Source organism: Bradyrhizobium sp. UFLA05-108, assembly GCF_059803455.1.
The window spans coordinates 1-52549 of record NZ_JBANAZ010000026.1 but is presented as its reverse complement, the minus strand read 5'-3'; the positions used below and the strand labels follow the sequence as shown (position 1 = coordinate 52549).

The window sequence follows — 52549 nt, the reverse complement described above, 5'->3', positions numbered from 1 at the left end:
CGCCGCCGTGCTCCAGATAGATCGCTACGGCGCCGAGGAAGGTGCCGCCCGCCTTGACGCCATGGACACTACTTTGCAGGATTTCCCATTCGCGTTTCGCGCGGATTTCTTCGGCAATGCTTTTTTCATGAGTGCCGCAACTCTCGCGGACTCGGACGCCTCGGAGCGTGCCGCGCAAGTACCAGTTTGGGGAGTCGGGGCGTTGGTAGATTTCGAGGGGCACGTCATGGCCTCATAAAGCTGTGCAAGGTCTTGATCGGTAAACAGTTTCGCCCGCCCGAGCGTCCGATAAAAGGGGTTGACTGCAACAAATTCGGCAAAAACCCGCTTTGAGACGCGAAAATGCGCCGCCGCCTCGTCCAATGTGTACAACTTGAGGGTCATCCCCGGCCCCGCTTGCCCCGATAGATGGCCGGCGGGCGCACCCGCCGGCGAAACGTTTTTCCGAAAGATCAGGCCCGTTTTGACCAGCGCTGGCGGGCTTCCTTCAGGTTTGCGCCAGTCACCCCCGGATTAACTTCGCAGGCGGCGAGGTTTCCGCTGCAACTGATCATGCGCTTATTCGACTTGCCGCCGTGCCAATATTCGACCTCGGCGATCGATCCGCAGAACGGGCAGGGCGGCACTGTTGTGTCGAGAATTGTTTGGCGTAACTGCTTGAGTGATGAGCGTGTCAACGTGATTGATCCCTTTGCTGGTTGATACAGTATCGTCGCGCAAAGAACGCCACGACGCCGACTTGCGTGACGAGATAGCCGGCGCCGATGAGTGCGAGGATGCTCACGCCCAGGCGGCCCCGAGTTCGCGCGCACGGTCGCGCAGCGCGCGTTCCTCGTCGGCGAGTTCGGAAAGGTGCGGATCGCTCTCGCCGAACGTGTTGAGCGCAACGTCGCGCTGAATGCGCAAGAGGCCGAGCGCGTTGAGGATCAGCGAGCATTCGCCGGCACGGTCGCCCGTGACATGCGCATAGATCGATTTGAGCAGCTTGAGCATTTACCCCTCCGGTTGATAGCGGCCAAGTCGCACGCGGGCCGCGGTGGCGCGTTCCGTCCCGTTGATGGAGATCCAGGCAGCCGCGTGCCAGACGCACTTGCCCTCGCGCTCGATCAGCACGCGGCACAGCTTGCCGCCGTTTGCCTTGATGGTGCCGACCAGATCGGTGCCGTCGGCCGGCGCGCAAGCCGGTAAGTTTTCAAAATCGGCGCGCGACATCGACGTGTCGCGCAAGAAAACGATATTGTTCCGTTCAATGAGTTCACTCATAGCCCACCACTGTTCTTGCGCCGTGCGAGGATCAGCGCCGCGAACACTGCGGCTTCTTCGGCGGCGATGTCATAGAAAAGTCGATCGACATTCGCGTCGGCCGGCGCGCAAGCGTTCCGAAATTTTTTCCAGCGCGCAATAAAGCTGGCGCGTGTCGCACATTTGGTAGCGCGCGCAAGATCGGGTGTGGTTAACAGAATCCACCGCGTCTCGATCTTGATGCGTGCAATCAGATGCGACGCGCGCGCAACTTGTAGCGGTGGCAGCGATGCCAGATCGTGGATCGCACCGCGGGCTTGTTCCATGATCATGACGGGCGCCGCTCCGTCGTCGTCACGCGCTCGATCACCTCGGCGCCCTTGTGGGTGCGCATGATGGTGCGGATGTCGCCGCGCGTGATCTGCCTGCCCGGCGCGATCTCGATCGTGTCGAGGATGTTGAAATCGGCGTCGCGCACGATCAGGGTTTGCGACATGAACATCAGGCCCTCCGCAAAAATAGGGGGATGTCGAGATCGGCATCGCTGAGCTGGCGCGGGGTTGTGGGTGCAACCGGTGAGGAATCAACTTGGTTCCGATGCGCCATTTGATGCGCCGCAAAGCTGGCCTCATAGGCGTCGGCCTTGGCCTTGAGCGGCGCGATCTCGATGGCAAGTCGCGCGGCCTTCTCGATCAGGCGCGGAACGATCTTCTGGTCGATGGCGCTTTTCGAATTGCGTCGGTTGAAGATCTCGCGCTCGACTTCGTATTGCTCGATCGCGGCCTTGCGGTAATTCTGCACGTCGGCGTGTTGGTGCGGCATCATCATGCGTTGACCTCGCATCCTGCGCGGGATTTGCACGGCGCGATCGGGCATGGTTCATCCACGATGGCGATCGTGCCAAGCGCCGCGTGCACGCTCGCGCTCGCCAGCGTGCGCGCGCACCATTCGCCCTGGCGCGGCGTCAGGCGCGCGGCATTGCCGCTGCAGCGGAACAGCAAGCCGCGCCGGATCAGGCCGCGGATCAGTGTGGCGGGAAACGGGCGGGTCTTGTCGGGACCGAACCATCCGGTGCCACAGCGGCGCAGCGTGCCGCCGGCGGCGGACAGGATCGCTGTGCAGGCGATGGTGGAGAGGCTGGCCGCCTCTGGGGAGGCGGGCTCGCCGGGCGCGAGCAAGGGTAGCGCTGTGGACACGTTGGTGATGAGCATCTGATTCCCCGAACAGAAACTAGCGGATTTGGCTAGTTTGATTCGCTCGGGTTAACAAGCCCTTTACGTTAGCTTCCACAGTTTGGACATAAAAAAGCTCGTCAAGATAGTATTCCTACGGAAAAGTTGTGGAGTGTTGCGCACAACAAAAAGCCCGCGCCGATTGGCGCGGGCGTTGATTCGTCACATGGCTGTCAGGTTCCGCTTACTCCTCGCGGAAGAACACCCCGCGCACCCGGCCGACGATCTCGATTCGCAAGCCGGCCTTGCCGGCAAGCGGCACCCATTCCTGATGCTGCGGATGCTCGCTCTCGGGCCGTAGCCACAATTGCCCTTCAGGGCCGCGCGTCAACGTCTTGATCGAATCCTCGATCAAGCCGTCGGCCTTGAAGGCGCGGACATGGTAGCGGCGGCCCTCCATCAGCTCGCCGGGCCTGTCGATCACGCCCGGCTCGAAATGCGACATCACGACGATGGCGCCTTTGGGGTAGCGGCGATTGATGTCGTCGCCGCGGATTTCCCCGGCGTAAAGCGCCACATCCGTCAGGGCCTCTTCGCTTGGGATCATGACGTCGTGCTGCTCGAGATCAGGCAATTGCGACTGCGCCCGCCAGTCTCCGGCGGCCAGGGCCACGACGACGCGCACCCGGCGCAAATTCTCGGCGACCGGCGGCGCAATGATCTCGGCCGCCGGCACGCCAAAGACTTCGCCCAAAATATTCATCCATGCCTGAGTCAAATTGGCCGCTCCTGTCGCTAATCGGTTGATGGTGACAGTGTGGGTCTCGGCGCGCTCCGCATCGCCGCGCTTATGCGCAAGCTCGCGCACGCGCTTGGCAACCTCGGGGTAGGTCCATTTGCGCGCCTTGGTCAGTTCAAAAATACGGTTGGGCCTCGGGCGACGTGCTCGCGGCTTACGCAAGTTACTCTCCTGCACAGAAATTATTTCCCTCGCCATATCAGCAGATTACCCGGAACCGAATGGGTTTGAAACTAGCAATCCCCGATAGGGGGTGCTTGACGACTAACTAGCGAATCACGCTAGTTTCGTCACGCTTGAAACGAGAGCTTCGGCTCGAACTTTTCGCTTGACGTTTCCGAAACCGGGGTCGCTGCCGCGACGGGTGTTCCGCGCCCGTTCGGCTGCATGGGGGAAATCATGTCTCAGACCAAGTCCGTCATTCATGACGGCCAGGGCGATGCGATGCCGTGCGACTGCGCGGCCTGCCGCTCGCCATTCGTCATCTCTAACCTTTCGCGCCGGCGCTCCGTTCCGTCCGCACCGGAGGATCGCGCCAAGGATCGCGCCGATCATCTGCGGGAGGCGCGCGCATGCTGATGTTCACGCGCTCTTTGATGGTCGCCGTGCTCGCCGTGCTGTCGGGGCGTGGCTTTGCGATGCCGCGCGTCATGCCGGCGTTTCTGCCGGCGCCGCCGTTGCTGACATTGCCGCCGCGCGGCCGCCGGCGCTGGTCGTCGAAACTTTACACGCCGAACGGCGAGCGCGAGTGCGCGCGGCGCCGCCGGCAGATTGCGGCCGGTCAGTTGCGGGTGTCGCAGTGACTTGCCTGGGCTGGGGACTTCTGGCCGCCGGCGCCGCGTTGATCGCGCTTGGGGGGTCTTGCGCGCTGATCCGTATGGTGCGCCGGCGGCCATGGGCGGATGTGCTCGACATGATCGAGCCGCCGCGCGTGGCGATGCCGCTGCGCTGCACGTGCACGGCAAAGCGATCGTTCTGCGACTGCGCGATCGACGGTCGGCGCAATCCGCGCGGCGCCGGTCGCGCGCGCACGTTCCACGATCACTCCGACATCGAGCGCCGCGCGCGATCTTTGTGCGTGTGTGTGACGCCTTATTGCCAGTGCGGGGCGCGTCGATGATCAAGCCGACACCGCGCGCGGTGATCTCGCGGCTCGTGTGGCTCGCCAACGTCGCCATCGTCGATCCCGCAAAAACAGTCTCGCGCGAGTTCATCGCTGATCTGGTCGAGGTCGAGGCCGATCTTGAGGCGCACGGCTTGGCTGCCGATCTCGCGGTGCGGGCGCTGGTCAAGCCGCTGGGGGATCTCGCGCACAAGACACTCGTGCGAGGCGCCAAAAGCGCGCGCCTCGTCGAGCAAGTGAAGCAGGCGCGCACCATCGTGCGCGATCAATTCCAACAGGCGGGGGCCGACCATGCGCGAAGCAAAGAAGATCAGACTTAGACACGCCTATTTCGGGCCGCTGACGTTGCGCGAGATCGCGCGGGCGCATGCGGTTGGCGAAAAATGGCTGGAACGGTTTTGGCGCGATGAAAAGGCCGCCGGCCGTCTCGCCAATCAGCCGCGACCGTTCTTCGAGAAATTCATCAAGGCGGCGCCGGCGCCTGTCGTTGTCGCCGAGCCCGACGCCGACGACGATGAGGCCGATGACGACGCCGCGCTCGGCGAATTCAACCGCTCTTGCGAAACGCAGTGCGGTGCCTTGCGCGCGGCGCTGCTCGCCAATCACGCCGATCGGCCCGAGCCTTATCTCGTGCCGGCCGATTGGCTGAGGTTCGATCGCAAGGGCATGCCGCTGCCGACGCCGGCGATGCTGATGCGGATGTGCCGCGAGCAAGACCAGCGGGTGCGCGCATGATGAATGGCAACAGCGCGATACGCTTCCGCGAATATGAGGCGGCTGTCGATCGTCTCAAGATGATCTTCAATCAGCTCGACACAGATGAGGGCCGCGATGCGGCTCTCAAAAACATCACCATCGGCATCTCTCGCTTTGATGGCGACACGCCAGGCGTGCGGCACGTCGCAAAGGCGGTTGCCGAGGCATTTCGGGCCGATGTGCCGAAGTATCTGGCGGGCCTGATCGAGGGGGCCCGGGCAGAGGTGCGATTTGCTGCCGATAGGTTGAGCGACGCGATCGCCTCCGATCTCGATTCCAGGTTCATGAAAGGGGCGAAGGGGCAATGAGCGGCATCAACAAAGCGATCGTGCTCGGTCACGTCGGCAACGATCCAGAAATCCGGCGCACACAGGATGGCCGCGCGATCGCGTCGTTCTCGATCGCCACCTCCGAGCAGTGGAAGGACAAGACCACCGGCGAGCGCAAGGAGCGCACGCAATGGCACCGCATCGTCGTGTTCAATGAGGGGCTGGCGAAGGTCGTCGAGCAGTACGTTAAGAAGGGCTCAAAGCTCTACGTCGAGGGCGCGATTGAGACGCGCAAATGGACCGACCAGGGCGGCGCTGAAAAATACGTCACCGAGATCGTGTTGCGCTCGTTCAATTCGACGCTGGAATTGTGCGGCGATCGTCGCCCAGGCGGCCCGCCGCCGAACGACAACGCCGATCGCACCGATGCGCGGTCGCTGCCGGCGCGCAACTCCGGCAGCATTTCGTCGGGCAAGCCCGACATGGATGACGACATTCCGTTCTAAAGATGGGGGCAACTGTGAAGAAACCGACAATGGCGGACAAGATCGCGAATGTTCGCGAGGAATACGCCCGAGCGCGCGTTGCGATCGTACAATTGCAATGCATGTTGAACCGGTCGGCGCGCGACATGGCGGATGCGCGCCGAGCCCTGCTGTGCGTCGCCGAGATGCATGTGGCCACGCCGGCGCACGCCGCGCTTGCTGGCGTGGCCGCCGATCGCCTCGCGCCGCATATCGACGAATTTGAGAAGATTGCCCGCCTCAGCGTTTGCGCGGCGATCGATGATCTCACTATCCCGTTCTGAGGGGCGCGTCGATGGTGCGGGGCATATTCGACGAGCGCGCGGGCGCGGCCGAGCGGCCGGCCGAGGCCAAGGGGCCGAGCAAGCGCGATTTGCGCGAGCAGCTTGCCGAGGCCGTGCGCAACACGGCCGCGATGCCGATCAAAGGCAAGCGCAAAGGCGAGCGCACATGAGCGGCGAATCCTTCTGTGACGGCCGCGTGGTTCTGCACCGCGGCGACATGCTTGCCATGCTCGCCGGCCAGGGCGAGGCCACGCTCGACGCCTGCGTGTGCGATCCGCCGTATTTCCTGCCCGAAATGGAAAAGCGCTTTGGCGCGTCGACGTCGGCGAAAGCGAAAGGTGAGATGTTCTCCAGGGGCGCCAAGGGTGCGGCGCACGGCAAGGGCGCGGTGTTCGGCGACATTGCCAATCGCGTCGAGACCTGGGCGGCGGTTTATCGCGTGCTCAAGCCCGGCGCATACTTGCTCGCCTTCAACTATCCGAAGGCGTTCGCGCATATGCAGATCGCCGCCGAGGCGGCGGGCTTTGAGACGCGCGACGTCTTTTCGTGGCTCTACGGCACCGGCTTTCCGCACGGCAAGCCGCTCGGCAAATTTCTCGATCGCGCCATCCTGGGCGATGTCTGCGACGCTGACGAGTTGGCGCGCGGCCCGGTGTCTCACGTGGCGGCGTTCTATGACGATCGCGACATCACCGCCAAGCCGGCGGCTGAGTTTATCCTGATCGCGCGCAAACCGCTCGACGGCACCATCACCGAGAACATTTTGAAGCACGGCACCGGGACGCTCGATGTCACCGGCTGCCGCGTGCAGCACGCCACCGGATCGAGCTTTCCCGCCAACGTGCTGCACGATGGCTCGCACGAGGTGGTAAGCGCGTTTCCGCGCGATGCCTCCGGCGAAAGCGTCTCGCGGTTCTTCTGGCATCCGAAAGCCGACGAGGCCGATCGCGCCGGCTCGGGACACCCGACTGTGAAGCCGCTCGCCTTGATGCGCTACCTCGTGCGGCTCGTGACCAAGCCCGGCGACACCGTGCTCGATCCCTTCGCGGGATCTGGAACGACAGGCGAGGCCGCGATCGCGGAAGGGCGGCACGCGGTGCTGATCGAGATCGACCGCGAGTTTCAAGACGACATCGCAAACCGCATGCGCACGGCCTTTGCCGGCCCCGACGAGCGCAAGCGGCAACTGATCAAGGCAAAGGGCACCGACACGCCGTTCGAGGCCGGCTCGCTCTTTGCGGGGCTTTAGGGAAGGGGAAGCAATGCAATCGTTTGATCTGGTCGCGCATCTCTACCGGCAGCGCGCATTCTCGCGCGCGACGTTCGGGCCTGGGGCGCGAGTCAAGGGCGTGATCGATCACATCCGCAAGGAACTGATCGAGATCGAGAACGCGCCAGATGATATCACCGAATGGGTTGATGTGATCTTGCTCGCGCTCGATGGTGCGTGGCGCGCCGGCTATGGGCCGGAAGTGATCGCCGATGCGATCTACACCAAGCAGGGCCAGAATGAACGGCGCGATTGGCCGGATTGGCGCATGGCCGATCCCGATAAGGCGATTGAGCACGTCGATCTCGCTAAGCGTGTCGGGCCGCCGCGGCCGACTGGGCGCCTCAGCCATACGCCGATTGGTTAGCGCCAAATGACCATCGATCGCTTTGACATCCTCGCGCTCGCCGCCTTTGGCCTCGGCACTTTCATCTTCTTGTTCTACGTAATCCCGCGCATCGAATTCGCGATCGCGGCCCTCGATCTTCTCATTGGGAGCTAAGCGCACATGCGCAAGGGTGACTGGATTCAAACCTATAGCGGGCGGCAATTTTGGGCGCTCGATCCGCGAGTCGACGAGATCGACTTGATCGACATCGCGGCGGCGTTGTCCAAACTGTGCCGTTTTGGCGGACATTGCCGGCGCTTCTACTCGGTCGCCGAGCATTGCGTGCTGATGGCGCGCAAGGTGTCGTCGGGCTTGCGCAAGCCGGCGTTACTGCACGATGCGAGCGAGGCCTATCTCGTCGATATCCCTCGGCCGATCAAGCCGGCGCTATCGAACTATGTCGAGATCGAGCACAATCTCATGCTCGCGATCGCCGACAAGTTTGAATTTTGCTGGCCGCTTCACCCCGAGGTGAAGGCCGCCGACAACGCTATTCTGCACGACGAGATGTTGCAGAACATGGTGGCGCCGCCGGTGCGTTGGCATCAGATCGAGGGCGATCCGCTCGGCGTCACGTTGCAGTATTGGTCGCCAGAACAGGCAATGCAGCAATTCTTGCGCGCCGCCGACGATTACGGAATTGCGCGCTGATGAGCAACCGGGGGCAATCGTTCATCGTCGAGGTGCGCAAGCGCAATCCCGACAATTTTGCATCAAAGCCGGGTGATGCCCGGCGCTCCGGCCGCGCCGTAAGCGCGGCCGGCATGGCGGCCGTGTCGATCGAGTTTTGTGAGCGTGCCAATCAGATCGAGGCGCGGCTCGGCGTCGTTACCGTCGGCGCGGTGACGCACGACACGACGAGCGAAGGCTATTTCTGGGCGGTGTATTTGCCCGGCCTGCCGCAGACGCCGCGGCCGGCGCGCGATCCCGAGGCCGCGCGCAATGCGATTCGCCACAAGGTGAAAGAGTGGTGCGAAGCGGCCAAGCTGATCACGGCGAGGCGGTGATGGGCGAAAACCCCGCACCCCGGCCTGAGGGGCGCCCCCAGGGCGAGTCTCGTGTGTCTTGGCTCGACATGGCCGCGATCGTCGAAAACGAGGCCGGTCGCCGGCGCATCCGCGTCGATGAGTTGAAATTGCACCTCGGCGAGAAGTTGACCGACGTGCAGCGCGACAACGTTGCCTCGATCATTCACCGGCTCGATTGCGAGGCCGCCGCGCTCGACGGCGTCTCGCGCCTGATTGAGCGGGCGCGCACCGATGGCACGATCCTCGGCCGGCTGACCGCACTCGCGCGGGCCGAGGCCGAGGGTGCCGACGATGGGGGGGGGGGGCGATGATGTCCGGTATGAATAAATGATCTCCGATGCTGCGCTTGACGCGCTGAAGGCGCGTAATCCCGTGCACGATGTTGCCGGGCAGTGGGTGACGCTGCGCCGCAACGGCCGCCGCGGCCATATCGGGCCGTGCCCGATCTGCTCCGATGATCCGAGATCGCGCTCGGCGATGCGCTTTGAGTGCAATGCCGACAAATGGGTGTGTGCCGTCTGTCACGACGGCGGCGACGTCATCAAGCTCGTGCGCAAGCGCGAGGGCGTTGGTTTTGAGGCGGCCGTAGAGCGCCTGGGTGGTGCGGCCGAAGAAAAGCCAACGCCAGAGCTCGCCCGCCGCGCCGGGCGTCGCGCCTTCGCGGCCGGCGGCGTCATGGGCGAGGTGCCGGTACCATTCAATGAGGATGATGCGTTGCGCGTCGCGTGGTGCGCCGGGTGGAGCACGGCGCGCAATGCCGATCTATTCGCCGCCAAGGCGCGCGAGCGCGAGCGTGCGCGTCTCTTTGAATTCTGGAAGGCTGGTACGCGTTGGCCGGGCACGCCGGTGGCGGACTATCTCGCCTGTCGCGGCATCCTCGCGCCGGAGAATGCAAAGCTGAGATTTCATCCGTGGTTGCCGCTGTTCGCCGATGGCCGCGAGCGCGAGCCGCTGCTCGTGCATCGCGGGCCGGCGATGCTGGCGCCGTTCCTCGATGCCGATGGCATCTTTCGCGGGCTGCACATGACATGGATCGACACGGATCAGCCGAAGTGCAAGGCCGTCGTGATCCATCCCGACACGGGGGAAGTGCTGCCGTCGAAAAAGATGCGCGGCACGAAAGCCGGCTGCTATCTTGATCTCGGCACGAGCGATGCGCTCAAGGGCCTGCGCGTGCCGCATACGCGGCTCGTCGCCGGCGAAGGCATTGAGACCGTTCTCGCGGTCTATAGCGCGCTCGTGCGTGCCGGGCGCGATGTGTCCCGCACCTCGTTTCGCGCCTCCGGTGATCTCGGCAACCTCGCCGGCAGGGCATTGGAGACGACGCCGCATCCGACTCTCAAGACCGCCAACGGCCGGCCGCAGCGCGTGCCAGGTCCCGATCCTGATCCGAATTCGCCGGCGATGCCGGTGCCAGATAGCGCCGACGAGCTTGTGTTGCTCGGCGACGGCGATTCCGAGCCGTTCCTGACGCGCAATGCACTGGAACGTGCGGCACGCCGGCATGCGCGCGAGGGCCGCACCATCCGTGTGCGGTTCGCGCCTAGCGGCCTCGATTTTAACGACGTGATTCAAGGCAAGAGCAATGATTGACGACAATGAAGAAATCCCGCCGCATCAGCAAATCGCGGACTGGATCGAATCCGACGACGCCGACTTATCCGGCTTTGCCTCCTACGCCCCGCACCCCGCCGAGGGGGGCGCCCCCTACGGGGGGCAGGGCGATGAGGATGTTGACCCCGCCGACAACGAGCGCCCGGCCGATGCCGACAAGATTCCGCGTGATGTGCTTGAGGCCTGCTCGCACGAGCCGCAGAACGACACCGGCAACGGCGCGCGGCTGTTGCATCATTTCGGCCCCTCACTCCTCCACGTGCGCAATGTCGGCTGGCACGCCTGGGCAGGAACGCATTGGGAGCGCGAAGGCGGCAATGAGATCGCAACACGTCACGCGCAAACCACGGCCGCGCGCATCGTGCTTGAGGCCGATGTGATGGCGGCAACGCCGAACGAGCAACGCGCGATCGATGCCGCCGCCCAGGCGCGCGAGCAAATCGCTAAGATCGATGCCGATGAGGATGCCCGCGCACGGGTCGCGCGCCGCACGGCGCGGGTGATGTTGGTGCGGGTCGTCGAGGCTGGCGAGGACGCGCAAGCTGCGCTCAAGGGGCGCCAGATCGCGCGGCGCAAATATGCGATCAGTAGCGGCAACGCCGGCAAAATCCGCGGCATGCTCGATCAGGCGTTGCCGCATCGCACCGTGACGATCGACGAGCTTGATGCCGATGCGCTGGCGTTCAATGTGCTCAATGGCACAGTGCGCTTTGTCTGCGACACCGAGCCCGATCCCGATGCCTCCGATCACGCCGGCAAGACGCTCAAGCGCTGGCGCGTCACGCTCACGCCGCACGATCGCGCCGACAACATCACCAAGGTTGCGCCGGTTGAGTACGTCGAGGGCGCGGGATGTCCGCATTTCGAGGACTCGGTCAAGCGCTTTCTGCCGGTCGAGGCGGTGCGCGACTTCGTGCAGCGGTATCACGGCTATGCCCTCACGGGCATGACCGGCGAGCAGTGCTTTGTGTTTTCCTACGGCACCGGCGCCAACTGGAAATCGACCTTCGTCGATATCGTCGCGCGGATCATGGGGCCGTACTGCGCGACGATCGCGTTTGAATCGCTTTCCGGCGATCAGCAGCGCTCAGGATCGCAGGCAACGCCTGATCTCGCGCGCCTGCCCGGTGCACGGCTCGTGCGCGCCTCTGAGCCCGAGCGCGGCGTGCAGTTCAAAGAGGCGCTGGTCAAGTCGCTCACCGGCGGCGAGCCGATGCTCGTGCGCTCGCTCAACAAAGAGTTTTTCGAGTTTCGTCCGACGTTCAAGATGGTGTTGTCAGGCAACCACAAACCCGAGATCGGCGGCGTCGATCACGGCATCTGGCGCCGCGTCAAGTTCGTGCCGTGGCCGGTGACGATTGCCGATCACGAGCGGCGCCCGATGGATGAGGTGATGGGCGAGATTTGGCCGGAGCGTTCGGGTATTCTGAACTGGCTTATTGCCGGTGCGCTTGATTATCTCAACCGTGGCTTGCGCACGCCGCCGGAGGTGATGGAAGCCACCGCCGAATATCGCGATGAGATGGATCCGATCGGCCTTTTCATCGGCTCGTGCGTCGAGAGTGTGCCTGCTAACCCTGATGGGTCGGCCGGCGCGTTCGTGACGGCGCGGCAGATGTACGATTCCTTTGCCGCCTGGGCGAACGCGAACGCGGTGCGGCCATGGAAGGAAAAGGCGTTCGGTCAGGCGATGGGGCAGAAGGGTTTGCCCAAAAAGCGCACCGAACAGGGCATGCGCTACCTGCACGTTAAGCTCAAGAATGTTCCCGATGTGCCTCGCCGGCATCGCGACGAGCCGCCGCCGCACCCCGGCGACGACGACATGGCGCCCGTCTAGCCTGTAGGGATGTAGGAAGCCTGTAGAGTCGTGGGCAACCCTACATCCCTCGAAAGATGAGTGATCTCAAGATGCTAAGCGGGGTGGATGTAGGGATGTAGGGTTTTCGTCAGTTTCCGCTCTCTCCACTCTTTGGGGTGCGGGGCGAACACAAAGCAAGCTTCTCATGTGTGCATTAGCTTTAACCCTACATCCCTACATCCACCATATCTAACTAATTGAAAGATAAAACAAAAACAGCATGTAGGGTTATCTCTCAACCCTACATGCACCCTACATCCCTACATCCTTTCAAATCCAAACGGGGGAATCGAAGTGAAAACCAAGATCGACGTCGAAAAGTTGTTGCAATGGGCGATGCGTGATGAGTTGCCGAAAGGGCGGGCGGTGTCGGCAACGCCGTGGCAGATCGTGACGCAATATTGCGCGCTCGGCGTGCGCGTCGATGTCTCCGGTTACGGCGATGGTCTCGGTTTTGTTTCCGGCGAGCCGCATCCCGACGCGCTTGTTGTGGCGGAAGCGATCCGAGCGCTCGATACCAGGGCGCGCTTTGAGGATCGTGACGAGGTGCTGCCGCTGTTCGGCGAATTCGTCGGCATTGCCGGCGATGCCGTCGGCGCGATCATGGGCGCATCGTTCGATCCGCGTGCGATCGTGATCAGCAATGCGACGACTGGCTCGCGGCCGGCCTGGAAATTCGATCTGCCGGCGCCGCGTCAACGCCACTATGAGGCGCGGAATGCGCGCGGCGAGTTGCGCGCCTATCCGCTCGTGCTCGGTGTCGATGACGCCGGCGACTTGGTGATGCTGCAAAAGAACGAGGGCCGTGCGCGCAAGCGTGATGGCGAGTACACGCTCTCGATGTCGCCGCGTTCGCCGCTGGAGTGGTGCGATCCGATGCCGCTGTCGGTCGCGCATTCGCGCGCCGAATATCTGGCGTGGCACGGCGCCTTGAGTGTTCTGGCGCGCGATCTCGCCGGTCGCTTGTCGCATTATGAGCCGCTGCCCTCGGCGCTGCCGGCGCTGCCGTGGCTGTCCCCGAGCGTCGCAACGCGCGTGTTGTTTCGCGATGCCTTCGCCCGCTTCGCAACCCATGGCTATCCTCTTATTCCGAAGCGCCGCGCAGCGGGGCCGCCGGTTGAGTCGCCGATCGAGTCGGAATCGGTTGCGGCCTATAACCGGGCGAGCCGAGAAAAAATCCGCCGATCAGCTAGCAGATAAGAGGTTTGCTGCAACTCCGTGTCGGGGGTGTTTGACGCGGAAGGCCGCGCTTGACATAACCCCGGACGCTGCAAAAGACAGAGCGAAACAAACGGGCGCCCGCAGACGTGAGGCGCCCGAGCTATTTTCGGCTCATGAGGGCACACGGTCATGAAGTAAATTCCTTTTCGATCCAAGTGTGTGAGACTACCCGGCCGCGCATGCTCGCCGTCGGGCTTTTTTGGACGGGCGCCTTTAGAGAGGCGCGTTGATGTGAAGATGATCGCCGCTCGATGCGGTGATGTTGTATGCTACTGATCACGCAACGCGACAATCGCAATCGATCCTTGATCGAGCCGATGCTCAACGCACGGCACCGCGAACGATCGCAAAGACTGAATGCCGGAAGGCAAGCGCGCTGCGGCGACGCGCTCTAAAATATCGCGCGCACCAATCAATACCCGCCGCGCCTCTCGACGATGCGCACCCGGTGGGTTTTCCTTCATCACGCGCACGGCTCTCGGCCTTCAAGTCAGAACGCCTAGCGCACCGGGTTAGCCCGCGTGATGATCCATCTTTGAGGTGATGCCATGGGTTGCCGCTGCAATGAGCGCAAGCAAGCGATCGTGCGCGGCATGTCCGCCGCCGTGCGGGGCGATGTCAAGTCGGTTGCGGGGGCGGCCGGCTTCGTTGCGCGCACCCTGACGGAAGATGCGCGAAGTGGCGCGCTCCGCACGGCGGCATCCTCTCAACTCGCGCAGTTGCGCGCACGCATCGTGAGGCGCTGATGGCGTTCTCGATGCTTGAGATCGATGCGCGCCAAGTCGAGCATCTGGCCGAGCTGTTCAAGAAAGCCGAGGCTGAGGCGCCCAAGGCGATCGCTCGCGCGATCCGCCGCACCGGCGACATGACCGCAACGCGCGTCGTGCGCTCGCTCACTGCGCAAACCGGCCTCAAGCGGCAGGTGATTGCCCGCGCCGTCAAAAAGATGCCGGCCGGCACGACCTATTCGCTCAAGTCGCGCGGCGGCAATGTCGCGCTGAAATACTTCGGCGCCCGTGAGACGCGCAAGGGCGTCTCTGCGGCGCCGTGGAATCATCGCCGTGTGTTCACGGGCATGTTCATCAAGGGCGGCCAGTTTCCGAAGCGTGTGGGCATCGGTCTGGGCGGCCAAGTGTTCGCTCGCACCGGCGCCTCACGCGTGCCGATCGCCAAGCAAAAGTCTGGCCTGTTCATCCCGAAAGAGATGATCAGCGGCGCGACTGCAGCAGAGTTCCTTAGCTCGGTGAAGGCGATCTTGCCGCAACGGCTACAACACGAGATTGCCGCCATCCTCGGCGGCCATGCCTAGGAGTTGGCGATGAAACGCGGCGCGCGTGTGCTCGATGTGATGATACGCTCGATCATCCTCGCTGGCGTGATGCTTGGCGCTGATGTGCTGGCGCTCGTCATGTTCGCATGTGGCGCCTCGGCGCGCGCGATCATCCTGACTATGGGCCTCTGCGGGATCGCAGGCGTGATCGCCGGCCGCCGGGCGACTGGCCGGTGGGGGTGGGGCGCGGGTCCCTCCCCGGCCCCCACCCCACACGGCCCAAGCGCGCCCCGAAAACTCGCCAGCGGCAAAAATCAAATCTTGGGTTGACACGGTTGACAGGTTGACACGCGATGGCACGCAAGGCGCGCAAACCTAAGCGCGGGCAATACCGTCCGCATCCGCGCAAGTCGTCGCTTCCTTTCAGTGAGCGGAATGGCAAGTATCGGCCGAGCATGGGCGGCCGATCGCGGCGAGTGGTAAGGTGATGAGCGACGACGCAACGCTCGATCTCGTCGAGGCCGGCCTTTGGCTGTCGGTTTCCGAGATCGCGCGGGAAAAAAACAAATCGCGGCAAGCGATCGCGAAGCGAGTCGACTCGCTCGTCGAGGCCGGCAAGGTCGAGACGCGGCCAGGGCCGAACGGCACCAAGCTCGTGAACCTCGCGCAATTCGATCGCGCCGTCGGCGAGACCGGTGACGCATTCAAAGAGGCCGCTGCGGAAACGCGCGCCGAGGCAGAGGCCAACGCCGACACACCGGCCTCGCGGGCTGTGCGCGATCACCAAGAGCGCAATGCGCGCTATGCCGCCGATCTCAAGTTTCTCGATCTCGAGGAACGGCTCGGCCGGCTCGTGCCGATTGACGAGGCCAAAGAGGGCGGCGTCAAGATCGGTGAGGCTGTGGTGCGTATCCTCGGCCGCCTGCCGACGTACGCGGAAGGCTTGACTGCAGTCGCGGTCAAAGACGGGGTGCTAGGGGCGCGCGGCATGCTGAAGGAAATCGAGCGCGAGTTGCGCACCGATATCGCCCAGGCCATTGGCGAGATCGCGCGCGCGGCCGTGCCGTCAACTGTTGAGCCGGGCGAGGGCGACGTGCCGGCATAAGGGCCGGCTATGCTGCAATTCAAACATTCGGCCGTCGCCGCCATGTCCGCCGAGGCTATGGCGTTGATCACGCCGCCGCGCAAGGTGTTGCCGGCGGGGTGGTGCGCAGAAAACATCGTCGTGCCCGACGGCCCGCGCGCCGGCGAAAAATGGGACCCGAGGCTTACGCCTTACGTCGTCGAGCCGCTGAACAACAGCGCAACCGACGTTCCCGTGAACAAAGAGGCGATCCGCAAGAGCGCGCAAACCGGCTTCACGATGATGGCGATCGGCGTCGTCGGCTCGTCGATCGACACCGATCCGGCCGGCGGCATTTTGCTTGTGCAGCCAACCGACGGCGCGCTCGCCGACTTCATTGCCGACAAGCTTAACCCGGCGATCGAGCAGTCGCCGGCGCTCAAAGCCAAGATCAAGCCGCAAGTCTCGCGTTCGGGCGAGGGTTCGACGACGTATCTCAAGCGCTATCCGGGCGGCTCGATGGCGCTCGCGATCGCGAATTCGACGGCCGATCTGCGCTCAAAGACGAAACGCAAGATCATCAAAGACGAGGCGAGCGAATATCCGGACGATCTCGACGGCCAGGGCTCGCCGCACGCGATGATCGAGGCGCGCTATGAGTCGTTCCTCGCCACCGGCGATTGGAAAGAGATCAACATCTCGACGCCGACGGTTAAGGGCACCTGCTACATCGATAAGCAATTCGAGGCCGGCGATCAGCGCTATTGGCACGTTGATTGCCCCAATTGCGAAAAGCCGTTTTCGTTTCGATTCGGCTCGAATTTCAAGTTTAACGACGTTTTTCCGTTCCAAGCGCATTATGTTGCGCCTTGCTGCGGTTGCCCGATTGAGGCGCACGAAAAAAACGCGTTGGTGCGCGCGGGCTCCAAGCACGCGCCGAGATCCGAATATCTGGAATCGCTCGGCATGCGCAACGGCTGGATCGCCACCGCGCCAGGGCCGGGAAAATTCCCGAGCTACCACATCGACGCAATGTCGTCGCCGTTCGTGCCTTGGGACAAGATCGCCGAGCGCTGGATTGCCGCTCAAGGCGATCCCGCCAAGCTGAAAGCGTTTTACAACCTCACGCTTGGCGAGGCATTCGAGATCAAGGGCGACGCCCCCGATCATGTGCGCCTGATGGAGCGCCGCGAGGATTATCCGCGCGGGCGAATACCGCCGCGCGGCCTGATGCTCACGGCCGCGGCCGACGTGCAGATGAACGGCATTTACGTCGAGGTGGTCGCTTGGGCGTCGAACCGTGAGTCGTGGGTTGTCCACATCGACATGCTCGACGGCGACACGACGAACGCCAACGGCGGCGCGTTCCTGAAACTCGCCGAGCTTTACGATCGCGAGTGGCCGGACTCGTACGGCGGCAAGCGCAAGGTTGACGGCTTCGCTGTCGACTCGGGCTTCCGCTCGCATGTGGTTTATTATTGGTGCTCAATGCGCCATCTGGCGTATGCGGTGGACGGCCGCGACGGCTGGCATCTGCCGGCGCTCGGCACGCCGGTTGTTAAAGACATCGACATTGAGGGCCGCAAGCTCGGTTTTGCCAAGCTTTGGCCCGTCGGCACATGGTCGCTCAAGGGCCATTGGTATGAGGATTTGCGCCGCGAGGGCAAATCGGCCGGGCATGAGGTTGATCCGCCGGGTTACTGCCATTTCGGCAAGTTTCTTGACGAAATTTACTTCAAGCAAGTGACGGCCGAATACCTCGCCGAAATCAAGTCGCGCGGACGCATGATAAAGGGGTGGCGACCGCGCGGAAATCAGGAAAACCATCTCCTCGATTGCCGTGTGTACAACATGGCGATCGCCGATCACCTCGGCCTGTCGTCGATGACCGAGGATGAATGGAAGATCCTTGCGCGCGAGCGTGCGCCCGGCGCAACGCAAGGCGATCTGTTCGCAGCACGCCCGCTCAATGTGCAAATTGCAGCCAGTCCCGCGTCTGCAATGTCCGCGCCCGACGGCGCGGATGATCCGCCGCCGGCCGAAGTGCTGGCACCGCCCGCAAATGCGAGTAGCCAGCCGCCGGCGGCGCGATCGCAAGAGGAGCCAACCGGCTCGAATTGGATCGGCCGCAACACGAGCGGTTGGCTCAAGCGCTAGACCAAAAGGACAACGGACCAATGACCAAGCCGATTTTGCTAATCGTCGGCGCCGACAAGGGCGGCGTCGGCAAAACCACGATCTCGCGCGCGCTGCTCGACTTCCTCGATGCCAGCGGCATCCCGAACCGTGCTTTCGACACCGAAAACGAGGTGCGGCCGAGCGCGGAAAATCCGGCCGGCGGCGTGCTCAAGCGGTTTTATTCCGAGCGCACCGAGATCGTCGATCTCGTTGACTCCGATGGGCAGATGCGTGTCTTTGATACGCTCAATGCGCTCACGGCGACTGTGATCGATATCCGTGCCGGGCTGTTGTCGCCGACACTGCAGCTGCTGACCGACATCGGCTTTCTCGATCCCGAGAAATACGCGATCACGGTGTTGCATGTGCTCGGCAACAATCAGGCGTCGATCGACGAGATCAAGCCGGTTGCGATGCGGCTTGCCGCCGGCGCGCGGCACGTGTCCGTCGGTAACCACATCAACGCGACGAAATTCGTGTTTCCGCCTGACGCGCTCGACATTCCGGTGCTGGGCTCTGCTGCGGCCGAGGCCGTTGATAAGGCGAGCCAGCCCTTTAGCGTGTTCGCCAAGAGCAACCCGTCAGCGGTGATGCGCGGCACGGTGAGCACGTGGCTCAATCGCGTCTACGCACAATTCGCCAACGCGAAAATCGTGTGAGGCTCAGTCTCAAAGGCAGAGAAGCTGGGAAGTGAGGTGTAGCGATGGCTTACACGCAAGACGACATCGACGCGCTGAAAGCTGCGCTCGCCTCGGGCGCGCGGCGCGTCAAATTCGGCTCGGGTCCGGATAGCCGCGAGGTCGAGTATTTTTCGCGCGCCGACATGATCGCGCAACTCGACGACATGATTAAAGAGGTGTCGCCGTCTCAGGCCGCACCGCGTGTTTCCTACATCCGGCACAGCCGCGACTAAGGGCGAAACCTTATGAATGCTGTCGATCGCGTCGTCGCGTATTTCGCGCCGGCCGCCGGGCTTCGCCGCGCCGCTGCGCGGGTGAGCTTGGACCAAGTGCGCGTCTATGACGGCGCGACGTTCGGCCGGCGCACCGATAATTGGCGCGCGACCAACGCCTCGGCGAACGTCGAGACCAAGGCGGCGCTGCCGACGCTTCGCGCGCGCTCGCGTGATCTCGTGCGCAACACGTGGTGGGGCACCCGCATCAAGACCGTGACGGTGTCGCATACCGTCGGCACTGGCATCGTGCCAAAGCCGAACACGGGCAACAAAACGCTCGACAAGAAAGTCAAGGCGGCGTGGCGCAAATGGTCGCGGCATTGCGATCGTGAGGGGCAACTCAATTTCGATGGTTTGCTTGCGCTCGCCACCGGATGCATCATTGAGTCCGGCGAGGTGCTGGCGCGCATGGTGCCGGTGCGGCCGGACAGCGTCGAGCGTGGCGTCGTTCCGCTTGAGGTGCAGTTGCTTGAGCCTGATCACCTCGATCAGTCGCGCGACCGGGTCATGATGGTGTCGCGCCCTAAAGACATCAACGCCGATGGCGTCGTTGTTGATCAGGGCATCGAATATGATTTGAACGGCAAGCGCCGCGGCTATTGGATTCACCCGGTGCATCCCGGCGCGCGCGGCCTCGTGATGCCATCGGCTTCGATCCGCGTCGATGCCCGCGATATGCTGCACGCCTATCGCAAGGATCGCATTGGCCAGGGGCGCGGCGTGCCGTGGCTTGCGTGCACGATGCTGACGGGCCGCGACTTCGCGGATCTGCAAGAGGCAGTTGTTGTCAAGGCGCGCATTGAGTCGTGTCTCGCGGCATTCATCAAGACCAACTCGACGGCCCGCACGCTCGCGCAAGCGACGCAACAGACGACGCCGAGCGGTGCGCAACGCCGCATTGAGAATTTCTCGCCGGGCATGGTGGCCTATCTTGAGCAGGGCGAGGAGGTGCAGACCGTTGCGCCGTCCGGGTCGATGCAGTTTGAGGGCGTGTTGCGGCAAACGCTGCTCGCGCTCGCCGCCGGCGCAGGCTTGACTTACGATCAGCTGACCGGTGACTTGACGCACGCGAATTTCTCGTCGCTGAAAGCCGGCAAGATCGAGTTCCGACGTATCGTCGAGCAATTCCAGTATTTGACCATCGTGGCGATGATCCTCGAACCGCTCTGGGATCGTTGGTGCGAGATGGCGCAAGACGCCGGCATATTGCCGCGGCGCGCCGGCGGCTACCCGGTCGAATGGATCATGCCGGCCAATGAGCCGATTGATCCGATCAAAGAAATGCAAGCCGACATCCTCGCCGTGCGCTCCGGTCGCATGACGTGGTCGCAATTCGTGCTCGCATGGGGCGTTGATCCCGATACGCAACTCGACGAAATCGAGGAGTGGTTCAAGGAGATCGACAAGCGAAAAATCGTTCTCGACACCGATCCGCGTCTCGCGCTCGCGTCCATGAAGGGCGGCGCAGCTGGCGAGGGGCAATCTGAGGATAATACGAATGTCAAAAAGAAATGATCCGGCGGTGTTGCCGATGCAAACGCGCGCCTTGCCGGTCGGTTCGGTCGATCCCGAAAAGCGAACCGTCGAGGTGACGTTCACCACCGGTGCCACTGTGCGGCGCCGGCGTTGGACCGGATGGGACACCTCGATCCCGTTCGATGAGATCCTTGAGGTGTCGCGCTCGGCGATCAACCTCACGCGCCTCAACGCCGGTGCGCCGGCGCTTGATAGCCATTCCGCCTGGCGAACGTCGAGCCAGGTCGGCGTGATCGAAAAGGCCTGGATCGACGGCGGCGAAGGCCGCGCGCGAATCCGCTTCCCGAGCAAGGGCGTCGATGAGGCGGCTGATCGGATGTTTGCGATGGTGCAGGAAGGCATCATTCGCAACGTGTCGGTCGGTTACTCGATCGACGAAGTGCGTGTTGTCGAGCCCGAGAAAAAGGGCGAGGTCGAGAAGCGCATCGCTACGCGTTGGACGCCTTTCGAGGTGTCTTTTGTCACGATCCCGGCGGACGCGGGCGCCCAGGTGCGCGCATCCGACGAGACGTTCCCGATCGCGATTGTGCGCGATCAATCCACGACCACCGCCGCCGTCGCCCGCATGCGGATGCGGCAATCCACCATCTGAGCTGTAAACCAAAGGGAAAATCTTTCCATGACTCTTGAACAGTTGCGCGCGCACCTCGCCGATCTCAAAAAGCGTGCTGCGGCGAAGATCGCCGAAGTCACTGACGGCATGGCTGCTGACGCTGTCCGCGCGATCGAGACCGAGCACGCTGAGCTGCTCCGCGAGATCGCTGACACCGAGACCAAGATCCGGGCTGAGGAAGCCCGCACCGCTTCGCCGGCGCCGAGCGATGCCGTTCGCGCCGCTGTCGAGGCCGAGCGCGCCCGCGTCGCCGAGATCAATACCCTTGCCGCGCGGCACAATCTCGACGGCTTCGCCGCCCAGCACATCGCCGCCGGCACCACGCTCGACGCCGCGCGCGCTGCTGCGCTCGACGCCATCGCTGCGCGTGCTGCCAAGGCCACGGTTGTTGGCCGTGTGCAGGTCGGGACCGACGAGGGCGACACCGTACGCGCCGCGCTGGAAAACGCGATCCTGCATCGCGCCAATCCGGCGGTGGTCAAGCTTGAGGATGCTGCCCGCGAATGGCGCGGGATGTCGCTGATGGAAATGGGCCGCCTGTTCCACGAACAGACCACCGGCCAGCGTCTGCGCGGCCTTGGTAAGATGGAGCTTGCGACGCGGCTGCTTGGCCTCGAGACCGGCATCCGTTCCGGCGGCGGCATGATGTCCACCTCCGATTTCCCGGCGATCCTCGCCAACGTTGTGTCCAAGCGCCTGCGCGCGGCCTATCAGGTTGCGCCGCAGAATTGGAAAAAGCTGTCGCGGCAGAACAACGCGCCCGACTTCAAGGCGCGCGCTGTGACGCAGCTGTCCAACCTGCCGAACCTCAAGCAAATCCGCGAGGGCGGCGAGTATCAGCACGCGGCGCTCGCTGACTCCAAGGAACAGTATGCGCTTGCCACCTATGGCCGCATCGTCGCGATCACTCGCCAGTCGCTGATCAACGACGATCTTGGCGCGTTCGATCGCCTGCCGATGCTGCTCGGCCGCTCCGCTGCGGAAACCGAGGCGTCGCTGTTCTGGGCGATCATCATCTCGAATCCGGCGATGGGCGACAACGTCGCGCTGTTCCATGCCACGCACGGCAACCTCGGCGCCGCCGGCGCGATCGCGATCGCGTCCCTGAATGAGGGCCGCGCTTCCATGCGTAAGCAGAAGGGCCTTGCGGTCAAGGCGGCCGACGCCGAGCCGCTGAACCTGACGCCCGCCTTCCTTGTCGTCTCGCCCGACAAGGAAACCGAGGCCCAACAGTTCCTCGCGACCACGTTGTATCCGCAACAGAATTCGCAGATCAACCCGTTCGCCGGCTCGCTCCAGCAGATCACCGAGGCCCGTCTGACGGGCAATGCGTGGTACCTGTTCGCCGATCCCGCCACGATCGACACCATCGAATACGCCTATCTTGAGGGTGAGGAAGGGCTCTACACGGAAAGTCGCCTCGGCTTTGAGGTCGATGGGATCGAGATCAAGGGCCGCCTTGACTTCGCCGCCAAGGCGATCGATTGGCGCGGTGTGTTCAAGAACGCTGGCAACTAAGCCTCGCGTTTTCTGATCTCGTGACGGCCGGCGCCCAATGCGTCGGCCGTTTTCGTTTTCCTCTCATCGTCAAGAGAAGCAGACATGAAAACTTATCTTTCGAAGGGTGACACGCTCGACGTCACCTTGACCGGCAACGTCACCGGCGGCATTGCCGCGCTGTTCGGCGCGACCGTGTTCGGCGTTCCCATGATCGACGGCGTGTCCGGCGACACTGTTGCCGTCGTGCGCGAGGGCGTGTTCTCCGATCAGCCCAAGGATACCGCGGCGGCCTGGGTGTTCGGTGATGCGCTCTATTGGGACAGCACGAACCACGTGTTTACCAAGACCGCGGCCGGCAACACCCGCGTCGGCACGGCGGGCGCCGCCCAGGCCCAGGCCGACACCACCGGCACCGTGATCATCGATCGCCGCATCGGCTAACGGAGTCTCGTCATGGCGTCACCGTTCGCGCGTGCTGTCGCCGCTGCGGCGGTGACGCATGACAAAATCCAGGGCGAACTTTTCACGTTCGCTCCGATGAAATACCAGACCGATCGCAACGCGCCGCTGATCCCGGATGGTGATCGCGCCGTTGTCGAGCATGTGCTGTGCCCCTTTGGCGAGTCCGCCGCGCGCGCCGGTGCCGGTCCTTTCCATCAAGTCGGCGTGCAGCCCGAGCGCGCCGGACATTCGACGGTGCGCCCTTACGTGTCGCTCGATTTGTCGCGCCTGCCGTGGCGCCCGCGCATCGGCGATGCCGTGACGCAAGAGGCCACCGCTCGGCGTTTCCGCGTTCACGAGGTCTTGCCCTCGACGCCGGGTTTCGTCCGTCTCACACTCAATGGGGTTTAGCCGATGCTCGCGCGTGAATTCTTGCGGTTGACCGCGCTTGAAGCCTTGCGCCCCTCGGCGCTGCTGGCAAGCGATGGCCCATGGCCGACGCTCGCCGGCCGCTACGTCGCGGACTCGCGTGTCGATCCGATGGATGATCTTGGCAGCGAGGAAAGGCGCCCGCTTGTCGGCGTGTTCACCGAGGACACGGCGCTTCGCAAGATCGCCCAGGCTGGCCCGACCTTCTACAAGGGCGAGATCGAGCTCGTTTTCGAAATCTCAGTGGTGCAAAACTTCGTCGTCGACGGCTCGGTGATCGTCGATTACGCCGACACCGATGCGGCCGCCGAGGCGACGCTCGGGGTGCTTGAGGAGCAAATCCGGCATGCCCTGCATTTTGGGCCGTCGGGCGCGCTGTTCCGGAAAATGGCGAAATTGCCGTTTGAGGAATGGAACTCCAAGATCAAGCATCGTTCGGCTGAGGAAAGCATTCGGCTCGCCGCGCGCACGATCCGCACCCACATTCGCGTGCAGGACTCCTGCTATGATCCGGCGCCGGTGACGGTGCCGACGGATTTCGATCGCCTGCCGCCTGCGCTCAAGGCGATCGCGACGCAACTCGGCGAGTCCACCTATCTTCACGATCTTGCCCTCGGCATGGCGCGAATGGCGCCGGTCATGCCGACTCGCGTCAATCTCAACACCGTTGGGATCACGGCGGCGCCGCAACCCGGCGTGTCCGACACCGCTCCGGTGCATGGGACTGCCACCAATCTGCAAGGTTAGGAAATGTCGAACATCTTTATCAAGCCGTCCTCGATCGAGATTGAGGGTGTGACGGTGCTCGCGGTCGTGCCCGATCCCGACAAGGGATTTGCGCCGCTCGCCGCTGCCGGCGAGTGGAAACCTCGCTCGCAATATTGGTTGCGGCGCATCCGCGATCGCGATGTCGTCGAAAGCGATCCGAGCGTGCCGGTCGCGTCGATTGCGTCGGCCGTCGGCGCGCCGGCGGCATTCGCAGTGTGTGCGAATTGCGTCACGAGCGACGCGTGCGCCGCCGGTTCGCGGTGCGTCAAGGCGCCAATCGCCTAACTCCACCTCTCTCAAACTTACAAACCGCCAACCACGCCGACGTGATGCCGCGTCGCGCGAACGAGGAGCTACGTCAATATGTCGGTGTTGTTCAACAACATTCCGGGTAACCAGTTGGTGCCCTTCTGGTATGCCGAGATCAACTCGGGTGGAACGCCGTTCCAGGGCGATCCGCGCGTGCTGTTGATCGGGCAGAAGCTCGCTGCCGGCAGCGCCGCCGCCGGGACCGTGATCGGGCCGATCCAGAACCAAAACGAGGCCGATGCATTTTTCGGCGTCGGATCGATGCTATCGGCGATGTTCAAGATCGCCCGCCGCAATGCGCCGTTTCAGCCGCTCTGGGCGCTGCCGCTTGCCGATCCGGCCGGCGCTAAGGCTGCCGGCTCCTATACATTCACGGCGCCTGGCGTCACCGGCGCTGCAATCCTGTGGGTGCTGGGCCGTCGCATCGTGTTTCAGGTCAACGCTGCCGACACCGCGGCCACCGTGGCGATCAACGCGGCGGCGGCGATCAATGCGGCCAACCTGCCCATCACCGCGGCCCAGGACGGCACCACGGCGGCCAAGTGCAATTTCACCGCGCGGCACAATGGTGCGCTGTTCAACGCCCAGGAAGTGACTTACGCCACCGACGAGTCCAACGTGCTCAACGGCACCAACACGACCGTCGTCGCGCTCACGGGCGGCAATGGCGTTCCCGATCTTGCCGGGCCGCTCGCGAGCCTCGGCGATCAGGAATATGACTTCCTCGCCGGCCCCTACAGCGACTCCACCTCGCTCAATTCGGTGCGCGACTTCCTCGACGATAGCGCCGGCCGCTGGTCGCCGATCCAGCAGCTTTATGGCGGCTATTTCGGCATGCAGTTCGGCACGCTGTCGGGCCTCGTGACGTTCGGCGATACCCGCAACGATCAGCACGCGGTCGTCGTCGGATCGCAGCGTTCGCCGACTCCGGAATGGGAGTGGGCGGCGGCCTCTGCGGCCAAGGCAAGCGCGCATCTTGGCGATGCGCCGGAGGTCTCGCGCCCGTTGCAGACGCTCGCTCTCGATGGCGTGTTGCCGCCGCGCGATCGCTCAACGTGGTGGGATATCGTTGATCGGCAGGCGCTATATTCCAACGGCATCGCGGCTTGCAAGGTGCGCGCCGACGGCATCGTTGCGATCGACCGTTTCGTGACGACGTACCAGAAAACGGCCGCTGGCGTCGCCGATGGCACGTTCCGCGACGTTGAAACGATGTATCAACTGATGTTTGCCGTTCGCTACTTTCGCACGGCGGTGAGCAATAAGCACTCGCGGCAGGCGCTGGCGGATGACAACCCGTTCAACCTCGCCGAGATCGCGACGCCGAAATCGGTGCGCAACACGCTCGTGCATGCTTACAACGATCTCGTCGCTCTCGGCGTGCTCGAAAAGGCCGATCTGTTCGCGCAATATGTTGTCGTCGAGCGCGATCCGAACGATGCGAACCGGCTCAATGCCTATCTGCCGTTCGATGTCGTCAATCAGTTGCGTGTGTTCGCGGCGAACGCGACCGCGTTCCTGCAATATCAGTCGCCGTCGGGCGACTCGGCCGTCTAGTTCGAGGCTTTTCCATCCGCGCCCGGCTTATCGCCGGGCGATTTCCCTTCCATTCTTTGAGGAAAACACAACATGGCAGACGATTGTTGCGATAGCTTCGGCGGTCGCATTTCGATCACCGTTGACGGCGATCGCATGACGCCGAGCGATGCCGATATTACGCTCGACGTGAGCAACATCTCCGTCGAACACAAGGCCAATCAGGACGGCTCGCCCTGCTACATGATGAAGCCCGAGCTTTATGGTGCGGTGATCAAGTTCCGCAACGGGTGCGGCATTACCTGGGATGAAAAGTTGCGACGGTGCAAGATCGACGCGACGATCGTTGAGGAGGACAACACTCGCACCCACATCTTTACCGGCGCTCGCTTTGTCGGCAAGCCGACGCTCAACATGTCGAGCGGCGAGATCGACGGCGTGGAAATTCGCGGGCCGCAGTATCAGAAGCTCAACAGCTAAGGCAAAGCGCCGGCGGGCCTTGAGTCTCGCCGGCGATCTCTTTCTCACTTTGATCATTCGAGGGGCCGACATGGCACGCGAGACGAAAACCATTCCACTCAAGCGCCCGATCGGCGGCGCGAACGGCGTTGCGATCACGCAAGTCGTCGTGCAGGAACCGACGGCTGCCGATTACTTCGCGCTCGGCGCCCCGCAAACATGGGTGCGCGCATCCGGCGGTATGGCGCTCGTCGACAACGATGTCGCGATCCGCGCCTATGCCGAGCGGCTGATCGTGCAGCCCGATCCGTTGCTCGCGATGAACAATATGAGCGTGCTCGACGCCATCGCGGTCAAGGATGCTATTATCGGTTTTTTTCAGGAACCGGCGACGACACAATCGGAGTGATTTGGGATTTCCTCGTGATGATCGAGCGCGTCGTCGATGCCGACGCTGCCGATCGCGCGGGGTTCTCCGAATTGTTGCGTTGGGCCGGCCGCGCGATCCAAGTGCGCAAGAGGCGGGGGAAGTAAATGGGTACGATCCTTGAGGCCCTTGCCGTTATCAAGGGGAAGGATGCAACCGGCGGCGCGTTCGATGCCGTTGCACAGAAAATCCAGCGCATCTCCCGCGCCGCGAACGCGCTCAACCGCGATGTGCAAAAGCAATTGAACCTCGCCGCCGCCGCCGAGAAAAACGTCGCTCGGATCGAGCGCAGCGTTACCGCGATCGGGCAGGGGACAAAGATGGGCCTGGCCGCCGGCGCCGCCTATGCCGGCGGGCGCGCCGTGAGCGCGCTCGCGCATGAAACCGTCAAGGTGTCGGCCGATCGCGCGCACGAGGAAACGCGCATGCGCGCCTCGGGCATGACCGAACAGGAGATCAAAGAGGCGAACGATCTTGCCGCGAGTGTGTCGAAAAAGTTTCCCTCGATCTCGCAAACCGAAATGATGCACATGTCGCGCAACGTGCGCTCGATGGTGGGCACATTCGAGGAAGCGACTCACGTTCTGGAACCGCTCGCGCGCTTGCGCGTCGTCGCGCTCGGCGCGCACCCCGACAAGGCCGAGGAACTAAACGAGGATTTCGACAAGCTCGCGAAGGGCATGGAAATCAAGGGCGTGACGCAGGATCGCGCCAAGTTCGAGCACTACATCGACAATATGGCGAAGGCGATGAATGTGTTCGGCGACACGCTGCGGCCGACGGACTATTACGAGATGTTCAAATATGGTCGCGCTGCGACCAACGCCTTGAGCGACGATTTCATGCTCAAGACGGCGCCGACGCTGGCGCAAGAGTTGGGCGGCTCGTCGGCCGGTAAGGCGCTGTCGAGTTTCTACACGCAATTCGTCGGCGGCAAGATGTCAAACAAGGCCGTCGAGCAATTGCAGGCGTACGGCCTTATCGATCCGAAAAAGGTGATCAAAACCAAAACCGGCAACGTCAAGGGCGTGTTGCCCGGCGGCATCGTTGGCGCGGAATACCTCAAGCCCGGCGAGACCGATCCCTATCAATGGGTGAACAAGATTTTGATCCCAGCGCTCGCAAAGAAGGGCGTCACCGATCCGGCGAAAATCCAAGAGGTGATTGCGGCGATGGCGTCGCAGACGACGACGGCGCAAATGATGTCGATTTTCGCAACCCAGCAATCGCGCATCGAAAAGGATAAGCACCTCGTCGAGGGCGCCAAGGGCGGCGAGGCGGCCGAGCTTTTCCAAAAGAACGATCCCAAGGTGATCTCAAAGTCGATCGGCGCGCAACTCGACAACACGCTGTCGAACACGACGGCGCCGCTGATGCCGGCCGTGACCGGCGGCATGAATTGGCTTGCGAGCGGCCTCGCCTATACCGCCGAGCACGCCAAGACGCGGCCGGGCGACATCTTCGCCGGCGGCGGCTGGTTAGCTGCGATGACGGGTGCGCTCGGATGGGACGCCGGCAATTCGGCGCTTGCGCATTTCATGGGCAAGAGTGGCAGCGGTTTCGGCTTGAGCAAAACCGTAGCGGCGATGGCGCCGTTTCTGGCGTGGACGCAACTCGCCGACGCCATGATGGACGACGACGACATCAACCGGCTCAAGCGGTACGAGGCCGGGCCGCGCTATCGGCTCGATCAGTTGCACGAGCTTGACGAAAAGGACAAGGCCGCCGGCATTTACGGCGATCCGGAATTCGAGGCGTACGTCAAGGGGCAGACTGCCGCCAAGCGCGCGAGCCTCGAAAGCGAGCTTGAGGGGTTCGGCTATAACCCGGCCGTCACGCAAGGCCGCTATGGGGGCCAGGGCGCGCCGAATTGGACGATCGACGACATCCGCAAGGCAACCGGCATCGGCGGCCCTAGCGAGCCGGTCAAGGCCGAGGTCGTCGGCAACGCGACGTTAGAGGCTAATATCACGGTCAAGCCGAGTTCCGAGTTTTGGGCGACGGTCGAGTCCAAGATCAACAACGCGATTAACGCGTTTCGATCGACGGGCGGGCCGTCCACCGGCTCGACGGGATCAACCGGCAAATCGATGCCCGAGGCGGGGCCACCGCAATAGCTTTAGAAGGCGCCGCGCCGGGCGAGCAGTGGCGAGCCATGCGTTAAAATCCAAAGCCGGACACATACAGCCCGGCACGTTGTTAAGGCGGCCCTCAAGCAACATCTTGGGGGCCGTTTTTGTTTCGTACGATACAAAAACGAGGTTCCGGCGATGGCTGACTCCGCACTTTGTCGCGACTGGCTCAAGACGCTTTGGCCGGCCTCTTACAAGGGCGTGCCGTTCTTTTTTGAGTCCGACGACGAGGAGGGTGGCCGGGATAACGTCAAGCACGTATTCCCGCACCGGGACGCGCCCTTTATTGAGGATATGGGCGAGGCGCTGCGCTTCTTTGGCGGGGTTGCCTATGTGCACGGCGACAACGCCGACGCGCTCGCGAACGCGCTGAAAGCCGCGCTCGCGGCCGAGGGGCCGGGCATGCTCGTCGTGCCCTATTTCGGCCCGGTGACGGTTCATTGCGAAACCTTCAAGCGATCGACGCAGCGCGATCAAATGGGGTATGTCGCGTTTGAATTGAAATTCGTGCGCGCTGGCGCCGCTACCGCTTTCATCTCCGTTCCGGCGCTGGCAAATGCCGCGTTCGTCGCGGCCGATGCGATCGCGGTGTCGCTCGGCGCGCTGTTCCCGCGCCTGATCGCCACGCTCGACCAGCCCGATTATGTCGTCGCGGCGGCGGCCGACACGCTCGCCGACGCGGCGGCCTCGATCGACGTGCTGCGGCAGTCTTACCCGGTCGATCCGGAGACCTCAGCGAAGTTGCGCGACGGCATCGCAAGCTTTCTGGCGGCGCTGCCCGATCAGGTATCGAACACGGCGGCGCCCGACGCCGCCGGTCCGGCGATGGCGAGCCTCATCTCGCTCGTGCGGCAATTGGGTGATGGCTTGGAACCCGATCCGGCGATCCGCGCCGCGCTCGAATTGGTCGATGCGTTTCCCGCACCGCCGGCGCCCGTCAACGTGGCGGTTGCCGGGCAACCGTACCTCTCGACGACGGCGAAGGCGGCCTATCAGAACGCCGCCGCCGCCGCCCGCGCGGTGCGGCTCGCGGCGTTGACGGCCTATGCCGAGGGCGTGTTGCGGATGACATTCACCGATCGCCCGTCGGGCGTTACCGCGCGCGGCGAGGTTGCCGAGCGTTTCGAGGCCGAGCTTTACGATACAGCCGGCGCCGAAAATCACGATCTCTTTGTCGCGATCGAGGCGTTGCGCGGCAAGGTGATCGATTGGTTGACCAGGACGATCAACACGCTCGCGCCGGTGATCACGGTCGAAAGCGCGATCATCCTGCCCTCGCTCGCGCTCGCCTGGACGCTTTACGCCGATCCAACGCGCGCCGACGAGTTGGTTGCCCGCAACAATGTGCGGCACCCGTCATTCATGCCGCGGACGATCGCGGCGCTTTCGAGGTAACACATCATGGAAAACGTGCTCGTGACCGTCGCCGCCGGCGGCGGCCTTTGGACGGCGTTTGAGCGCGTGCTCGTGCGCGCCTCGTTTCAGGACGCGGCGCGCTCATTCGAGTTGAAGGTCGCGGCCGAGCCGGGCGCCGCGGCAACCGCTTGGACGTTCAAGGCCGGCACGGCCATCTCGATCCTGTCGAACGGCTCGCTGATGTGTCAGGGTTACGTCGATCGGTATCAGCCATCCCTCGGGGAGCACGATACCGCCGAGATCAACATCTCGGGCCGCTCGCGCTCGCAAGACTATATCGACTCAAGCGCGGTGCATGACACCGGGCAGTTTAAGAACAAAGACCCGCAAGAGATCGGCGCGGCGCTCGATCATTTCGGCATCGGCATTGCGACCGACGAGCAACTGAAAAAGGTTCCGATTTATCGGATCACGCCGGGCGAGACCGCGTTTCGCTGCCTGGAAAAGCTGTGTCGCGAACAGGGCGTATTTCCGGTTGGGCAGGCCGACGGCTCGATTCTGATCACCAAGGGCGGAAAGCAGCGCCACGCCGGCGCGCTGATCGAGCGCGTCAACCTCAAGAAAATCGAGGCCGATCACAATTGGAGCGGCCGGCATTCCGACGTGATCGTGCGTGGGCAAAAGCCTTATGGGCACGGCGAGGATGCTTTGCAGATCGAGGCCAAGGCGCGCGACGCCGAGCTTGGCCGTTATCGCCCGGTGATCGTCATTCACGACGGCGACACCGACAAGGATCGCGCCAAGAAACGCGCCGGTACGCGCAGAGATCGCGAGGCCGGTAATTCGCTCAAGGCCAGCGTCACGGTGCAGGGCCATCACGACGACGGCGGCATGCTGTGGGAGCCTGGCGCGCTCGTGTTCGTGGATTCCGATTTTGCCGATATCCATCAGGACATGGCGATCGAGACCGTGACGTTTTCGCAGGATCGCAAAGAGGGCACCTTGTCGGTGCTCTCGCTGGTCGATCCGCGCGCGCTTGGTGGCAAGGGCGGTAAGGGCGGTAAGGCCGGCGCGGCCTGGGTGTCTGATGCGGGGGATGATTGATGTGGGTGTGGTTTCCGGAAGGCCAAGAGGGCCTGATCGCGCATTTGCGCCGCGCAACCGTGCTCAAGACCGACGATTCGGGCACGCAACAGATCCTCAAGAAAATGACCGGCCTCAAGTCGGAGGAATTCGAGGACGTCTATCGGCCGCAACCGCACGGCATCACCTCGCACGCGCCGCAGGGCTCGGAGGGCGTCTATCTCGCGCTCGGTGGCCGCTCCGATCGGCTGCTCGCGCTCGGCTTTGAGCACAAGAAGTATCGGCCGAAAGACACGCCTGAGGGTGGTGTCGCGCTCTATGATCATACCGGCGATATCATCCGCGTGTTCAAAGACAATTTGGACGCGGTGCATTCCAAGGTGATCAATATCAAGATCGGCAAGGGTCAAGAGATCAGCGATAGCGGCAGCAAGGCCGCCGAGGATGACGATGGGGAAGATATTTCCATCGTGCTCAACACCGACGACGTGACGATCACCAAGGGCGACTCCTCGATCACGCTCACGAGCACCAACATCACCGTCGAGGCCGCCAGCGACTGCGCCGTCGGCGTTGCCGGCCGTTATGTTCGCATCCGCCCAGGCCGAGTTGATCTCGGCGTCACCTCGCCAACGGGTGAGGCGGTGCCTGCGGTTGAGACCACGGCCGGGCCGTCGTCGATCGTGTTCGCGGTCGTTTAAGGGTTTTACGAAAATGGCACAAGTGACGATCCGCGCCGCCGAGGGGTGCGCGGGCGACAGTAACGCGCTTTGGGACTCCGTTTGGGATGCCGAGCGCGGTCATGCGGATTGGGCGATGTCCGATCCCGATGAGGTGCAGAACCATGGCGGCTTGCGTGCGAAAGCCGCGATCGAAACCGCCGTCGTGCTTTGCCTGTTCACCGACAAGCGTGTGCCGACAGATCATCCGCTCTATTACCTCGCTGACGGCGACAACCGCGGCTATTGGGGCGACGGCATCGACGTGCGCACTGATCTGGGCGAGCGCGAGCTGGGCTCGCTGCTCTGGCTGCTAGAGCGCGCGCCGATGACGATCGCCGGCATTCCGGCCTCAACCTGGGCCGAGCAATTCGCAAACGAGGCCTTGGCGACGCTGCTCGACCAGGGCGTTTGCGTGCGGATCGACATTTCTGCGACATCAAACGAGATCGCGGGCCGGCTTGAGCTCGTCGTCGCGCTCTATGGCCGCGACGGCGCAAAAATCTATGACCGCAACTTTGATGTTCTTTGGAATCAGGTGGCACGCTGATGTTTGCGATCCCTTCACTCAAAGATTTGGTTGAGCGCGCGCGCCAATCCTTTCGTGTTAATCTGCCGGGCTCCGATGCCTGGATTTGGCCGAACAACATCAACCCGACTGCCAAGGTGTTCGGCGGCTTTCTCCACGAGCTTTTCCAGTTCGCCGATTACATCCAGAAGCAGAAATTCGCGCTGACGGCCGATAGCGAAAACCTCGATCGGCACGGCGAGGAATTCGGCCGCGCGCGCAAGCCGGCCGCGCCGGCGCGAGGCAATGTTGACATCACGGTCAGCGCCGCCGTGACGCTCGACGTTGCAAGCGTGTTCCGCCGCGCCGACGGCGTCGAGTATGTCGCAACTGCCGGCGGCTCGACCACGGGTGCCGGCACGCTGACCGTGCTCGTGACGTGCACGAGCGACGGAAAGAACACCAATGCGATCGCCGGCACGCCGCTCGAAATTGTCTCGGGCCTCGATGGCGACGACGCTGCGACCGCGCAAGTATCATCCGGCGGCCTCGTCGCAGGCTTTGATGTCGAGGATGACGAGTCGTTCCGCGCCCGCATCCTGTTTCGCAAGCGCAATCCGGTGCACGGCGGCTCGGCCGCCGATTATGTCGGATGGGCCGGTGAAGTCTCCGGCGTGTCGTCGGATGTCGTCAAGGCGCGGCCCGACGTGTTCGTGGAGCGCCTGTGGAGCGGCCCAGGCACGGTGCGCGTGTTTCCGTTGATGTTCGATCTCTATGCCGACGGCATTCCGCAACCGGCCGACATCGCCCGCGTGCAAGATCACATCGAAACCGTCCGCCCGGCCGGCGCTCTCGTGACGGTGCAGGCGGCGCAAGCGGTGCCGGTCAACATCACGATTAGCGGCCTGCAGCCGAACACGACCGCGGTGCAGGAGGCCGTGCTCGCTGAGTTGCGCGCCGCCTTCCGGCGCAATGCGCAGGTCGCCGGCTCGGATCAGGACATCGGCGCAATGCCCTACCTCGCCAAGCCGACGACGTTCTCGCGCTCATGGATTTGGCAGGCGGTTGCGAACGCGAGCGGCGAGCGGCGCCACGCGATCACGGCGCCGGCGGCCGACACTGTGCTGATCTCGGGGCAAATGGCGACGCTCGGCAACGTAACCTTTGCATGAGGTGACACATGACGACTTGCGAGGCGTCGCGCCCGGCACCGTTCAAATGCCCGACGCTCGATGACATCATTGCTCAAATGCCGCCTTCGCTGCCCAAGGGGCGCGCGTGGCAAACGCATGAGGGCGGGCCGAGGCCGGGATCGGAGATCGCGTTTCAGCCCTCGGGCTTTGAGTCCGACGCGTTCGCGACGATCTATCGCCGGCCGAGCACTCTCTATCGGTTCTGGAAATCGATTGCGACAGTGCTGTTGTTCGTCAACACGCGGCTTTGCGATCTGCGCGAGGAATTTTGGTGCGCGACACACAAGGAAACGCACGATCTTTGGATGGCCGAATATGGCTTGCCCGATGATTGCGATCCGTTTCCCGATCTCTGCACCAAGGTCGCCGCGATCGGCGGCACGCGCTGCGAATACTATGCGGAGATTGCCGCGCGCATGGGCTGGTCGATCGAGTGCACTGAGTCGGTTGCGGACTGTGGCAGCCGTGTCGGCAAGGCGCGCGCCGGCAAAGCGAAAGCCGGATCGATCCTGCACGCGGCGACGCTCAAGGTGATCGTTCACCTCAATTCGTCGCCCGCCTATCACGGCGGACGCTCACTGCGATCGCTCGCCGGCCGCATGCGCGCCGGCCGTCGTCAATCATGCGGCCCCGACTTGTCGCCGCTGATTTGTCTGATGTCGCGCATCGTTCACGCTGAAATTCAAGTCGCTTACGAGGGTATCAATGACTGATCTTTTGGGGCCTGCCTCGGCATCCGGTGCCGTGACCATTCGGCCCGGTGAAAACCGCACGTTCGGCGCAACCGACACTTGGTTCAAGGATTGTAGCGATCCGAGCTTCGACGATGGCACCGAGTTCGGCGCCGCTTTCTTTAACGCCGTGCTCGCCAACATTCGCGCTTTGGTGCGCGGCAACGGGCAAACGGCCGGCGCCGTCGATGTCGTCACGCAAGACAACGGCGACGACGCGCTTTGGCTCAAGGCAATTCAGCATCTCATTCAGCGCGGCTTGCCGCTCTATTGTGAGGATAGCGGAACGCCAGGTCACATCGTCGCGTCGCTTTCTCCCGCGCCCGCCGAGTGGAAGAAAGGAATGGAAATCCGCGTCAGGATCAACAACGGCAACGGGAGCAGTCCCGTTGACATCGCGCTCAATACGTTGCCGATCAAAACCGTCGTCAACCCCGATGGCACGCCGCTCGGCAACGGCGAGTTGATCGTCGGCGAGATGGTGACGCTCCGATATGACGGCACCAATTGCCAATTGATCAGCCGCGTCATGAGCGATCGCGTCAATCCCGGCTTTCGCAATTTCCTCGCCTATCAGGCGAACGGCACGTTCACGGTGCCGGCCGGCATCACCAAGATTTATTTCGAGGTATGGGGCGGCGGCGGCGGCGGCGGCGCGACGAGCGGCGCGAGCACGGCCGGCGGCGGCGGCGGCGGCGGCGGCTACATTCGCGGCACCTCGGCGGTGACGCCGGGCGCGGTGATCCCTATCACGGTCGGCGCCGGGGGTGCCTCGGCGGTGTTTCCCAATCCCGGTGGCAATGGCGGGGCGAGTTCGCTCGGCTCGATTGCAACCGGCAATGGCGGCGGTGGCGGCGGCTCGGCCGGGCCGGGCGCATCCTCTTCGCTGTATGGCTCGCGCGGTGCTGGCGGCAACTCGGCCGGGCCGGCCGGTGCGCTCCATATTGACGGCCAACTGGGCGGCGGCGGTTACGGCGGCCGTGGCGGCGACGGCGGCGACGCTTTCGGCTTCGCCGGCATCTCCGAGGACATCTTTGGCCCGGCATCGCCGAACAGCGCTTATGCGTTCGCGACCGGCGGATCGGGCGCGCCGGCAAACGTTCCCAACCCGAGTAACGGCGGCGCGCCGGGCCTTGTGCTGATTTGGTACTAACAGGGGGCACCCATGAAAAATTACGTTAGGCTCGCCGGCGCCATTGCCGTTGAAAATATCGCGATCGCTGATAGCGCCGACATCAAGGAGATGTTTCATCCGTCGATCAAGATGATTGCGGTCAACGATCCGGTGACGATCGGCGTGGTCTATGACGAGGTGAGCAACACGTTCGCCCCAGCGCCGGCGGTGATGCTGTCGAAGGATGAGTTGATCGCGCATGCTGCCGCGCGGCGCTACATTGTCGAGACCGGCGGCATGACGGTTGGCGGCATCAAGATCGCGACCGATCGCGAAAGTCAATCGATGCTGAATGCCGCGTACAACATCGCGCAAGGTAATCCGCAGTTCTCGACGATGTGGAAGGGCGCCGACGGCAATTTCACGCAAGTCGATGCACCGACGATAATCGCGCTCGCGCAAGCCGTCGGTGCGTTCGTCGCCTCGTGCTTCGCGGCCGAGGCCGCTGCCGTGATGAAAATCAAAACTGGCGACTTCACGACTGCCGCGCAAATCGACGCCGCGATCGTGGTGCCCGCCTAAGAGGTGTGGATCGATGGGGATCAAGCATATATTTCGCTCGGCGCTCGACGACGAGGGTATACCGCAAGGCGCCGTCAAGCCGAGTAATTGGAACGATGATCACGAGGTCGAGGGGTTGCTTGGTGGCTTGATCGCCCTCGGACTGCAGCCGAACGTCATCCCGTATCTGGACGCGTCGCAAAATGGCGGCGTCATCCCGATCTCGGAGTTCGTGCGCACGTTGGTGATGAATATCGCCGATGCTGTTGCTTTGCGCGTGTTGATCAATGCGGCGTCGCTCGACTCGCCGTCGTTTACGGGGAGCCCGACGGCGCTGACGCAAGCGCCTGGCGACAACTCGACGCGGATCGCGACGACGGCTTACACCGACGCCGCGATCGCCGCCTTGATCGCCGGTGCGCCGGCGGCGCTCAACACGCTCAATGAATTGGCGACGGCGCTTGCTGACGACGCGAATTTTGCCTCGACGGTGACGAATTCTCTCGCGCTCAAGGCGCCGCTGAACTCGCCGGCGCTGACGGGGACGCCAACGGCCCCCACGGCCGCGACCGGCGACAATACGACGAAGCTCGCCACGACTGCGTTTGTTGTGGCGGCGCTCAATCGTTCTAACTCGCTGGCGAACGGGACTGACTTCAACACATTGACGGCCGAGGGAACCTATTACAACACCGGCGCTTGCCCCAACACGCCGACTGGCGGTGGCCTGTACTATGTGCACGTTCAAGCGGCGACGTTTGCGGCCGGATATGTGAGCCAGCGCGCGGTTAATCTCTCTAACGGCGACACCTTTCAGCGCGTCGAGAACAACAGTGTTTGGACGGCTTGGAAGCAACTTGCTCCTTCCGACAGCCCGGCCTTCACCGGCACGCCGACGTCGCCGACGGCGACCGCTGGCGATAGCTCCACCAAGATCGCAACCACGGCGTTTGTGCAAACGGCGCTGACGGGCATGCTGATCAACAGCATTTCCGGGCTGACGATGTCTGCGGCGGGCGGCAGCTCGAGCTTGATGGTTGCGGCTGGTGTCGCGGCCGATAGTACGAACGTCGATCTCATGAAGCTGGCGGCAGCCACAACCAAGACGGCGGCGGCTTGGGCGGTTGGATCTGGCGTTGGCGGCCTCGACGCTGGGGCGATTGCGGCCAATACCTGGTATCATTTTTATGAGATCAAGCGGCTCGACACCGGCGTCGTCGATGTCTGCTTTTCGACCAGCGCGGCGGGGCCGAACCTGACGACTGGCAACATCCCGAGCGCTTACACGCTGTTTCGACGCATCGGCTCGGCCAAGACGGACGGCAGTTCGCAGTGGATCGCATTCACCCAAGTGGGCGATGATTTCTATTGGTCGACCCCTGTCTTTGAGACGGGGGCTGCAATCACCGTCGGGACTGCCCGCGTGTTGCAGGCTTTAACCGTTCCGTTGGGCATCGTCGTCAAAGCGTTGACCTCGACGTTCTCTGCAAACCCTTCGAACATCGCAGCGGTCTGGATCGGGCCGCAGTTCGCGGCCGATCTCGCGCCGAATATTTTGGGCGGCGGCGGAGGCGTGTCGATCTATATGCCGGTGGTCAACACCACTTACAACGGCGGCAATGCCGGCATCTATGTGAACACATCTGCTCAGATCGCGCTCCGTTCTGATCAGGCGGGCAGTCAAGTGAGGTTGTTCACAAATGGCTGGACCGACTTGCGCGGTCGCTTCGTCTAAATCTCAACGGCCGTCCTGTTCGGGGCGGCTTTTCTTTGAAGGACATTATCACCATGCGATCGCGATTTTGTGTCGCGGCGCTGGCGCTCGCGCTGGCGACGACGCCGGCGCTTGCGCGCCCGCGCCATCATCATCACCACCATCATCGCGAGGTTGCCGCCGCCTCTGGCCGGCCGGCGGCGTGCGCCGGCATCGCATGGTGCGGCTGTTGGCTGCGCTTGCACCTCGGCCTCGCTGATGCGCGGCTCAACCTTGCGATCGCCTGGGCGCGCGTTGGCACGCCGGCCGACGGCCCCGCCGCCGGCGTCGTCGCCGTATGGCGGCATCACGTCGGCATCATCATCGAAAATCTTGGGGGCGGTTTGATCCGCCTTCGCTCCGGAAACGACGGCAACGCGGTTCGCGATCGGGTGCGCTCGACGCGCGGGATCGTGGCCTATCGAAAGGTTTAATACCATGTTCTCCGCAACTCTCGTCAAGGCCATCAGTGAGGCCGCAACCGCCATCGGCCTGGAAGCGCCGGCCGCGCTTGCGCTCGTCGAAGTCGAAACGAGCGGCAACCCGTTTGAACAGGACGGCCGCACGCCGGCGCTGCTCTATGAGCGTCATATCGCCTGGCGCATGGCTGCCAAGGTGTCAAAGGCGTTGCAATCCGCGTTCGCGCGGGCCGGCCTCGCGATCCCGAAATGGTCGAAGGCGACGCAATACAAGGATCAGGGCACGAGCGCGAAGCGTCTCGCGCTGATCGGCCGCGCGCGCGATATCGACGCCGAGGTTGCCAATCAATCGGCCTCCTGGGGCGTCGGCCAAACCATGGGCTTTCTGTTCGCCGAGCTTGGCTTTGCCTCGGCGTGCGAGATGGTTGAGCACATGACCGGCAACCTTGCCGGTCAGATCGACTGCATGATGCGCGAGATCAAAAACAAGCATCTGATCGAGCCGCTCAACGCCCACGAATGGGCGAAGGTCGCGCGCATCTATAACGGCCCGAGCTATGCCGCGAACCGTTACGATGTTCGCCTTGCCGATGCGCATAAGCGATGGGTGCGCAAGCTCGCGACTGGCTGGGCCGGTGCTGCGGCGAGCGTGCCCGACGACATGCCGGCCGACGACATCAAGGCGCTGCAACAGAAATTGCGTGCGCTCGGTTATGCCAGCGTTGGCAATCCCGATGGCCGGTTCGGCGTCAAGACCGTCGGCGCGCTGTCGCAGTTCCAGGCCCATGAGGGCTTGCCGGTTACCGGTAAGCTCGATGCGGCGACGCGTGAGGCGCTGAAATCGGCCCAGCCGATCGAGGCGCCGCACGAGCGCAAGCGCGCCACCGCAAGCGATCTCGCCGAGGCCGGCTCGAAAACCGTCAAGACGGCCGATCGCGGCGCGCTGTTCGCGGGCCTCAAGGGCACCGTCGGCGCCGTGCTGGCCGGCGGCGGCGCGGCCGAGAAAATGGGACTGCTCGACACCGCGCAAGCCGGGATCGACAAGGCGAACCAGGCCAAGGGCATTTGGGATTCGTTCTGCGATCTCGCGCAACCGCTGTTCGCCGGCCCGACGCCGATCATTGTCGGTGCGGTGCTGATTGCGGCGGGTGTCACGGCCTATGTCCTCTTCGAGCGGATCAAGGCCTATCGCGTCGCCGATCACAACAGCGGCGTGCACGCCGGTCCAAGTGTTGGGGAGTAAGCATGTTCGCATCGCTATTCATGACACTCGCCGGCCTCGTCGGCGCTGGCGGCGGCGCCTGGGTGCTGGCGTTGTTCGTGCCGTCGGTCGCGGCAACGCTGCGCGCGGTGCTCGACTTCCTTCGCTCGCCGCTCGGCACCGCGCTCGGCGTGCTGGCGCTCGCGGCGATCCTGCACGTTTCGGGATGGATCGCCGGCGACATCCACGGCACGCGCGCAACGCGCGCCGAGTGGGCGGCTGATGTCACGGCCAGGGCGAAGGCGGCCGAGGCGCGGGAAACCGCGCTGCGGCTGGAAATGAAAGGGATCGTTGATGCCGCGAGCGGCTATGACGATCGGTTTAGCAAATCCATCGACGAGAAGGTTGCGCAAAATGCTGCGAAGAATCCTCGCCGTCCTGAGTGTCGCGCTACTGGCGCCGACATTGGGCGGTTGCTTTCTGTCAATTAGCGGCGCCAAGCCCGACACCGGGTTGCCGCCGGTCGTGCCGCGCGAGTGTCAACGGTTGCTTAAGAAGGTGCCAGATCCCGGCGCAAAGGAAGGCGACGACGCTTTCGACATTGCGGGGGGATACCGGGGGGCATGGCTCAAGGCAAATCACCGCATCGGCGCCGCGCGCGCATGCGAGGATCATCAGGCCGACGCGATCGAGCGGGGTGCGAAGTAGTGGCCGCGCTCGATCACGGCGCCCTCACGCAAGAGGTGTTCAACCTCAAGGAGTGGCACGGCGAGTTGCGCAAGGAATTGCGCGCTGTCGAAAACAAGATGGACTCGGGCTTTGCGCTATTGAGCCAAAAGCTCGACACGCGTGGCAAGGTCGATTGGACGCCGATTAGCATCCTCGTCTCGGCTTTGCTGGCGATCGGCGCGGCGCTCTACTATCCGGTGCGCGAGGCGATCTCAAAGCATGACACGGAACTAGAGATCATGCGCCGTGAAAGCGAGGCGCGGATCGTCAAGCTTTGGGATGCCGAGAACAACACGGCGCGCGAGCTTTCCTACCTCAAGGGGCAATTAAACCCGCTGCCGAAACAGTAGCGGGCGGGGGCACATCTTTAAATGACTGACGAAATCGAACGCCGGGCGCGTGCTTACAAAGAGCACGGCTCGGAACGGAAAGCCGCGCGCGCGCTCGGCATCTCCAAGACGGCAATGCACGATAGCCTCAAGCGCGCCGCCGAGCGCGGCTTGCTCGGCTTCAAGCCGGTGTTGCCCGGCTATGAGCTAAAGCGTTCCTCGGTGCAAACTGACGGCAAGGGCAACGTCGAAAAGGAATGGGTCACTCAGCACAAGGAAAGCGGGCCGGCATTCCAGATGCCGGCCGGGCAGGTACTCAAGGGCGTGTCGGCGTTCGTCGATGCCGAGGGGCGAATTCGGCATCAGTGGATCAAGACGAAAAGCGATAGCGTCGCGCCGGATTTGATCGAGGCGATCAAAGCTGAGTTCAAGGTCTATGATGGCCGCGCGCCTGTGATCCGCAAGCCGGCATCAACCGAGCGCGACTTTCTCAATGTGCTGGCGATCGCAGATCCGCACATCGGCATGCTGTCCTGGGGCGAGCAAACCGGCGCCGATTACGATCTCAACATCGCCCGGCGCCGCGTGCTCGGCACGTCGAGCGAAGTGATCCTTGCTGCGCCCAAGGCGCGCGAATTGCTGATCGCTAACCTTGGCGATTGGTACCACGCCAACGATCAGCGCAACGTCACGCCGAAATCAAAGCATCAGCTCGATGTTGATGGCCGATGGTTCAAGGTGCTGCGCACTGGCGTGCGGCTGTTTATCGACATCATCGAAATCGGCTTGCGCCGACACGATCATGTCGAGGTTGTGAACATTCCGGGCAACCACGATCCCGAGGCCGCCGCCGCGCTTGCGCTGGCGCTCTCGTGCTTCTATTCCCGCAATCGGCGCGTCACGATCGCCTTTCCATCGGACATCTATTACCGGCAGTTCGGCGCGACGTTGCTCGGGTGCGCGCATGGCGACAAGGCGCCCCCCTCGCGGATGGCGATGGCGATGGCTGTCGATCAGCGCGAGGCCTGGGGTAGGACAGCTTATCATTGGTTCCTCTACGGGCACATTCACAACGACAAGGTCGATACCCACGGCGATGTGCGTGTCGAGTCGTTCTCGACGATCGCCGACAAGGACTCGCACGCATTCGGCGGCGCGTGGCGATCGGCCCAGGCGCTGCAACTGATCACGCTGCACAAGCGGCGCGGCCCGCATGGCCGCGTGATCCGCAATATCCCGCCGCCGTCAATGAGGTGATGCATGAAACAGGATCATGAGACCAAGGCTAACAACCCGAAAGACGCGTTCGGCACGCTCAAGGCTTGTCTGTCGTGGTTGCCGATGGAGGTTGTTTTCGAGGTGGCGCTTGCGCTCGCCGAGGGCGGTTTCAAATATGGCGGCCACAACTACCTCGTCGCCGAGCCGCGCGCGAGCGTCTATGTCGATGCCGCCGATCGGCATCAATTCCAGTTCTGGAATCTCGGCGAGGAGGTCGACTCAGAAAGTAAGGCTGGCCTGCACCACATCTCGAAGGCGATTGCGTCATTGATGGTGCTGCGCGCCGCGCAGATCCACGGCAAATGGATCGACGATCGCCCGCCGCCAGCCCCGGGCGAATTTCTCGACGGTCTCAATGCGAAAATGAAGCTCTTGGCTGAGGCGTTCCCCGATCCGGTAGCGCGCTATCTCGCCGACGGCAAGCGCGGTCCTGGCCGCATTATCAAGGAGGTTTAACCGATGTCTGAAACCGCAGTGCAAATCAATCTGGATCAGTTGCAGGTCAATATTGGGTCCGACGGCAAGCATCGGCTTGAGACGGTGCCGGTCGATAGCGGGGGCAATATCGGCGCGCCGCTTGGCGCATCCGAAAATCACATCGGCGAGGTGGGCGGCAATAGTGCCGTCGTCGCGGCGAGCTTCAACCGGCCTGCGGATACGACCGCTTATGCTGTGGGCGATCTCGTCGCGAACAACGTGGCGTCGGCCTCGGTGCAGCCGATGGTTCTCGCCGTGGCGCGTGCCGCGAACAAGACCGGCTTGATCCGTCGCGGGCGCTTGACCAAGTCCGGCACAGCGACCGCGAGCGCGATTTTCCGCGCTCATCTCTACAAGGTGTCGCCGGCGGTTTCCAATGGCGACAACGGCGCGTTTCAGAGCGGCGGCGCCCTGCACTACATCGGCAGCATGGATTTCGATATGACGGGCGCGAACGCGCGCGCATTCACCGACGGGGTGAAATGCATTGCGACGCCGAACGTTGGAGCTGAGATCATTTTCGATCCCGACGCTGGCACCCAAAACATCTATGCGGTTCTTGAGGCGCGCGGCGCCTATGTGCCCGTGAGCGGCGAGACCTTCACTTTGGCGCTGGAAGTCATGAGGGACTAAACAAAATGCCTGTTTTATCTTCCGCGCGCGTGCGCGCTATCCTTGGGGGAGCTCCAGAGTACATCACCGTGAATGGTGTTCTTGCCCGCTTACTATTTGGTGCAGACGGTCAGCCGGTTCAGGGAGTGGACGGTCAATTTCTCTATGGGGTGGCGTGATGGGGCGCTTGGTAGCAGCTAGCGACCTATTCAAGGTCAACGCACTCGATTGGATACCGGCCCTGACGGACAAACAGTCATTTCGAGCGGGGACGGCCACCTTTGACTTTGGCGCAATCCTACAGCAAATCCACGATGCGGCCCCCGCGAGCGGTTGGTCCGCGGAGGTACCGGAAGGCGCGGCTACCTTCACGACGTTCCCCGTGTTTACGAAACCGATGCGCTTGATCGCTGCCGGGCGCGAGAGAACGACGTTTCAGACCGCATCGACGACGGCAACCCTTCTTACGACCAGCGCCGCTATCGACGTGCGCGACATTCAGTTCAAGTGCACGGCTCCACTCGCGTCCATCGCCTCAACGCGCGGTGTTCTGATTACCGGAGGATACGAACCGTCGTTCTACAGATGCGACTTCCTAGACCTCAACATTGGGATCGAGCTTACCGCTGCGTGGCGTTTCGAGGCGGCATTCTGTCGCTTTTGGGACTTCATCACCAACGGCATTAAGATTGCCAACGTCGGCAGTCCTGACACTGGCGATCATATCATCCACGGCTGTGAATTCGCGAACGGTCAGTCGCAGACGCTACACGCAGAGGCAGCTATCAAGTGGCTGTCCAGCGGTGGCTTGAAGGTCATCGGCAACAAGAACCTTGCCTCGAATTATTTCCTTCTGATGGACCCGACCGGCATTTCAACGTCGGACATCATCGTCGAAGGCAACTCAATCGAGGGCTACTATCAGGGTGGAGTCCGGGCGCTGCGTTCTGGCGGCACCGGCAGTCTGAACAGCATCATCGTTAACGGCAATCAGTTCGCGGGAGCCTCTACGGCGAAAGTCATTTCGTTCGGACCTGGCATAACCAATGTGGTCGTCGCGGGTAACGACACGAACGGCGGTCAGTATGGCGTCTATTTCGAGGACAGCTACACAGGCAAGGGGGCGGTCGGAAAGAACAACTGGACTGATGTCAACACGTTGGTCAGAGAGCCCGATCTCGGAGCGAACGTTTCGGTTGAGGCTCAAGCGTATACAGGGTCCACGCAAGTCATTTGGAGCGGCCGAAGAGACGCAGGTTCGCCCCGACCTCTACTTGACCAGCGGGACTCCGTCAGTTTGGAAGCCTATCTTAGCTCCAATGTGATGCCGGACTGGCTTTACAAAGTCTACGTGGCCAACAACCGCGCGGCATTCATAGAAGCGTTCTTTACGGGCATCCAGAACGGACAGGGAGGTGCCGGCTTATCGGCGCGTCTCGGCGTCTACAACAACGGCTCCATTCAGACGGCGTATGAAAACGGCACCGGCGCGGTGATCTACAATAGCGCAAGCGCACCAATAACATTCCAAACGTCGGGCGGTGTTGTTGGAACGAGCAACAATGACGAAGACGGAATTGCGATTGGCATTCGCGGGTCCGCTTCTCAGCGCTTGCAAGGCACGTTTGAGATTGGCGTAAAGGGCGGCTGGAAGCTAAGGCGGCTTTCAAAGATCAACATCCGCACCGCTGGTTACACTTGGGTGCCCAGTGCTAACGGCACTTCTGAGTACTACCTGACCGGGCCAAGCGGTAATCCGGGCTTTCTGTTTCCCGCCGTCATCAATCGAGCGCTGACCTCTACCAACTACACCGCCATGACGCGAGGAACGCCGGGCTCCCTAGCAGCTGACCGTTGGGGGTTCGCTGATAACGACGGGCTCGGCTATTCCACGATTTATGTGCGGTTGTCGGATAGCAGCAACCCGAACGCAGCATCTGACGGTTGGCTTTACGCTTACGTTTAGCCGTCCGCTCCCTCAGGGGGCGCGAGCGGGCGCCGCGCGCGCTGAAAGTATCCATCCTTTCAGCCGCGCCGCGATCGTCTTGTGTCGTCCTTCTGTCACCGGCGCGACGATGATCGCAAGCGCAAGCGAGCCGCCGACGGCGATCGCAAAGCCGAACAGATCGGAGCGCTGGATCGCCACATCCATGATGATGGTGTGGTGCAAGAGGTAAAGCGAGTATGACCATCCGGCGCACCATGCGACCGCGTGCAGATGCCGCGCAGGCGGTGTGCGCAACGCTGCCTCGGCGATGCCCGCGAAGGCGAGCGCGAGCGCGGCATAGCTGAGAAGGCTATAGGTTGCGGCGCCGGATGATGTCCGCAAGCCATAGGCGGCCAGCCCGGCACCGCCGAGGCCGATCGCCTTCGCCGGCGATAACCATCGCAGCGCGCCGTGATGGATAGCGATTTCGATTCCCGCGCCCATGATCCAAGGTATGAGGATCATGTGCGCGGCCGGGGTGAGGCTCTGGAGCGGGGCGATCGCGAATAGCGCGATCAGGATGGCGCGCGCCGGCGTAAAACCGTCGCGCCGCGCAAAGGCGATGATGCCGACGAGCATGTAAATCCAGAATTCGACGGCGACGCTCCATAGCGCGGCGTTCGATCCGAACGGCAAAGACCAGCCCGGCACTTGCAATAGAGCGAGGTTGTGCAGAAAGCCGGCGAGTGTGAACCGTTCCAGGGTTTCCGGATTGACGTGGCCGGCGTGCAGCGTCCATCCGTCGGCGAGCGCGACGAGGACCAGGGCCGGGATCAGGCCCGAATAGATGCGTGCAAAGCGATCGATGGCGAAGGTGCCGAACGTGGCGGCCGGGTTTGTCATCGCTCGGCGCAGGGTGTGCGTGATCAAAAAGCCGGACAACAGGAAGAACACGACGACGCCGCATTGCTGCGGCCATTCGACGGGGCGGATGTTGAAGATCGAAAGCGCGTGCCCGACGAGCACGAGCGCCGCCGCCACGACGCGCAAGGCGTCGAGCACGACGGGCGCCGCGCTTGTCTTAGGCCTCAAATCCAGCATCGCCGGCATCCTTGGTTCCGTCCGCTTTGACCAGCTGCTTTATCATGGCCGGCGTCAGGAGTCGCAAGATCAGTTGCACCGAGCGCGGCATTGGGTAGCCGCTGTTCGGATCGAGCCATCGCCGGAACGTCTGCGGGCTGACGCGGATCAGTCGCGCGAAAGCTTGCTGCGAAACGCCCAGGCGCGCGATGTGTTCGCGCGCCTCGGCCGTCGTCATTTCGGAGGTGTCGAGCGTCATTCTCATTCGCTCATTGCCTGATAGATGCGGGCCATGAGCAAATGATAGAGGCTGCCGCGATGTCGGTAATATGCCGCGACGTGGGCGATGTGACACATATTCGGCCTTTCCGGAACGTGCCGGGCCATCAGATACCGGCTTTGGATTTTAAACGCATGGGCGCCGGCCGCTAGGCCGGCGCGGGGGCCTTTAAGCAGGCATTGCAGAGAAGATCGCGCGCCCGACGATAAAGGCGATGGTGGCGGCGATCACGAGCGACAACATCGCGTCGATGCGGTTGGCGGGCATCACACCACCTCCCGCGCGATCTCGGGCACCTCGCCGGCGAACGGGATCGGCACGGGCCGATACCAGTTGCGGAAGCGGTTCTCTTGGCCGGCATAGTGCGCGCTCGCCTCATTGGCCTCGGCTTCCATGGCCCTCCGTGTGCCGAGCAGATAGATCGTGCCGTTTTGGGTCTCGCAGAGATGCACAAAACGGCCATTGGGGAGCGGCGTCTCGTCGCCGAAGTATTGGACATCGCCCGACCATTCGAGGGCGTACATCGCGGCGGCGGTGAGGGCGGGTTTCGGCTTGCGCTTATTGGCCTGGGCCTGACACCGCTTGCAGACGGCGCCCCATTTGGGGGCCTCGGCCTCGGTGCAGACGATGTGCGCCCGGCGCGACTTGCAGAACGGTTGCCCGCCGGCGCGAAAGCCGAGATGGGCGATCCCCTGGTTACGAACGTTGCTGGTCATTCTTGCGGTTCCTCGAATCGGCTGCGCACCACGCGCCCGCCGTCGAGCCAATACCTAGCGCATAATGCGCTATGCCGCAAGCGAAACTAGCGCATATCGCTAGTATGCTTTGGCCGGCAAATACCACCACGGGGCGAGAACGCCGCGTGAACAAATGTGTGTGCCCCCGGTGTGCCCTGGGCGGATTTTGGGCGCATTCGTTCGCGTTTTGATGCGCAAAAGTGCATCCAAGCGCACATTGGAACCGAGAGGCGGAAATGAAAAAGCCCTGCGTTTGCAGGGCTTTAGGTGGTGGGCGCACAAGGGATCGAACCTTGGACCTCTCCCGTGTGAAGGGAACGCTCTCCCGCTGAGCTATGCGCCCGGGACCATTGTGCCGGCCAGGCGGTTGGTCGACCGGCACGTCAGAGCCCGCGATTTAGAAGTGCGGGCCAAAGGTGTCAAGTTTTCAGGCGCCGTCGCGTCGGAAAACTGTCCGTAAACCTCGCAAATCCGCTGCGAAGGTTGGAATTCCGGCGGTTTCACGCCCCCTGCTGGCGGGCGCGGGAGGCGTGGGCCTGAAGCGCGCGGATGCGCTCGGCGAGCGTGCCGCCGCCCTCGGGCAGGCTGGTCGCGGCCGCGCCGTTCGCGGTAGCGCCATTGGCCGGACGAGGGGCAGGCTTCGAGGCCTGGCCTGCTTCGGCCGCGAGCAGCGCCTCGATCGGCGAGTTCGGGCCTTCGAGCTGCATCGCGAGCTTGGCCACCTCGGCGGCGATATCGTTGATGCGCTCGCGCAGCAGCGCGTTCTCCATGCGCTCGGTCGCCCAGGAGCTCTCGGCCTGCTGCTGGATCGCGTTAATGTCGCGCTGCAGCTTGCCGCGCTCGTCGCGCGCGGCCTTGAGCTGCTCCTCGAGCGCAGCCTTCTCGCTGCGCAGCGCCTCCAGCGCCGGCGACTTGTTCCCGGCGCTCAGCCCGGCGATCTCGGTGCGCAGCTCCTTGATGGTGCGCTCGGCCGTCTCCTGGCCCTGGCGGAGCTGGTTGTTCTCATAGTCGCGCTCGGCGAGCAGCTTGCCTTGCGTTGCGAGCCGGCCCTCGAGATCGGTCACGCGGCCGGACAGCATCTCGGCCTCCTTGACCTGCACGATCAGCTGGCGGTCGAGGTCGGTGACGCGCTGGCTCAGATTCTCGACGCGCCCGCGCGCGTCCTGTAGCTCGCGCGAAGCGGTTTCGGACTCCGAGCGCTCCTGCGCCAGCCGCGCCTGTGTCGAGGCGAATTCCTTCTCGGCGTCGCCGACCCGATTTTTCAGTTGCTCGATCTGCGTACGCACCGTGACCAGCTCGACCTGGCGGCTTTCCGCCATCATCGAACGGTCGGAGAGCTCATGGTTGATCTTGGCGAGTTCGCCCTGCTTGTCGGTTAGCGCCTGCTCGGCGGTGCGCAGCGCCTCTGTCTTGGTGTTGAACTCCTCCTCGGTGGCGCGGAGCTGCTCCTTCACCGCCTTCTCGCGCGCCTCCAGCGCGAAGATCGTGGCGTTCTTCTCGCCAAGCTCGATCTTCATGCGGTTGATGGCATCGCTCTTCTTGCCGAGCTCGGCAAGCTGGCTCGTGGTCTTGTTCTTGAGCTGATCGACGCTCATCTCCAGCCGTCGCGCGGACATTGCGAATTCGGCGCGGAGCTGGTCCTTGTCGGCCTGGATCTCGGCCATCGACAGCGGCGTTGCCGCCTCGAGTCGGCGCGTGGTCAGGCGCACCGCGCGGTTATGCACGAGCGGCACGATCGCGAGCCCGCACAGCATCGAAAGCAGGAAACCGATCGCAAGGTACATGATCGGTTCGACCATGAGCCAGAACTCCCAGAGACAAGGAAAAATTTACCAAAGACCATGCCATGGCGGGCCGGCAAAAAGCCAGCCCCGGCCCGTCGTTAACGTGAATCGCTAACCGAAAAAGCTCGCAACGGCTCCATCCATCCCGCGCGCCGCGATGCTGAAGTCATGCTGCTGATTTGCCCGACGTGTCAAATGGTTCCGTAAGACGCGCAACGCATCGCGCCGGTGGTCACCCGCTACTTTGCATGGGGTTGTTTTCGATGTTTTTTGTCTGCCAGACGCCAAGGCCCCCGGGCGAATTCTCTAGAACGGGTTCCAGGTCGCGCGAGGGGTGTATTTCAGGTAGCCGATATTGGCCCCGAGTCGCAGGCCGATTCCGGACCGGATCGGCACCAGCACGATGTTGTTGGCGGTCAGCGCCGTCATGCCAAAGCCGCCGATGATGTAGGCGGAGCCGTCGATGCCGGCGAAGCGCTGGTAGATCGCGTTGGTGGCGGGCAGGTTGTAGACCAACGTCATGGTGCGGGCGCCGTCGCCGCCCCAGTCGAAGCCGAGCGAGGGTCCTTGCCAGAAGACCCTGAGGTCGCCGGCGTTCTTGGTGTAGAGCGTGCCTTCGCCATAGCGCAGGCCTGCGACGAAGGCGCCGGAACCTTCCTCGCCCAGGATGTAGCCGTTCGGCAGGCCCCATTGGCTGACCGCCTTCTCGATGATCGAGGCGAGCCCGCGCGAGACGTTGCCGAAGAAGCGGTGCCCGGCGTTCACCAGCTCGTCCGGCCCATAGGTGTTGGGCGTCGGGGTCCGCTGCGGCGGCGGCAGGTTGGGCGGCGGAGGCTGCTGTGCGGAGGCCGGCACGATCCAACCCACCAGCGCGGCGAGTGCGACCGCGGCGAGGCGTGATGCGAAAGTCATAAAAGAACCCCTGGTATCGAATCCGGTCGCACCCTTAACCTGACGCCAACAGGCGAGGGCTAGGGTTGCGCCGATGTCCCCTCGACTCGGATGTTATCCGCAGCAACTATGACGGCACAACGGCAGGAAGATAGCCCTCTGCGCCCCGGAATCGCCTTGATCGGCCCCTGGATCGCCGTTTTGGTCGGCCTTTGGTTCGCTTTTTACGGTCCGGCCGTCGAGGCCGCCACCACCGAGCGGATCGTGGTCAACCGCTTTTCCGGGGTGGCCATCGAGGGATTCGACCCCGTGGCCTATTTCGTCGACGGTGGGGCCGCTCTCGGCACGGCCGAGTTCGAGGCAAGCCTGTGGGGCGCGGTCTGGCGGTTTCGGAACGAGGGCAACCGGGCGGAGTTTTTGGCCCATCCCGAGGTCTATGGACCGCAGTTCGGCGGCTATGATCCCACCGATATCGCCCGCGGCGTCGTCATCGCCGGCAATCCCCGCTTTTTTGTGATCTCGGCCCAGCGGCTCTATCTGTTCAGCCGGGAGGACAGTCGCGACGCCTTTGCCGCCGATCCCGAGCGTTTCCTCTACGAAGTCGGCAAGCGCTGGCCCGCGCTCCAGGATCAGCTCAGCCAGTAACGTCGCAGGCACCCTGCGGGTCGCCCCAGGCGATGAACTCCGGCACGATGAAGCTTTCACGCCTCTCGCCGAACCGGATCTCGCCGCCCGTGCCGTCGGTGACCTTGCCGCCGGCGGCGGTGACCACGGCGCAGCCGGCGCCGACGTCCCATTCCGAGGTTGGGCCGAGGCGGGGATAGATGTCGGCGCTGCCTTCGGCGATGCGCCCGAACTTGACGGCCGACCCTGCCGTTTTCCTGACCGCACCGGGCCGGCCGGCAATGAAGGCTTCGCTCCGGGCGTCACAATGCGAGCGGCTGACCGCGGCAACCCAGGGCTCGCCGGGCTTCGGCAGCTTTCGGCTCCGGATCGGCTCGGCAACGGCGATGATAGCGCCATTAAACGTCACGCGCTCCGCGCCGTGTCCGACGATGCCGCGCCAGAGCAAGCCAAGCGCGGGCGCGCTGACGATGCCGAGCAGCGGCACGCCGTCGGTGACGATGGCAAGATTGACTGTGAACTCGTCGCGGCCGGCGACGAACTCCTTGGTGCCATCAAGCGGATCGACCAGGAAGAAGCTGCCCTGAAACGGCGGCGTTGCAAGCTGGGCCCGCTCTTCCGACAGGGTCGGCGTGTCTGGCGCGAGCTGCAAAAGCCCCTCGCCGATGATGCGGTCGGCGGCGAGATCCGCTTCGGTGACCGGCGAGCCGTCCTGTTTGCCGTCGATCCGCATCGCGGCTCGATTGACGGCAAGGATCGCTTCGCCTGCCTTCAGCACCAGAGCAGTCAACGGCTCCATCAGGCCTAGGGCAGTCGGCCCATCAATGCGCCCCTTCACCTGCATGCCTCATTCATCGGCAACCTCTTTCGTCCCCAGTTGATTCGCGTCCTTAGGGCCGCTTCGAGCCTATCGCAAGCGCTAGCTGCAATGGGGGTGCGAATGTTAGAACCCGGGCCAATTTTAGGGCACGCGTGATTCGCCGCCGTTCGGCCGCGCAATTCCAGGAACCATCGATGTCTGGCACCTCGTCACCCGGTACTGCTACTGCTCCCGATATGCTCGAACTCGCGGCGCTTCTATGCTCGCGGGTCTGTCACGATCTCATCAGCCCTGTCGGCGCCATCGTCAACGGCCTCGAGGTGCTCGATGACGATCCCAAGCCTGAAGACCGTGAATTTGCGCTGGATCTGATTCGCAAGAGCGCCAAGACGGCATCGGCCCGGCTGCAATTCTGCCGGCTCGCTTTCGGCGCGGCCGGATCGTCCGGCGCGCAGATCGATCTCGGTGACGCGCAAAACATGGCGCGCGGCCACATCGAGGACGGCAAGTGCACGATCACCTGGAATCTGCCGCGGCTCTTGTTGCCGAAGAACCGCGTCAAGCTGCTGCTCAACATGCTCGTGATCGCGCAGCATACGATCCCGCGCGGCGGCATGCTGAAGGTCGACCCGATCGGCGACGGCGAGACCATGAGCTTTCGCGTCACCGCTACCGGACACAATGCGCGCCTGCCGCAGAACATCGCCGAACTCTTGAGCGGCGAGCGCGGACCCGCCGCGGACGCGCATGCGATCCAGCCTTATTATACGCGCCTGCTGGCGCAGGCCTGCGGGCTCACCGTGACGCTCGCGCCCGAGGGCGAGGCGATAACTGTTACGGCTTCGTAAACGCCATCCGCACGGCACTCGTTAATCAAAGCTTTATAGGGCGCTTCGAAACCTTCGGAGCGCCTTATCTCTTTGTTGGGTCCGTTCTTTTGCACTTACTCAACCAATATTAAACGCTTTGCGGTGAAGCTGGCCCCATTCTGAAAGGCGCACATGTGCGCCCTCCCTTATGAAGGCCTGTTTTCATGGATGATCTGTTGCGGGAGTTTTTGACGGAGACCAGCGAGAGCCTGGACACCGTCGACAATCAGCTTGTGAAGTTCGAGCAGGAGCCGAACAACGCCAAGATCCTGGATAACATCTTCCGCCTCGTCCACACCATCAAGGGCAC

The 52549-nt window shown here is 63.3% G+C and carries 71 protein-coding genes and 1 tRNA gene (1 of these 72 cut by a window edge); 56 read left to right on the top strand and 16 right to left on the bottom strand.

Translation table 11 applies throughout. The features are described 5' to 3' along the window. Positions 1 to 223, bottom strand: the beginning of a protein-coding gene (locus tag SO140_RS20250) for a tyrosine-type recombinase/integrase (RefSeq protein WP_498543025.1). Its footprint begins 923 nt before the window's first position; only the first 223 of its 1146 coding nucleotides appear in the window; its start codon is at positions 221 to 223; the stop codon falls past the left edge of the window. A gap of 185 nt (positions 224 to 408) precedes the next feature. On the opposite strand from SO140_RS20250, the gene SO140_RS20245 reads away from it, so the two are divergent. Then, positions 409 to 702: a hypothetical protein gene (locus SO140_RS20245; RefSeq protein WP_498543024.1), complete on the top strand. Its 294-nt coding sequence runs from the start codon at positions 409 to 411 to the stop codon at positions 700 to 702. Between the two features lie 78 nt (positions 703 to 780). On the opposite strand, the gene SO140_RS20240 is transcribed toward SO140_RS20245, so the two are convergent. The 7 genes from SO140_RS20240 to SO140_RS20210 all read right to left on the bottom strand — a co-directional run bounded on the left by SO140_RS20240 (position 781) and on the right by SO140_RS20210 (position 3375). Next, the gene (locus SO140_RS20240) at positions 781 to 993 is read right to left on the bottom strand and encodes a hypothetical protein (protein ID WP_498543023.1); all 213 of its coding nucleotides are present in this window, start codon (positions 991 to 993) and stop codon (positions 781 to 783) included. Further along, complete coding sequence (locus SO140_RS20235; RefSeq protein WP_498543022.1) at positions 994 to 1212, bottom strand: hypothetical protein; 219 nt, start codon at positions 1210 to 1212, stop codon at positions 994 to 996. A 47-nt stretch (positions 1213 to 1259) separates the two neighbouring features. Next, positions 1260 to 1574, bottom strand: coding sequence for a hypothetical protein (locus SO140_RS20230; protein WP_498543021.1), 315 nt, complete (start codon positions 1572 to 1574; stop codon positions 1260 to 1262). After that, positions 1571 to 1744: a hypothetical protein gene (locus SO140_RS20225; protein WP_498543020.1), complete on the bottom strand. Its 174-nt coding sequence runs from the start codon at positions 1742 to 1744 to the stop codon at positions 1571 to 1573. The genes SO140_RS20230 and SO140_RS20225 overlap by 4 nt, the downstream gene beginning before the upstream one ends. After that, complete coding sequence (locus SO140_RS20220) at positions 1744 to 2070, bottom strand: hypothetical protein (protein WP_498543019.1); 327 nt, start codon at positions 2068 to 2070, stop codon at positions 1744 to 1746. Before SO140_RS20220 ends, SO140_RS20225 begins: the two co-directional genes overlap by 1 nt. After that, positions 2067 to 2453 (bottom strand): hypothetical protein, encoded by a 387-nt coding sequence (locus SO140_RS20215; RefSeq protein WP_498543018.1) that lies wholly within the window; start codon positions 2451 to 2453, stop codon positions 2067 to 2069. The genes SO140_RS20220 and SO140_RS20215 overlap by 4 nt, the downstream gene beginning before the upstream one ends. Before the next feature lie 205 nt (positions 2454 to 2658). Continuing rightward, positions 2659 to 3375: a hypothetical protein gene (locus SO140_RS20210; RefSeq protein ID WP_498543017.1), complete on the bottom strand. Its 717-nt coding sequence runs from the start codon at positions 3373 to 3375 to the stop codon at positions 2659 to 2661. A gap of 237 nt (positions 3376 to 3612) precedes the next feature. On the opposite strand from SO140_RS20210, the gene SO140_RS20205 reads away from it, so the two are divergent. The 18 genes from SO140_RS20205 to SO140_RS20120 all read left to right on the top strand — a co-directional run bounded on the left by SO140_RS20205 (position 3613) and on the right by SO140_RS20120 (position 13527). Continuing rightward, positions 3613 to 3792 (top strand): hypothetical protein, encoded by a 180-nt coding sequence (locus tag SO140_RS20205; RefSeq protein WP_498543016.1) that lies wholly within the window; start codon positions 3613 to 3615, stop codon positions 3790 to 3792. Next, positions 3786 to 4016, top strand: coding sequence for a hypothetical protein (locus SO140_RS20200; RefSeq protein WP_498543015.1), 231 nt, complete (start codon positions 3786 to 3788; stop codon positions 4014 to 4016). Before SO140_RS20205 ends, SO140_RS20200 begins: the two co-directional genes overlap by 7 nt. Before the next feature lie 110 nt (positions 4017 to 4126). Beyond that, complete coding sequence (locus tag SO140_RS20195; protein ID WP_498543014.1) at positions 4127 to 4333, top strand: hypothetical protein; 207 nt, start codon at positions 4127 to 4129, stop codon at positions 4331 to 4333. After that, positions 4330 to 4656, top strand: coding sequence for a hypothetical protein (locus SO140_RS20190; protein ID WP_498543013.1), 327 nt, complete (start codon positions 4330 to 4332; stop codon positions 4654 to 4656). Before SO140_RS20195 ends, SO140_RS20190 begins: the two co-directional genes overlap by 4 nt. Further along, entirely contained in the window at positions 4628 to 5071 is a 444-nt protein-coding gene (locus SO140_RS20185; protein WP_498543012.1) for a hypothetical protein, read from the top strand. The genes SO140_RS20190 and SO140_RS20185 overlap by 29 nt, the downstream gene beginning before the upstream one ends. Further along, complete coding sequence (locus tag SO140_RS20180) at positions 5068 to 5400, top strand: hypothetical protein (protein WP_498543011.1); 333 nt, start codon at positions 5068 to 5070, stop codon at positions 5398 to 5400. The genes SO140_RS20185 and SO140_RS20180 overlap by 4 nt, the downstream gene beginning before the upstream one ends. Continuing rightward, positions 5397 to 5867 (top strand): single-stranded DNA-binding protein, encoded by a 471-nt coding sequence (ssb, locus tag SO140_RS20175; RefSeq protein ID WP_498543010.1) that lies wholly within the window; start codon positions 5397 to 5399, stop codon positions 5865 to 5867. The genes SO140_RS20180 and ssb overlap by 4 nt, the downstream gene beginning before the upstream one ends. A gap of 29 nt (positions 5868 to 5896) precedes the next feature. Next, positions 5897 to 6169 carry a hypothetical protein gene (locus tag SO140_RS20170; RefSeq protein ID WP_498543009.1) on the top strand — a complete coding sequence of 91 codons (273 nt, stop codon included), beginning with the start codon at positions 5897 to 5899 and terminating at the stop codon, positions 6167 to 6169. A gap of 11 nt (positions 6170 to 6180) precedes the next feature. Then, positions 6181 to 6339, top strand: a complete 159-nt coding sequence (locus SO140_RS20165) for a hypothetical protein (RefSeq protein ID WP_498543008.1) — start codon at positions 6181 to 6183, stop codon at positions 6337 to 6339. Next, a complete protein-coding gene (locus SO140_RS20160; RefSeq protein ID WP_498543007.1) occupies positions 6336 to 7418 on the top strand; it encodes a DNA-methyltransferase in 1083 nt (360 codons plus the stop codon). The genes SO140_RS20165 and SO140_RS20160 overlap by 4 nt, the downstream gene beginning before the upstream one ends. 13 nt (positions 7419 to 7431) lie before the next feature. Next, a complete protein-coding gene (locus tag SO140_RS20155) occupies positions 7432 to 7806 on the top strand; it encodes a dATP/dGTP pyrophosphohydrolase domain-containing protein (RefSeq protein WP_498543006.1) in 375 nt (124 codons plus the stop codon). A 6-nt stretch (positions 7807 to 7812) separates the two neighbouring features. Further along, complete coding sequence (locus SO140_RS20150; protein WP_498543005.1) at positions 7813 to 7941, top strand: hypothetical protein; 129 nt, start codon at positions 7813 to 7815, stop codon at positions 7939 to 7941. A gap of 6 nt (positions 7942 to 7947) precedes the next feature. After that, the gene (locus tag SO140_RS20145; RefSeq protein WP_498543004.1) at positions 7948 to 8478 is read left to right on the top strand and encodes a phosphohydrolase; all 531 of its coding nucleotides are present in this window, start codon (positions 7948 to 7950) and stop codon (positions 8476 to 8478) included. Further along, complete coding sequence (locus SO140_RS20140) at positions 8478 to 8834, top strand: hypothetical protein (protein ID WP_498543003.1); 357 nt, start codon at positions 8478 to 8480, stop codon at positions 8832 to 8834. Before SO140_RS20145 ends, SO140_RS20140 begins: the two co-directional genes overlap by 1 nt. A 53-nt stretch (positions 8835 to 8887) precedes the next feature. Further along, positions 8888 to 9166 carry a hypothetical protein gene (locus tag SO140_RS20135; RefSeq protein ID WP_498543002.1) on the top strand — a complete coding sequence of 93 codons (279 nt, stop codon included), beginning with the start codon at positions 8888 to 8890 and terminating at the stop codon, positions 9164 to 9166. Positions 9167 to 9182: 16 nt separating this feature from the next. Beyond that, positions 9183 to 10448: a DUF7146 domain-containing protein gene (locus tag SO140_RS20130; RefSeq protein ID WP_498543001.1), complete on the top strand. Its 1266-nt coding sequence runs from the start codon at positions 9183 to 9185 to the stop codon at positions 10446 to 10448. Beyond that, the gene (locus tag SO140_RS20125; protein ID WP_498543000.1) at positions 10441 to 12306 is read left to right on the top strand and encodes a phage/plasmid primase, P4 family; all 1866 of its coding nucleotides are present in this window, start codon (positions 10441 to 10443) and stop codon (positions 12304 to 12306) included. The genes SO140_RS20130 and SO140_RS20125 overlap by 8 nt, the downstream gene beginning before the upstream one ends. Before the next feature lie 315 nt (positions 12307 to 12621). Then, the gene (locus tag SO140_RS20120) at positions 12622 to 13527 is read left to right on the top strand and encodes a hypothetical protein (protein WP_498542999.1); all 906 of its coding nucleotides are present in this window, start codon (positions 12622 to 12624) and stop codon (positions 13525 to 13527) included. Positions 13528 to 13817: 290 nt separating this feature from the next. Here the strand turns inward: SO140_RS20120 and SO140_RS20115 are convergent, their stop codons facing one another. Then, positions 13818 to 14015 carry a hypothetical protein gene (locus SO140_RS20115; protein ID WP_498542998.1) on the bottom strand — a complete coding sequence of 66 codons (198 nt, stop codon included), beginning with the start codon at positions 14013 to 14015 and terminating at the stop codon, positions 13818 to 13820. 278 nt (positions 14016 to 14293) lie between these two features. On the opposite strand from SO140_RS20115, the gene SO140_RS20110 reads away from it, so the two are divergent. From SO140_RS20110 to SO140_RS19945, 34 genes are all read left to right on the top strand, one after another. Beyond that, positions 14294 to 14857: a hypothetical protein gene (locus SO140_RS20110; protein ID WP_498542997.1), complete on the top strand. Its 564-nt coding sequence runs from the start codon at positions 14294 to 14296 to the stop codon at positions 14855 to 14857. 9 nt (positions 14858 to 14866) lie between these two features. Next, a complete protein-coding gene (locus SO140_RS20105; protein ID WP_498542996.1) occupies positions 14867 to 15148 on the top strand; it encodes a hypothetical protein in 282 nt (93 codons plus the stop codon). A 157-nt stretch (positions 15149 to 15305) separates the two neighbouring features. After that, positions 15306 to 15923, top strand: a complete 618-nt coding sequence (locus SO140_RS20100; RefSeq protein ID WP_498542995.1) for a hypothetical protein — start codon at positions 15306 to 15308, stop codon at positions 15921 to 15923. 9 nt (positions 15924 to 15932) lie between these two features. Further along, positions 15933 to 18038, top strand: coding sequence for a phage terminase large subunit family protein (locus tag SO140_RS20095; RefSeq protein ID WP_498542994.1), 2106 nt, complete (start codon positions 15933 to 15935; stop codon positions 18036 to 18038). A 20-nt stretch (positions 18039 to 18058) separates the two neighbouring features. Next, positions 18059 to 18718, top strand: coding sequence for a P-loop NTPase family protein (locus SO140_RS20090; RefSeq protein ID WP_498542993.1), 660 nt, complete (start codon positions 18059 to 18061; stop codon positions 18716 to 18718). A gap of 44 nt (positions 18719 to 18762) precedes the next feature. Further along, positions 18763 to 18972, top strand: coding sequence for a phage head-tail joining protein (locus SO140_RS20085; RefSeq protein WP_498542992.1), 210 nt, complete (start codon positions 18763 to 18765; stop codon positions 18970 to 18972). 12 nt (positions 18973 to 18984) lie between these two features. After that, entirely contained in the window at positions 18985 to 20529 is a 1545-nt protein-coding gene (locus tag SO140_RS20080; RefSeq protein ID WP_498542991.1) for a phage portal protein, read from the top strand. Further along, a complete protein-coding gene (locus tag SO140_RS20075) occupies positions 20513 to 21142 on the top strand; it encodes an HK97 family phage prohead protease (protein WP_498542990.1) in 630 nt (209 codons plus the stop codon). The genes SO140_RS20080 and SO140_RS20075 overlap by 17 nt, the downstream gene beginning before the upstream one ends. Before the next feature lie 27 nt (positions 21143 to 21169). Further along, the gene (locus tag SO140_RS20070) at positions 21170 to 22681 is read left to right on the top strand and encodes a prohead protease/major capsid protein fusion protein (RefSeq protein ID WP_498542989.1); all 1512 of its coding nucleotides are present in this window, start codon (positions 21170 to 21172) and stop codon (positions 22679 to 22681) included. Positions 22682 to 22765: 84 nt separating this feature from the next. After that, the gene (locus SO140_RS20065) at positions 22766 to 23104 is read left to right on the top strand and encodes a capsid cement protein (RefSeq protein ID WP_498542988.1); all 339 of its coding nucleotides are present in this window, start codon (positions 22766 to 22768) and stop codon (positions 23102 to 23104) included. A 12-nt stretch (positions 23105 to 23116) separates the two neighbouring features. Beyond that, positions 23117 to 23515 (top strand): hypothetical protein, encoded by a 399-nt coding sequence (locus SO140_RS20060; protein ID WP_498542987.1) that lies wholly within the window; start codon positions 23117 to 23119, stop codon positions 23513 to 23515. Between the two features lie 3 nt (positions 23516 to 23518). Continuing rightward, positions 23519 to 24280: a hypothetical protein gene (locus SO140_RS20055; RefSeq protein ID WP_498542986.1), complete on the top strand. Its 762-nt coding sequence runs from the start codon at positions 23519 to 23521 to the stop codon at positions 24278 to 24280. Between the two features lie 3 nt (positions 24281 to 24283). Beyond that, the gene (locus SO140_RS20050; protein ID WP_498542985.1) at positions 24284 to 24586 is read left to right on the top strand and encodes a DUF2635 domain-containing protein; all 303 of its coding nucleotides are present in this window, start codon (positions 24284 to 24286) and stop codon (positions 24584 to 24586) included. Positions 24587 to 24664: 78 nt separating this feature from the next. Next, on the top strand, positions 24665 to 26167 hold the full coding sequence (locus tag SO140_RS20045) for a phage tail sheath subtilisin-like domain-containing protein (RefSeq protein WP_498542984.1): 1503 nt from the start codon (positions 24665 to 24667) through the stop codon (positions 26165 to 26167). Positions 26168 to 26239: 72 nt separating this feature from the next. After that, positions 26240 to 26626: a phage tail tube protein gene (locus SO140_RS20040; RefSeq protein WP_498542983.1), complete on the top strand. Its 387-nt coding sequence runs from the start codon at positions 26240 to 26242 to the stop codon at positions 26624 to 26626. Positions 26627 to 26696: 70 nt separating this feature from the next. Next, positions 26697 to 27014 (top strand): hypothetical protein, encoded by a 318-nt coding sequence (locus SO140_RS20035; protein ID WP_498542982.1) that lies wholly within the window; start codon positions 26697 to 26699, stop codon positions 27012 to 27014. Between the two features lie 125 nt (positions 27015 to 27139). Beyond that, complete coding sequence (locus SO140_RS20030; protein WP_498542981.1) at positions 27140 to 29149, top strand: hypothetical protein; 2010 nt, start codon at positions 27140 to 27142, stop codon at positions 29147 to 29149. A 153-nt stretch (positions 29150 to 29302) separates the two neighbouring features. Then, a complete protein-coding gene (locus SO140_RS20025; RefSeq protein ID WP_498542980.1) occupies positions 29303 to 30559 on the top strand; it encodes a DNA circularization N-terminal domain-containing protein in 1257 nt (418 codons plus the stop codon). A gap of 6 nt (positions 30560 to 30565) precedes the next feature. Further along, positions 30566 to 31624: a phage baseplate assembly protein gene (locus SO140_RS20020; RefSeq protein ID WP_498542979.1), complete on the top strand. Its 1059-nt coding sequence runs from the start codon at positions 30566 to 30568 to the stop codon at positions 31622 to 31624. Beyond that, entirely contained in the window at positions 31624 to 32304 is a 681-nt protein-coding gene (locus SO140_RS20015) for a phage baseplate assembly protein domain-containing protein (RefSeq protein ID WP_498542978.1), read from the top strand. The genes SO140_RS20020 and SO140_RS20015 overlap by 1 nt, the downstream gene beginning before the upstream one ends. A gap of 13 nt (positions 32305 to 32317) precedes the next feature. Then, positions 32318 to 32872 carry a phage GP46 family protein gene (locus SO140_RS20010; RefSeq protein ID WP_498542977.1) on the top strand — a complete coding sequence of 185 codons (555 nt, stop codon included), beginning with the start codon at positions 32318 to 32320 and terminating at the stop codon, positions 32870 to 32872. Then, complete coding sequence (locus tag SO140_RS20005) at positions 32872 to 34002, top strand: baseplate J/gp47 family protein (RefSeq protein WP_498542976.1); 1131 nt, start codon at positions 32872 to 32874, stop codon at positions 34000 to 34002. The genes SO140_RS20010 and SO140_RS20005 overlap by 1 nt, the downstream gene beginning before the upstream one ends. A gap of 8 nt (positions 34003 to 34010) precedes the next feature. Then, positions 34011 to 34736, top strand: a complete 726-nt coding sequence (locus SO140_RS20000) for a hypothetical protein (protein WP_498542975.1) — start codon at positions 34011 to 34013, stop codon at positions 34734 to 34736. Then, entirely contained in the window at positions 34729 to 35907 is a 1179-nt protein-coding gene (locus SO140_RS19995; RefSeq protein WP_498542974.1) for a glycine-rich domain-containing protein, read from the top strand. The genes SO140_RS20000 and SO140_RS19995 overlap by 8 nt, the downstream gene beginning before the upstream one ends. A gap of 12 nt (positions 35908 to 35919) precedes the next feature. Further along, entirely contained in the window at positions 35920 to 36450 is a 531-nt protein-coding gene (locus SO140_RS19990; protein WP_498542973.1) for a DUF4376 domain-containing protein, read from the top strand. Positions 36451 to 36577: 127 nt separating this feature from the next. After that, the gene (locus SO140_RS19985; protein ID WP_498542972.1) at positions 36578 to 38164 is read left to right on the top strand and encodes a pyocin knob domain-containing protein; all 1587 of its coding nucleotides are present in this window, start codon (positions 36578 to 36580) and stop codon (positions 38162 to 38164) included. A 53-nt stretch (positions 38165 to 38217) separates the two neighbouring features. Next, positions 38218 to 38616 carry a C40 family peptidase gene (locus tag SO140_RS19980; RefSeq protein WP_498542971.1) on the top strand — a complete coding sequence of 133 codons (399 nt, stop codon included), beginning with the start codon at positions 38218 to 38220 and terminating at the stop codon, positions 38614 to 38616. Positions 38617 to 38620: 4 nt separating this feature from the next. After that, positions 38621 to 39844, top strand: coding sequence for an N-acetylmuramidase domain-containing protein (locus SO140_RS19975; RefSeq protein ID WP_498542970.1), 1224 nt, complete (start codon positions 38621 to 38623; stop codon positions 39842 to 39844). A 2-nt stretch (positions 39845 to 39846) separates the two neighbouring features. Further along, complete coding sequence (locus tag SO140_RS19970) at positions 39847 to 40293, top strand: hypothetical protein (protein ID WP_498542969.1); 447 nt, start codon at positions 39847 to 39849, stop codon at positions 40291 to 40293. Between the two features lie 216 nt (positions 40294 to 40509). Further along, positions 40510 to 40881: a hypothetical protein gene (locus SO140_RS19965; RefSeq protein WP_498542968.1), complete on the top strand. Its 372-nt coding sequence runs from the start codon at positions 40510 to 40512 to the stop codon at positions 40879 to 40881. Positions 40882 to 40902: 21 nt separating this feature from the next. Then, entirely contained in the window at positions 40903 to 42117 is a 1215-nt protein-coding gene (locus tag SO140_RS19960) for a hypothetical protein (protein ID WP_498542967.1), read from the top strand. Between the two features lie 3 nt (positions 42118 to 42120). Then, positions 42121 to 42594: a dATP/dGTP diphosphohydrolase domain-containing protein gene (locus SO140_RS19955; protein WP_498542966.1), complete on the top strand. Its 474-nt coding sequence runs from the start codon at positions 42121 to 42123 to the stop codon at positions 42592 to 42594. Positions 42595 to 42597: 3 nt separating this feature from the next. Continuing rightward, positions 42598 to 43248 carry a hypothetical protein gene (locus tag SO140_RS19950; RefSeq protein WP_498542965.1) on the top strand — a complete coding sequence of 217 codons (651 nt, stop codon included), beginning with the start codon at positions 42598 to 42600 and terminating at the stop codon, positions 43246 to 43248. Positions 43249 to 43405: 157 nt separating this feature from the next. Then, positions 43406 to 45193, top strand: a complete 1788-nt coding sequence (locus SO140_RS19945) for a hypothetical protein (protein ID WP_498542964.1) — start codon at positions 43406 to 43408, stop codon at positions 45191 to 45193. A 12-nt stretch (positions 45194 to 45205) separates the two neighbouring features. On the opposite strand, the gene SO140_RS19940 is transcribed toward SO140_RS19945, so the two are convergent. From SO140_RS19940 to SO140_RS19915, 6 genes are all read right to left on the bottom strand, one after another. Next, positions 45206 to 46255, bottom strand: a complete 1050-nt coding sequence (locus tag SO140_RS19940; protein ID WP_498542963.1) for an acyltransferase family protein — start codon at positions 46253 to 46255, stop codon at positions 45206 to 45208. After that, a complete protein-coding gene (locus SO140_RS19935) occupies positions 46236 to 46493 on the bottom strand; it encodes a helix-turn-helix domain-containing protein (RefSeq protein ID WP_498542962.1) in 258 nt (85 codons plus the stop codon). The genes SO140_RS19940 and SO140_RS19935 overlap by 20 nt, the downstream gene beginning before the upstream one ends. Before the next feature lie 287 nt (positions 46494 to 46780). Further along, positions 46781 to 47230, bottom strand: a complete 450-nt coding sequence (locus tag SO140_RS19930) for a hypothetical protein (protein ID WP_498542961.1) — start codon at positions 47228 to 47230, stop codon at positions 46781 to 46783. A gap of 289 nt (positions 47231 to 47519) precedes the next feature. Then, positions 47520 to 47594 (bottom strand) — tRNA-Val (locus SO140_RS19925). A gap of 157 nt (positions 47595 to 47751) precedes the next feature. Next, complete coding sequence (locus SO140_RS19920; RefSeq protein WP_449384449.1) at positions 47752 to 49050, bottom strand: coiled-coil domain-containing protein; 1299 nt, start codon at positions 49048 to 49050, stop codon at positions 47752 to 47754. A 291-nt stretch (positions 49051 to 49341) separates the two neighbouring features. Continuing rightward, positions 49342 to 49947: a DUF1134 domain-containing protein gene (locus SO140_RS19915; RefSeq protein WP_449384450.1), complete on the bottom strand. Its 606-nt coding sequence runs from the start codon at positions 49945 to 49947 to the stop codon at positions 49342 to 49344. A gap of 138 nt (positions 49948 to 50085) precedes the next feature. On the opposite strand from SO140_RS19915, the gene SO140_RS19910 reads away from it, so the two are divergent. Further along, complete coding sequence (locus SO140_RS19910; RefSeq protein ID WP_449384453.1) at positions 50086 to 50571, top strand: YHS domain-containing (seleno)protein; 486 nt, start codon at positions 50086 to 50088, stop codon at positions 50569 to 50571. On the opposite strand, the gene SO140_RS19905 is transcribed toward SO140_RS19910, so the two are convergent. Then, entirely contained in the window at positions 50561 to 51394 is an 834-nt protein-coding gene (locus SO140_RS19905; RefSeq protein WP_449384451.1) for a 3'(2'),5'-bisphosphate nucleotidase CysQ family protein, read from the bottom strand. The two genes, SO140_RS19910 and SO140_RS19905, sit on opposite strands and share 11 nt — an antisense overlap. Positions 51395 to 51564: 170 nt before the next feature. On the opposite strand from SO140_RS19905, the gene chpT reads away from it, so the two are divergent. After that, positions 51565 to 52218: a histidine phosphotransferase ChpT gene (gene chpT, locus SO140_RS19900; RefSeq protein WP_449384452.1), complete on the top strand. Its 654-nt coding sequence runs from the start codon at positions 51565 to 51567 to the stop codon at positions 52216 to 52218. A gap of 185 nt (positions 52219 to 52403) precedes the next feature. Beyond that, a partial coding sequence (locus tag SO140_RS19895; protein ID WP_232577507.1) for an Hpt domain-containing protein occupies positions 52404 to 52549 on the top strand: 146 nt, incomplete at its 3' end.

Bases quoted from the DNA above. Each gene is read 5' to 3' on its own strand.
- SO140_RS20245 (WP_498543024.1), top strand. From the start codon at position 409: ATGGCCGGCGGGCGCACCCGCCGGCGAAACGTTTTTCCGAAAGATCAG.
- SO140_RS20240 (WP_498543023.1), bottom strand. From the start codon at position 993: ATGCTCAAGCTGCTCAAATCGATCTATGCGCATGTCACGGGCGACCGT.
- SO140_RS20235 (WP_498543022.1), bottom strand. From the start codon at position 1,212: ATGTCGCGCGCCGATTTTGAAAACTTACCGGCTTGCGCGCCGGCCGAC.
- SO140_RS20230 (WP_498543021.1), bottom strand. From the start codon at position 1,574: ATGATCATGGAACAAGCCCGCGGTGCGATCCACGATCTGGCATCGCTG.
- SO140_RS20225 (WP_498543020.1), bottom strand. From the start codon at position 1,744: ATGTTCATGTCGCAAACCCTGATCGTGCGCGACGCCGATTTCAACATC.
- SO140_RS20220 (WP_498543019.1), bottom strand. From the start codon at position 2,070: ATGATGATGCCGCACCAACACGCCGACGTGCAGAATTACCGCAAGGCC.
- SO140_RS20215 (WP_498543018.1), bottom strand. From the start codon at position 2,453: ATGCTCATCACCAACGTGTCCACAGCGCTACCCTTGCTCGCGCCCGGC.
- SO140_RS20205 (WP_498543016.1), top strand. From the start codon at position 3,613: ATGTCTCAGACCAAGTCCGTCATTCATGACGGCCAGGGCGATGCGATG.
- SO140_RS20200 (WP_498543015.1), top strand. From the start codon at position 3,786: ATGCTGATGTTCACGCGCTCTTTGATGGTCGCCGTGCTCGCCGTGCTG.
- SO140_RS20195 (WP_498543014.1), top strand. From the start codon at position 4,127: ATGATCGAGCCGCCGCGCGTGGCGATGCCGCTGCGCTGCACGTGCACG.
- SO140_RS20190 (WP_498543013.1), top strand. From the start codon at position 4,330: ATGATCAAGCCGACACCGCGCGCGGTGATCTCGCGGCTCGTGTGGCTC.
- SO140_RS20185 (WP_498543012.1), top strand. From the start codon at position 4,628: ATGCGCGAAGCAAAGAAGATCAGACTTAGACACGCCTATTTCGGGCCG.
- SO140_RS20180 (WP_498543011.1), top strand. From the start codon at position 5,068: ATGATGAATGGCAACAGCGCGATACGCTTCCGCGAATATGAGGCGGCT.
- ssb (WP_498543010.1), top strand. From the start codon at position 5,397: ATGAGCGGCATCAACAAAGCGATCGTGCTCGGTCACGTCGGCAACGAT.
- SO140_RS20170 (WP_498543009.1), top strand. From the start codon at position 5,897: ATGGCGGACAAGATCGCGAATGTTCGCGAGGAATACGCCCGAGCGCGC.
- SO140_RS20165 (WP_498543008.1), top strand. From the start codon at position 6,181: ATGGTGCGGGGCATATTCGACGAGCGCGCGGGCGCGGCCGAGCGGCCG.
- SO140_RS20160 (WP_498543007.1), top strand. From the start codon at position 6,336: ATGAGCGGCGAATCCTTCTGTGACGGCCGCGTGGTTCTGCACCGCGGC.
- SO140_RS20155 (WP_498543006.1), top strand. From the start codon at position 7,432: ATGCAATCGTTTGATCTGGTCGCGCATCTCTACCGGCAGCGCGCATTC.
- SO140_RS20150 (WP_498543005.1), top strand. From the start codon at position 7,813: ATGACCATCGATCGCTTTGACATCCTCGCGCTCGCCGCCTTTGGCCTC.
- SO140_RS20145 (WP_498543004.1), top strand. From the start codon at position 7,948: ATGCGCAAGGGTGACTGGATTCAAACCTATAGCGGGCGGCAATTTTGG.
- SO140_RS20140 (WP_498543003.1), top strand. From the start codon at position 8,478: ATGAGCAACCGGGGGCAATCGTTCATCGTCGAGGTGCGCAAGCGCAAT.
- SO140_RS20130 (WP_498543001.1), top strand. From the start codon at position 9,183: ATGATCTCCGATGCTGCGCTTGACGCGCTGAAGGCGCGTAATCCCGTG.
- SO140_RS20125 (WP_498543000.1), top strand. From the start codon at position 10,441: ATGATTGACGACAATGAAGAAATCCCGCCGCATCAGCAAATCGCGGAC.
- SO140_RS20110 (WP_498542997.1), top strand. From the start codon at position 14,294: ATGGCGTTCTCGATGCTTGAGATCGATGCGCGCCAAGTCGAGCATCTG.
- SO140_RS20105 (WP_498542996.1), top strand. From the start codon at position 14,867: ATGAAACGCGGCGCGCGTGTGCTCGATGTGATGATACGCTCGATCATC.
- SO140_RS20100 (WP_498542995.1), top strand. From the start codon at position 15,306: ATGAGCGACGACGCAACGCTCGATCTCGTCGAGGCCGGCCTTTGGCTG.
- SO140_RS20095 (WP_498542994.1), top strand. From the start codon at position 15,933: ATGCTGCAATTCAAACATTCGGCCGTCGCCGCCATGTCCGCCGAGGCT.
- SO140_RS20090 (WP_498542993.1), top strand. From the start codon at position 18,059: ATGACCAAGCCGATTTTGCTAATCGTCGGCGCCGACAAGGGCGGCGTC.
- SO140_RS20085 (WP_498542992.1), top strand. From the start codon at position 18,763: ATGGCTTACACGCAAGACGACATCGACGCGCTGAAAGCTGCGCTCGCC.
- SO140_RS20080 (WP_498542991.1), top strand. From the start codon at position 18,985: ATGAATGCTGTCGATCGCGTCGTCGCGTATTTCGCGCCGGCCGCCGGG.
- SO140_RS20075 (WP_498542990.1), top strand. From the start codon at position 20,513: ATGTCAAAAAGAAATGATCCGGCGGTGTTGCCGATGCAAACGCGCGCC.
- SO140_RS20070 (WP_498542989.1), top strand. From the start codon at position 21,170: ATGACTCTTGAACAGTTGCGCGCGCACCTCGCCGATCTCAAAAAGCGT.
- SO140_RS20065 (WP_498542988.1), top strand. From the start codon at position 22,766: ATGAAAACTTATCTTTCGAAGGGTGACACGCTCGACGTCACCTTGACC.
- SO140_RS20060 (WP_498542987.1), top strand. From the start codon at position 23,117: ATGGCGTCACCGTTCGCGCGTGCTGTCGCCGCTGCGGCGGTGACGCAT.
- SO140_RS20055 (WP_498542986.1), top strand. From the start codon at position 23,519: ATGCTCGCGCGTGAATTCTTGCGGTTGACCGCGCTTGAAGCCTTGCGC.
- SO140_RS20050 (WP_498542985.1), top strand. From the start codon at position 24,284: ATGTCGAACATCTTTATCAAGCCGTCCTCGATCGAGATTGAGGGTGTG.
- SO140_RS20045 (WP_498542984.1), top strand. From the start codon at position 24,665: ATGTCGGTGTTGTTCAACAACATTCCGGGTAACCAGTTGGTGCCCTTC.
- SO140_RS20040 (WP_498542983.1), top strand. From the start codon at position 26,240: ATGGCAGACGATTGTTGCGATAGCTTCGGCGGTCGCATTTCGATCACC.
- SO140_RS20035 (WP_498542982.1), top strand. From the start codon at position 26,697: ATGGCACGCGAGACGAAAACCATTCCACTCAAGCGCCCGATCGGCGGC.
- SO140_RS20030 (WP_498542981.1), top strand. From the start codon at position 27,140: ATGGGTACGATCCTTGAGGCCCTTGCCGTTATCAAGGGGAAGGATGCA.
- SO140_RS20025 (WP_498542980.1), top strand. From the start codon at position 29,303: ATGGCTGACTCCGCACTTTGTCGCGACTGGCTCAAGACGCTTTGGCCG.
- SO140_RS20020 (WP_498542979.1), top strand. From the start codon at position 30,566: ATGGAAAACGTGCTCGTGACCGTCGCCGCCGGCGGCGGCCTTTGGACG.
- SO140_RS20015 (WP_498542978.1), top strand. From the start codon at position 31,624: ATGTGGGTGTGGTTTCCGGAAGGCCAAGAGGGCCTGATCGCGCATTTG.
- SO140_RS20010 (WP_498542977.1), top strand. From the start codon at position 32,318: ATGGCACAAGTGACGATCCGCGCCGCCGAGGGGTGCGCGGGCGACAGT.
- SO140_RS20005 (WP_498542976.1), top strand. From the start codon at position 32,872: ATGTTTGCGATCCCTTCACTCAAAGATTTGGTTGAGCGCGCGCGCCAA.
- SO140_RS20000 (WP_498542975.1), top strand. From the start codon at position 34,011: ATGACGACTTGCGAGGCGTCGCGCCCGGCACCGTTCAAATGCCCGACG.
- SO140_RS19995 (WP_498542974.1), top strand. From the start codon at position 34,729: ATGACTGATCTTTTGGGGCCTGCCTCGGCATCCGGTGCCGTGACCATT.
- SO140_RS19990 (WP_498542973.1), top strand. From the start codon at position 35,920: ATGAAAAATTACGTTAGGCTCGCCGGCGCCATTGCCGTTGAAAATATC.
- SO140_RS19980 (WP_498542971.1), top strand. From the start codon at position 38,218: ATGCGATCGCGATTTTGTGTCGCGGCGCTGGCGCTCGCGCTGGCGACG.
- SO140_RS19975 (WP_498542970.1), top strand. From the start codon at position 38,621: ATGTTCTCCGCAACTCTCGTCAAGGCCATCAGTGAGGCCGCAACCGCC.
- SO140_RS19970 (WP_498542969.1), top strand. From the start codon at position 39,847: ATGTTCGCATCGCTATTCATGACACTCGCCGGCCTCGTCGGCGCTGGC.
- SO140_RS19960 (WP_498542967.1), top strand. From the start codon at position 40,903: ATGACTGACGAAATCGAACGCCGGGCGCGTGCTTACAAAGAGCACGGC.
- SO140_RS19955 (WP_498542966.1), top strand. From the start codon at position 42,121: ATGAAACAGGATCATGAGACCAAGGCTAACAACCCGAAAGACGCGTTC.
- SO140_RS19950 (WP_498542965.1), top strand. From the start codon at position 42,598: ATGTCTGAAACCGCAGTGCAAATCAATCTGGATCAGTTGCAGGTCAAT.
- SO140_RS19945 (WP_498542964.1), top strand. From the start codon at position 43,406: ATGGGGCGCTTGGTAGCAGCTAGCGACCTATTCAAGGTCAACGCACTC.
- SO140_RS19940 (WP_498542963.1), bottom strand. From the start codon at position 46,255: ATGCTGGATTTGAGGCCTAAGACAAGCGCGGCGCCCGTCGTGCTCGAC.
- SO140_RS19935 (WP_498542962.1), bottom strand. From the start codon at position 46,493: ATGACGCTCGACACCTCCGAAATGACGACGGCCGAGGCGCGCGAACAC.
- SO140_RS19930 (WP_498542961.1), bottom strand. From the start codon at position 47,230: ATGACCAGCAACGTTCGTAACCAGGGGATCGCCCATCTCGGCTTTCGC.
- SO140_RS19920 (WP_449384449.1), bottom strand. From the start codon at position 49,050: ATGGTCGAACCGATCATGTACCTTGCGATCGGTTTCCTGCTTTCGATG.
- SO140_RS19915 (WP_449384450.1), bottom strand. From the start codon at position 49,947: ATGACTTTCGCATCACGCCTCGCCGCGGTCGCACTCGCCGCGCTGGTG.
- SO140_RS19905 (WP_449384451.1), bottom strand. From the start codon at position 51,394: ATGCAGGTGAAGGGGCGCATTGATGGGCCGACTGCCCTAGGCCTGATG.
- chpT (WP_449384452.1), top strand. From the start codon at position 51,565: ATGTCTGGCACCTCGTCACCCGGTACTGCTACTGCTCCCGATATGCTC.